This window comes from Chloroflexota bacterium, assembly GCA_016219275.1.
GTDB lineage: Bacteria > Chloroflexota > Anaerolineae > UBA4142 > UBA4142 > JACRBM01.
In genome coordinates, this window is sequence record JACRBM010000056.1 from 114961 (window position 1) to 168851 (window position 53891).

The 53891-nt window shown below is 57.9% G+C and carries 54 protein-coding genes and 1 riboswitch (1 of these 55 running past the window's edge); of the genes, 37 read left to right on the forward strand and 17 right to left on the reverse strand.

Translation table 11 applies throughout. From position 1 onward, the window contains the following. From gyrB to HY868_15260, 3 genes are all read left to right on the forward strand, one after another. Window positions 1-840 carry the 3' end of a DNA topoisomerase (ATP-hydrolyzing) subunit B gene (gene gyrB, locus HY868_15250; GenBank protein MBI5303489.1) on the forward strand. 1101 nt of this gene lie to the left of the window's left edge, so only the last 840 of its 1941 coding nucleotides appear in the window; its start codon lies beyond the left edge, outside the window; the stop codon is at window positions 838-840. Between the two features lie 202 nt (window positions 841-1042). Next, window positions 1043-1381, forward strand: coding sequence for a type II toxin-antitoxin system RelE/ParE family toxin (locus HY868_15255; protein ID MBI5303490.1), 339 nt, complete (start codon window positions 1043-1045; stop codon window positions 1379-1381). Next, window positions 1374-2459, forward strand: coding sequence for a HigA family addiction module antidote protein (locus HY868_15260; protein MBI5303491.1), 1086 nt, complete (start codon window positions 1374-1376; stop codon window positions 2457-2459). Before HY868_15255 ends, HY868_15260 begins: the two co-directional genes overlap by 8 nt. Window positions 2460-2867: 408 nt before the next feature. On the opposite strand, the gene HY868_15265 is transcribed toward HY868_15260, so the two are convergent. From HY868_15265 to HY868_15305, 9 genes are all read right to left on the reverse strand, one after another. Beyond that, window positions 2868-3500, reverse strand: a complete 633-nt coding sequence (locus HY868_15265) for a hypothetical protein (GenBank protein ID MBI5303492.1) — start codon at window positions 3498-3500, stop codon at window positions 2868-2870. Window positions 3501-3646: 146 nt separating this feature from the next. Continuing rightward, window positions 3647-4444, reverse strand: coding sequence for a tryptophan synthase subunit alpha (locus tag HY868_15270; protein MBI5303493.1), 798 nt, complete (start codon window positions 4442-4444; stop codon window positions 3647-3649). Between the two features lie 23 nt (window positions 4445-4467). After that, window positions 4468-5637 (reverse strand): tryptophan synthase subunit beta, encoded by a 1170-nt coding sequence (gene trpB, locus HY868_15275; protein ID MBI5303494.1) that lies wholly within the window; start codon window positions 5635-5637, stop codon window positions 4468-4470. After that, window positions 5637-6287, reverse strand: coding sequence for a phosphoribosylanthranilate isomerase (locus HY868_15280; GenBank protein MBI5303495.1), 651 nt, complete (start codon window positions 6285-6287; stop codon window positions 5637-5639). Before HY868_15280 ends, trpB begins: the two co-directional genes overlap by 1 nt. Window positions 6288-6338: 51 nt before the next feature. Beyond that, on the reverse strand, window positions 6339-7148 hold the full coding sequence (gene trpC, locus HY868_15285; protein MBI5303496.1) for an indole-3-glycerol phosphate synthase TrpC: 810 nt from the start codon (window positions 7146-7148) through the stop codon (window positions 6339-6341). 154 nt (window positions 7149-7302) lie between these two features. Further along, complete coding sequence (gene trpD, locus HY868_15290; GenBank protein MBI5303497.1) at window positions 7303-8325, reverse strand: anthranilate phosphoribosyltransferase; 1023 nt, start codon at window positions 8323-8325, stop codon at window positions 7303-7305. Continuing rightward, entirely contained in the window at window positions 8322-8891 is a 570-nt protein-coding gene (locus HY868_15295; protein ID MBI5303498.1) for an aminodeoxychorismate/anthranilate synthase component II, read from the reverse strand. The genes trpD and HY868_15295 overlap by 4 nt, the downstream gene beginning before the upstream one ends. Window positions 8892-8959: 68 nt before the next feature. Beyond that, entirely contained in the window at window positions 8960-10441 is a 1482-nt protein-coding gene (gene trpE, locus HY868_15300; GenBank protein ID MBI5303499.1) for an anthranilate synthase component I, read from the reverse strand. A 515-nt stretch (window positions 10442-10956) separates the two neighbouring features. After that, window positions 10957-11964 carry a fatty acid desaturase gene (locus tag HY868_15305; protein MBI5303500.1) on the reverse strand — a complete coding sequence of 336 codons (1008 nt, stop codon included), beginning with the start codon at window positions 11962-11964 and terminating at the stop codon, window positions 10957-10959. Window positions 11965-12158: 194 nt separating this feature from the next. On the opposite strand from HY868_15305, the gene HY868_15310 reads away from it, so the two are divergent. The 10 genes from HY868_15310 (at window position 12159) to HY868_15355 (ending at window position 23630) form a co-directional block, all read left to right on the forward strand. Beyond that, complete coding sequence (locus HY868_15310) at window positions 12159-12431, forward strand: hypothetical protein (protein ID MBI5303501.1); 273 nt, start codon at window positions 12159-12161, stop codon at window positions 12429-12431. Window positions 12432-12454: 23 nt separating this feature from the next. Further along, complete coding sequence (locus tag HY868_15315; GenBank protein ID MBI5303502.1) at window positions 12455-13276, forward strand: hypothetical protein; 822 nt, start codon at window positions 12455-12457, stop codon at window positions 13274-13276. A 2-nt stretch (window positions 13277-13278) separates the two neighbouring features. Further along, the gene (locus HY868_15320; protein ID MBI5303503.1) at window positions 13279-13878 is read left to right on the forward strand and encodes a hypothetical protein; all 600 of its coding nucleotides are present in this window, start codon (window positions 13279-13281) and stop codon (window positions 13876-13878) included. Window positions 13879-13884: 6 nt separating this feature from the next. Beyond that, window positions 13885-16158, forward strand: coding sequence for a zinc-ribbon domain-containing protein (locus tag HY868_15325; GenBank protein MBI5303504.1), 2274 nt, complete (start codon window positions 13885-13887; stop codon window positions 16156-16158). Further along, window positions 16155-16799, forward strand: coding sequence for a hypothetical protein (locus tag HY868_15330; protein MBI5303505.1), 645 nt, complete (start codon window positions 16155-16157; stop codon window positions 16797-16799). Before HY868_15325 ends, HY868_15330 begins: the two co-directional genes overlap by 4 nt. A 58-nt stretch (window positions 16800-16857) precedes the next feature. After that, window positions 16858-18666, forward strand: coding sequence for a glutamate mutase L (locus tag HY868_15335; GenBank protein MBI5303506.1), 1809 nt, complete (start codon window positions 16858-16860; stop codon window positions 18664-18666). Next, window positions 18659-19732, forward strand: a complete 1074-nt coding sequence (locus HY868_15340) for a hypothetical protein (protein MBI5303507.1) — start codon at window positions 18659-18661, stop codon at window positions 19730-19732. Before HY868_15335 ends, HY868_15340 begins: the two co-directional genes overlap by 8 nt. Before the next feature lie 38 nt (window positions 19733-19770). Further along, a complete protein-coding gene (locus HY868_15345) occupies window positions 19771-20223 on the forward strand; it encodes a hypothetical protein (GenBank protein MBI5303508.1) in 453 nt (150 codons plus the stop codon). Window positions 20224-20749: 526 nt separating this feature from the next. Further along, window positions 20750-21754 (forward strand): tryptophan--tRNA ligase, encoded by a 1005-nt coding sequence (trpS, locus tag HY868_15350; GenBank protein MBI5303509.1) that lies wholly within the window; start codon window positions 20750-20752, stop codon window positions 21752-21754. Window positions 21755-22015: 261 nt separating this feature from the next. Beyond that, a riboswitch (cyclic di-GMP riboswitch) is annotated at window positions 22016-22102 on the forward strand. Between the two features lie 217 nt (window positions 22103-22319). Further along, window positions 22320-23630 carry a S8 family serine peptidase gene (locus HY868_15355; GenBank protein MBI5303510.1) on the forward strand — a complete coding sequence of 437 codons (1311 nt, stop codon included), beginning with the start codon at window positions 22320-22322 and terminating at the stop codon, window positions 23628-23630. Window positions 23631-23718: 88 nt separating this feature from the next. Here HY868_15355 and clpB read toward each other — a convergent pair whose 3' ends face one another. From clpB to HY868_15385, 6 genes are all read right to left on the reverse strand, one after another. After that, window positions 23719-26328 (reverse strand): ATP-dependent chaperone ClpB, encoded by a 2610-nt coding sequence (clpB, locus tag HY868_15360; protein ID MBI5303511.1) that lies wholly within the window; start codon window positions 26326-26328, stop codon window positions 23719-23721. Window positions 26329-26428: 100 nt separating this feature from the next. Next, window positions 26429-26812 carry a hypothetical protein gene (locus tag HY868_15365; protein ID MBI5303512.1) on the reverse strand — a complete coding sequence of 128 codons (384 nt, stop codon included), beginning with the start codon at window positions 26810-26812 and terminating at the stop codon, window positions 26429-26431. A gap of 2 nt (window positions 26813-26814) precedes the next feature. Beyond that, window positions 26815-27543: a rhomboid family intramembrane serine protease gene (locus HY868_15370; protein MBI5303513.1), complete on the reverse strand. Its 729-nt coding sequence runs from the start codon at window positions 27541-27543 to the stop codon at window positions 26815-26817. Between the two features lie 45 nt (window positions 27544-27588). Continuing rightward, window positions 27589-28017, reverse strand: coding sequence for a BON domain-containing protein (locus HY868_15375; protein ID MBI5303514.1), 429 nt, complete (start codon window positions 28015-28017; stop codon window positions 27589-27591). Between the two features lie 41 nt (window positions 28018-28058). Further along, on the reverse strand, window positions 28059-28403 hold the full coding sequence (locus HY868_15380; protein MBI5303515.1) for a helix-turn-helix transcriptional regulator: 345 nt from the start codon (window positions 28401-28403) through the stop codon (window positions 28059-28061). Next, window positions 28404-29336, reverse strand: a complete 933-nt coding sequence (locus tag HY868_15385; protein MBI5303516.1) for a DnaJ domain-containing protein — start codon at window positions 29334-29336, stop codon at window positions 28404-28406. Between the two features lie 195 nt (window positions 29337-29531). Between HY868_15385 and HY868_15390 the strand changes: the two genes are divergently transcribed. Both HY868_15390 and HY868_15395 read left to right on the forward strand, forming a co-directional pair. Continuing rightward, a complete protein-coding gene (locus HY868_15390; protein MBI5303517.1) occupies window positions 29532-29978 on the forward strand; it encodes an Hsp20/alpha crystallin family protein in 447 nt (148 codons plus the stop codon). 8 nt (window positions 29979-29986) lie between these two features. Then, window positions 29987-30421, forward strand: a complete 435-nt coding sequence (locus tag HY868_15395) for an Hsp20/alpha crystallin family protein (GenBank protein ID MBI5303518.1) — start codon at window positions 29987-29989, stop codon at window positions 30419-30421. A 68-nt stretch (window positions 30422-30489) separates the two neighbouring features. Here HY868_15395 and HY868_15400 read toward each other — a convergent pair whose 3' ends face one another. After that, window positions 30490-30741 (reverse strand): hypothetical protein, encoded by a 252-nt coding sequence (locus tag HY868_15400; protein MBI5303519.1) that lies wholly within the window; start codon window positions 30739-30741, stop codon window positions 30490-30492. A gap of 206 nt (window positions 30742-30947) precedes the next feature. Between HY868_15400 and HY868_15405 the strand changes: the two genes are divergently transcribed. The 22 genes from HY868_15405 (at window position 30948) to HY868_15510 (ending at window position 52351) form a co-directional block, all read left to right on the forward strand. Next, complete coding sequence (locus HY868_15405; protein ID MBI5303520.1) at window positions 30948-31445, forward strand: hypothetical protein; 498 nt, start codon at window positions 30948-30950, stop codon at window positions 31443-31445. 10 nt (window positions 31446-31455) lie between these two features. Beyond that, window positions 31456-32376, forward strand: coding sequence for an LLM class F420-dependent oxidoreductase (locus tag HY868_15410; GenBank protein ID MBI5303521.1), 921 nt, complete (start codon window positions 31456-31458; stop codon window positions 32374-32376). 318 nt (window positions 32377-32694) lie between these two features. Continuing rightward, window positions 32695-32784, forward strand: a complete 90-nt coding sequence (gene kdpF / locus HY868_15415) for a K(+)-transporting ATPase subunit F (protein ID MBI5303522.1) — start codon at window positions 32695-32697, stop codon at window positions 32782-32784. Beyond that, window positions 32784-34547, forward strand: coding sequence for a potassium-transporting ATPase subunit KdpA (gene kdpA, locus HY868_15420; GenBank protein ID MBI5303523.1), 1764 nt, complete (start codon window positions 32784-32786; stop codon window positions 34545-34547). The genes kdpF and kdpA overlap by 1 nt, the downstream gene beginning before the upstream one ends. 63 nt (window positions 34548-34610) lie before the next feature. After that, window positions 34611-36689 carry a potassium-transporting ATPase subunit KdpB gene (kdpB, locus tag HY868_15425; protein MBI5303524.1) on the forward strand — a complete coding sequence of 693 codons (2079 nt, stop codon included), beginning with the start codon at window positions 34611-34613 and terminating at the stop codon, window positions 36687-36689. Window positions 36690-36697: 8 nt separating this feature from the next. Beyond that, a complete protein-coding gene (locus HY868_15430) occupies window positions 36698-37057 on the forward strand; it encodes a hypothetical protein (GenBank protein MBI5303525.1) in 360 nt (119 codons plus the stop codon). Further along, window positions 37051-37623 (forward strand): potassium-transporting ATPase subunit KdpC, encoded by a 573-nt coding sequence (gene kdpC / locus HY868_15435; protein ID MBI5303526.1) that lies wholly within the window; start codon window positions 37051-37053, stop codon window positions 37621-37623. Before HY868_15430 ends, kdpC begins: the two co-directional genes overlap by 7 nt. Window positions 37624-37726: 103 nt before the next feature. Beyond that, window positions 37727-40465: a sensor histidine kinase KdpD gene (locus HY868_15440; GenBank protein MBI5303527.1), complete on the forward strand. Its 2739-nt coding sequence runs from the start codon at window positions 37727-37729 to the stop codon at window positions 40463-40465. Then, a complete protein-coding gene (locus HY868_15445; protein ID MBI5303528.1) occupies window positions 40462-41151 on the forward strand; it encodes a response regulator in 690 nt (229 codons plus the stop codon). The genes HY868_15440 and HY868_15445 overlap by 4 nt, the downstream gene beginning before the upstream one ends. A 14-nt stretch (window positions 41152-41165) precedes the next feature. Further along, window positions 41166-41675: a GNAT family N-acetyltransferase gene (locus HY868_15450; GenBank protein ID MBI5303529.1), complete on the forward strand. Its 510-nt coding sequence runs from the start codon at window positions 41166-41168 to the stop codon at window positions 41673-41675. Window positions 41676-42241: 566 nt separating this feature from the next. After that, a complete protein-coding gene (locus HY868_15455; protein MBI5303530.1) occupies window positions 42242-43108 on the forward strand; it encodes a xanthine dehydrogenase family protein subunit M in 867 nt (288 codons plus the stop codon). A gap of 2 nt (window positions 43109-43110) precedes the next feature. Next, window positions 43111-43695: a (2Fe-2S)-binding protein gene (locus HY868_15460; protein ID MBI5303531.1), complete on the forward strand. Its 585-nt coding sequence runs from the start codon at window positions 43111-43113 to the stop codon at window positions 43693-43695. A gap of 2 nt (window positions 43696-43697) precedes the next feature. Continuing rightward, a complete protein-coding gene (locus HY868_15465) occupies window positions 43698-46049 on the forward strand; it encodes a carbon-monoxide dehydrogenase large subunit (GenBank protein ID MBI5303532.1) in 2352 nt (783 codons plus the stop codon). Window positions 46050-46171: 122 nt separating this feature from the next. Further along, window positions 46172-46615: an ester cyclase gene (locus HY868_15470; GenBank protein MBI5303533.1), complete on the forward strand. Its 444-nt coding sequence runs from the start codon at window positions 46172-46174 to the stop codon at window positions 46613-46615. A gap of 136 nt (window positions 46616-46751) precedes the next feature. Then, window positions 46752-47072: a GYD domain-containing protein gene (locus HY868_15475; GenBank protein ID MBI5303534.1), complete on the forward strand. Its 321-nt coding sequence runs from the start codon at window positions 46752-46754 to the stop codon at window positions 47070-47072. 230 nt (window positions 47073-47302) lie between these two features. Then, window positions 47303-47734, forward strand: a complete 432-nt coding sequence (locus HY868_15480; protein MBI5303535.1) for a nuclear transport factor 2 family protein — start codon at window positions 47303-47305, stop codon at window positions 47732-47734. After that, on the forward strand, window positions 47731-48117 hold the full coding sequence (locus HY868_15485) for a nuclear transport factor 2 family protein (protein MBI5303536.1): 387 nt from the start codon (window positions 47731-47733) through the stop codon (window positions 48115-48117). Before HY868_15480 ends, HY868_15485 begins: the two co-directional genes overlap by 4 nt. A 98-nt stretch (window positions 48118-48215) precedes the next feature. Next, window positions 48216-48479, forward strand: a complete 264-nt coding sequence (locus tag HY868_15490; GenBank protein MBI5303537.1) for a hypothetical protein — start codon at window positions 48216-48218, stop codon at window positions 48477-48479. 21 nt (window positions 48480-48500) lie between these two features. After that, window positions 48501-49502: an XdhC family protein gene (locus HY868_15495; protein MBI5303538.1), complete on the forward strand. Its 1002-nt coding sequence runs from the start codon at window positions 48501-48503 to the stop codon at window positions 49500-49502. Between the two features lie 7 nt (window positions 49503-49509). Further along, on the forward strand, window positions 49510-49986 hold the full coding sequence (locus tag HY868_15500) for a hypothetical protein (GenBank protein ID MBI5303539.1): 477 nt from the start codon (window positions 49510-49512) through the stop codon (window positions 49984-49986). A gap of 95 nt (window positions 49987-50081) precedes the next feature. Then, window positions 50082-50972: a MoxR family ATPase gene (locus HY868_15505; protein MBI5303540.1), complete on the forward strand. Its 891-nt coding sequence runs from the start codon at window positions 50082-50084 to the stop codon at window positions 50970-50972. A 50-nt stretch (window positions 50973-51022) separates the two neighbouring features. Further along, window positions 51023-52351 (forward strand): VWA domain-containing protein, encoded by a 1329-nt coding sequence (locus tag HY868_15510; protein MBI5303541.1) that lies wholly within the window; start codon window positions 51023-51025, stop codon window positions 52349-52351. A 64-nt stretch (window positions 52352-52415) separates the two neighbouring features. Here HY868_15510 and HY868_15515 read toward each other — a convergent pair whose 3' ends face one another. Beyond that, window positions 52416-53444: a zinc-binding dehydrogenase gene (locus HY868_15515; GenBank protein MBI5303542.1), complete on the reverse strand. Its 1029-nt coding sequence runs from the start codon at window positions 53442-53444 to the stop codon at window positions 52416-52418. Window positions 53445-53891: the final 447 nt, after the last annotated feature.

A 53891-nucleotide genomic window follows, 5' to 3' on the forward strand; every position in this document is an offset into this window, starting at 1 on the left:
GAAGCGTTCGGCGCGTTTCTCGAAGAGCACACGCGCGAGGCGAAAGAGATCGTGCAAAAGTGTCTCACGACCGCGCGCGCGCGCGAAGCCGCGCGCCAGGCGCGCGATCTGGTCATTCGCAAGAGCGCGCTCGAATCGCTGTCACTCCCCGGCAAACTCGCGGACTGTTCCGAAAAAGACCCAGAGAAAACCGAGTTGTACCTCGTGGAAGGCGACAGTGCCGGCGGCTCGGCTAAGCAAGGACGCGACCGCAAGTTCCAAGCGATCTTGCCTCTGCGCGGCAAGATTATGAACGTCGAGAAAACGCGGCTCGACAAAATGTTACAGAACGAAGAAATCCGCGCGATGATCACGGCGATTGGCACCGGGGTGGGTAACGGATTCGATCTCAAAAATCTGCGTTACTCGCGCATCATCTTGATGAGCGATGCGGATGTAGACGGTTCGCACATTCGCACGCTGTTACTTACCTTTTTCTTCCGTTACATGGAAGGGTTGGTTTCGCACGGACATCTTTACATCGCGCAGCCGCCGCTCTATCGCGTCAAGGTCGGCAAAGAGGAGCAGTACGTTTTTGACGACAAGGATTTGGACGCGCTCAAGAAAAAGACCAAGAGCGACAAGATGGACATTCAACGCTACAAAGGTCTGGGCGAGATGAATCCCGCGCAGTTGTGGGAAACGACGATGAATCCGGAGAATCGTACGCTGTTGCAGGTGAACGTCGAGGACGCGGCAGAGGCGGATCGCACATTCGATATGCTGATGGGGAGTGAAGTCGCGCCGCGCAAGCGATTCATTCAAACGCACGCGAAGAGTGTAAGAAACTTGGATGTGTAAGCATCCCAGGGACGTTTCCTAAAAACGACGAACTGTTCGGGTGCCAATGTGACCCCGTTCGATTCGAGTAGGTGGTTTGCCTGCTCAGGTCGTACCTGGGCGGGCAATTGTGTTTTGCCTACGCTCTGATTTGACAGACGTTGGTTTGTAGTGTATAAACATATTAACCCCCGCCGTTAATACTTTTTTATAGGGGTTTTTAGTGAAAATCCTCTTTCAAAACGATCGGCTCCGCAAAGAATTCAACAATAGCAGATTGCTGGTCAAACGCTATGGCGCGATCCAAGCCAAACTCATTCAGCGGCGTCTTGCCGAGATACACGCCGCTGATCGCTTGGAGGATTTGCGCTCACTGCCGCAAGCGCGTTATCACCAATTGAGGGAAAATCGCGCTGAACAAATCTCCGCTGACGTAGAGTATCCGTACCGTCTAATTTTTGTCTGCGCGAATGATCCTGTACCACGCAACCCTGATGGCGGGTTGGATTGGACACGTGTCACAGCGATTGTGATTATTGGCGTGGAGAATACGCATGATTAAACAATTACAAAATCAATTCATCCCTGACTATGCCACTCCCCCCGGCGACACGTTGCTCGAAACGATTCAGGCGCTTGGGATGAACCAAGCCGAACTGGCAAAACGCACTGGTCGCCCGCTCAAAACCGTCAACGAAATCATCAAAGGCAAAGTCGCGATTACGCCTGAAACGGCTTTGCAATTGGAGCGCGTGCTGGGTGTGCCTGCCGGCTTTTGGAACAATCTCGAACGCAATTATCGCGAATCTCTCGCGCGCCTTGATGAGCAAGAACGTTTGCAAAAGCAGTTGGCTTGGCTCAAACAGATTCCGGTCAAAGCAATAGCTAAACTCGAATGGTTTGCCGCGTTCGATGATCCCGTTCAGCAATTCCAAGCTGTCTTGCGGTTTTTTGGCGTGGCGTCGCCCGATCAATGGGAAAACCTTTGGGGCAAGCCGGCTGCCGCGTACCGTCAATCCCGCGCGTTTCAGAGTGATCCCGGCGCGGTGGCGGCGTGGCTTCGCAAAGGCGAGCTGGACGCACAACAAATTCCTTGCCAAGCGTATGATGCCGCCAAGTTTCAAGCCGCGCTGAGTCACGCGCGTGCGTTGACGACTGCCGCGCCCGAAGAGTTTTGTCCCGCACTAACGCGGATGTGCGCGAATGCTGGCGTCGCGGTCGTTTTCGTGCCGGAACTCCCCAAAGTGAGAGTGAGCGGCGTCACACGTTGGCTCTCGCCAGACAAGGCGCTCATTCAACTGAGTTTGTTTTACAAACGCGATGACCAACTCTGGTTCACCTTCTTCCACGAAGCGGGACACATCGTCTTGCACGGCAAACGTGACGTGTTTCTTGAAGAGGATACGTTGACCGACGACAAAGAAAACCAGGCGAACGATTTTGCGGCAAATTTATTGATTAGTCCGGCCGACTGGGAACGATTCATCCAAGCCGGTTCGTACCGCACTAAAACCGCCATCCAAGAATTTGCGGATGAAGTTGGAATTGCCCCAGGCATTGTCGTCGGACGGTTGCAACACGATGGACATTTGCCGCACAGTCATTGCAACGATTTGAAACGCCGCTTGGTGTGGATCTGATCAAGACCCGAAGGGTTTTCGCGAAGTGAACCCTTCGGGTCTGTGCGCTACTATGACCCAAAAAACAATATCTGCTTGGCGCACCATCCGCTTTGGCGACGTGATGCGGAATGTCCAAGTTGACGCCGAACCGCAATGAGCGGTTTGGAACAATATGTTGCGGGCGAGTATATGGACACGGATAATTTACGCATTCGTCGATGGGGTAAAATTGGCGACGGTTGTTTTGATCCCGTGGTGCTCCGCAAATTTGTGTAAAGTCACGTGCTATACGGTTCACGACGCACATTGCTCAAGCATCAACTGCACACTGGCCAGGAATTGTTCGGTCGTGCATTTGCGTATGTGAGGAAGTATTATTAAAACTTGGGGCGAAGCATTTGAAAAATGCTTCGCCCTGTTTTTATTTCACGGCAACCACTTGATTTCTATTTCATTCGCTAACACATCATTCGCCTTGAGGACGAGTTCGTCGTTTTGCCGTAGCGCATCCACTTCGTCCGGCGAAATCGGTCTACCCTGGAATTCGCGCGCGCGGTCCGAAACGCTAATCAAACACTTCAGTCGGCAATCGGGGCACGCGTACAGCCACACGTATTCGTTAGCCAATTTACGCCCTTCGACAAAATGGAGCGGACGCGGTCGCGATTTGGGACACTGGGTCGCTGGCGGCGGCGCTTTCGCCAAGATGACATTGCAGATTTGTTTGACCTCGTCTTCACCGGGAAAAATGATGCCAACCGCGCCCAGGTCGCGAAAGCGCGATGCCTTTGGATGCATCGTCGTCACGCCGATAATGCGCGCGTCCGGCTTGTAGGCGCGCAAGAGACCCGCACCTTCGACGCCGCCCATCTTTTTGCCAAAGTTGCTGTAGCAAACGAACACGTCATAGTCCAGCGTCGAGTCCAGCAAATCTTCCATGTACCGGTAGGCGAGCACCTCTACGTTGCGATAGCCGAGGACGCGGAGACGATAACTGACGCCGCGTGCGAGCAACTCGCGCGCGGGCGGATACGTGTTATTGGCAATAGCCACTTTCATGTGCGATCCCCTTCCGTGGTTTCAGTATAACGCATCACGCACACGCGCGTCAATTTTGGCAAGATGAAAAATAGGACGCGGATGAACGCGGATTTTTTTCTTATCCGCGAAAATCCGCGTTCATCCGCGTCCAAATAGTTCTGGTATTATTCGATCTTGTGATTGATCGCTCCACGCAACTCGGCGATGAACTCGCGCGCGGCTTGAATCGCGTTGCCATTGCCAATCTTGTTCACGAGCGCACTGCCCACGATCACCCCGTCCGCGATCTGCGCGACCTGCCGCGCCGATTCCGCATTCGCGATGCCGAATCCCACGCAGACCGGTTTCGAGGTGATCGCGCGCACCCGCGCAACGAAACTCGACAGATCGGCGGCGAGTTGCGCGCGTGCGCCGGTCACGCCAACGACCGACACGAGATACACAAAGCCGCGCGTTGCCGCCGCGATTTTTTGCAAACGTTCCGGTGTGCTCGTCGGCGCGGCGAGAAAAATCAATGCGAGGTCGTGCGCGCGCGTCGCCGCATCGAACGCGCCAGCTTCTTCGGGCGGCAAGTCGGGCACGATGAGTCCATCTACGCCGGCGTTTTGCGCGTCGCGCGCGAATGCAGCGATGCCGTAACGCAGAATCGGATTCGCGTACCCCATCAAGATGAGCGGAATCGTCACGCCTGCATCGCGCGCCGCGCGCGCCATCGCCAAACATTTCGCGAGCGTGACGCCGTTCTTCAGCGCAACCTGGGTCGCGTGTTGAATCACCGGACCATCCGCGAGCGGATCGCTGAATGGTACGCCGAGTTCGATCATGTCCGCACCCGCGTCGGCGATCACGCGAATCAAGTCCTGGGATTCCTCCACCGTCGGATAGCCGAGCGGCAAGTACGGCATCAGCGCGGCGCGCTGCTGTGTTCCTAGTTCGACAAATTTTTCTTCAATCCGATTCATGTCTCAACTCCGATATTCACTGTTCATTGTTCACCGCTCGCCGACATCACCGTTTGCAAATCCTTGTCCCCGCGCCCGGACAAATTTACCAACACGATTTCATCGCGAGGCATTTCGCGCGCGCGCTTGATCGCTTCGGCGACCGCGTGCGCGGATTCGAGCGCGGGCAAGATGCCTTCGAGCCGCGCGAGTTGGTGAAACGCGTTGAGCGCCTCGTCGTCGGTCGCGTACGTGTAGCCGACGCGTTCGGTGTCGAACAGGTGCGCGTGTTCGGGACCGACCGCCGGATAATCCAAACCGGCGGAAACCGAATGCGTCGCGCGCACCTGACCATCGTCGTCTTGCAGAACGTAGGTGTACGTCCCGTGCAAAACGCCCGGGCGCGCCTCGGCGAAACGCGCGGCGTGTTTGCCGGACGCGATGCCGAGTCCGCCGGCTTCGACGCCGATCATCGCGACGTCGTCGTCGCGGAACGCGTGAAAGAGACCGATCGAGTTCGAGCCGCCGCCGACGCACGCGATCAACAAATCGGGTAGACGTTTTTCGGTCGCGAGCATTTGGGCGCGCGCCTCGTGACCGATGACCGCTTGAAACTCGCGCACCATCGTCGGGTACGGATGCGGACCGAGCGCCGAGCCGAGCAAATAGTGCGTCGTCTGCACGTTCGTCACCCAATCGCGAATCGCTTCGTTGATCGCATCCTTTAAGGTGGCGCTGCCCGCGTCCACGCCGCGCACCTCCGCGCCGAGCAACTTCATGCGATACACATTTGGCGCTTGACGGCGCATATCTTCGGTCCCCATGTAAACGATGCACTCCAGACCCAGCATCGCACAGACCGCCGCGCTCGCGACGCCGTGTTGTCCCGCGCCGGTCTCGGCGACGATGCGTGTCTTACCCATTCGCTTGGCGAGCAGACCTTGCCCGAGCGCGTTGTTGATTTTGTGCGCGCCGGTGTGCGCGAGGTCTTCGCGTTTCAAATAAATTTTTGCGCCGCCGCAAAATTCGGTGAGGCGCGACGCAAAATACAATGGCGTCGGTCGTCCGGTAAAATGCGCGGACAAATCCACAAATTGATTTTGAAACGCGTCATCCATGCGCGCGGCGTTGAACGCGTCATCCAATTCTGCCAGCGCCGCCATCAAAGTTTCGGGCACGAACTGCCCGCCGTACTCTCCGAATCGTCCGATCATTAAATTCCTCCGTCAATTTTTGCCGCGCGAATAAACTCGCGCACCTTGGCGTGATCCTTCAGTCCCGGCGCGCGTTCGACGCCCGACGAGACATCCACGCCCCAGGGTCGCACGCGTTGAATCGCGTCCGCGACATTCTCCGCGTTCAATCCGCCGGCGAGCAACAACGGAAACTCGCGCGCGATAATTTCCGCGATCTCCCAGTCCGCGCGCGTGCCCGTTCCGCCGAATTGTCTTGCGTCGAACGCGTCCACGAGCAACGCCGGCGTGTTACCGTTCACCGCCGCGCGATACATTTCGATTTGAGCGCGCGCGTACAAGGCATCGCGCGGGCGCAATGCCTTGTACGCGCGCGGCGACAACGCGCGCACCATCGCGGCGGATTCGTCGCCGTGCAGTTGCGCGAAATCGAGCCGCGCCGTTCCCATCGTCGCGCGAACTTGTTCGAGCGAATCGTTCACGAACACACCGACAAAACGAACGGCAGGTGACGCGTGGCGAACGCGCTGAACAATTTCACGCGCGCGTTCCGGCGCGATATAGCGCGGCGATTTCGCGTAAAAGATAAAGCCGAGCAAATCCGCACCCGCGTCCGCCGCGACGCGCGCATCGTCCAGGTTCGTGATTCCACAGATTTTGATTTGAGCCATAAGCAAAATGTAAACAGGTAAACAAGGAAACAAGGAAACTTGTTTACCTGTTTACTTGTTTCCGCCTTTCCCTATTTCCTTGCTTACCGGCACTTGCGTCAATTCTTTCACCCTTGCCGCGATCTCTCCCGCGCGCACCAACGCCTCGCCGACGAGGACTGCGCGTGCGCCAGCGTGTGCCGCGCGCGAGACATCCTCGCGCGTGAACACGCCGCTCTCCGCGACGACGATTTTATCGGATGCGATTTTCGGCGCGAGTCGTTCGGTTGTCGCGAGGTCAACCGTGAAATCGGCGAGGTTGCGATTGTTGATGCCGATCACACGCGCGTTCGCCGCGACCGCGCGTGCGAGATCGCGTTCGTCGTGAATCTCGACGAGCGTGCCCAGTCCCAGGTCGCGCGCGCACGCGAGGTACTCGCGCAACTGCGTGTCGCCGAGCACGCGAACGATGAGCAGGATCGCGTCCGCGCTCGCGGCGCGCGATTCGAAAATCTGGTACGCGTCCACCGTAAAATCTTTGCGGAGGACAGGCACACTCACTGCCGCGCGCACCGCGCGCAAATCGTCGAGCGAGCCGTGAAAGTACTTTTCGTCCGTGAGCACCGAAATCGCGGACGCGCCATTTTCGGCGTACACGCGCGCGAGCGCGACTGGGTCGGCAATCGCGTTCAACGCGCCGCGCGACGGTGACACGCGTTTGATTTCAGCGATGAGCGCGATGGTGTCGCGTTGCAGTGCGCCCGCGAAATCGCGCGGGGGTGGCGTCGCTTCGGCGCGCGCGCGGATTTCGGAGAGCGGTACGCGTTGCTTTAGCGCGTCCACTTCCTGGCGCTTGTGCGCGATGATGTCGTCAAGAATCATTTTGTTTTTGTCCCATTAACTCACGTTACACGGTTTTGTCATTTCGACGAGCGAAGCCAGGAGAAATCGCGAATCGGAGTGGAGATTTCTCGCTTCGCTCGAAATGACAGTATGAAAAAATCCGCGTTCATCCGCGTTCGTCCGCGTCCTATTTTTACATCGCGAAATCCTGGCTCATTGAAACCAACCCATCGAGTGCGCGTTGCGCCGCGCCGGAATCAATCGCGGTGTTGGCGCGTGCGAGACCATCGCGTAAATCGCGCGCTTTGCCCCCGGCAACGAGCGCGGCGGCGGCGTTGAGCATGACGACATCGCGTTTTGCGCCGCGCTCTTCACCCGCGAGAATCGCCCGCGTGATCTGCGCGTTCTCAGCCGGCGTGCCGCCGCGCAAATCGTCGCGCGTTGCGCGCGGCAGACCCAGGTCGCGCGCGTCCAATTCTTCATTGCGAATCGCGCCGTTGTCGAATCGCGCAACGTGATTCATGCTGGTCGTCGTCAGTTCGTCGAGACCGTCCGCGCTGTGAAACACAAACGCGGCGCGTACGCCGAGCGCGTGCAGAACGCGCGCCATCGTCGTCGTGAGCCGCGCATCGTACACGCCAACAATTTGCGCGGGCGTGCGCGCGGGATTCGTGAGCGGACCTAGGATGTTGAACACGGTGCGAATGCCCAATTCCTTGCGCACGGGCGCGACATTCTTCATCGCGGGATGCAATTTCTGCGCGAACAAAAATCCGATGCCGACGCGATCAATGCACTGCGCGACCTGTTCGGGCGTGAGGTTGAGATTGACGCCGAGTGTTTCGAGCAAATCCGCGCTGCCGCTCTGCCCGGAGACCGCGCGATTGCCATGTTTGGCGACGCCCAACCCCGCGCCGGCGATCACGAACGCGGCGGTCGTCGAAATGTTGAACGTGCCGGCTTTGTCGCCGCCGGTGCCCGCCGTGTCCACCAGGTCGGTGCGTTGCGGTTTGACCGCGATCGCTTTTTCGCGCATCACGCGTGCGCAACCGGTGATTTCGTCCACGGTTTCGCCTTTCGCGCGCAACGCGGTGAGGAATGCCGCCATCTGCGCCTGGGTCGCGGCGCCGTCCATGATTTCGTTCATCACGCTTGCGGACTCGTCGTGCGAGAGATCTTGCCGCTCGATCAGTTTGGCGATAGATTCGCGAATCATTGTGCACCTCGATTCAAAAAGTTTTTCAAAATTTGTTTGCCGTGCTGGGTCAGCACGCTTTCGGGATGGAACTGTACACCTTCGAGCGGAAACTGTTTGTGGCGAATGCCCATCACTTCGCCTTCTTGCGTGTGCGCGGTGACGCACAATTCGTCGGGTAGCGGGTCTTGCACGATGAGCGAGTGATAACGTCCCGCCTCGAAGGGATTGGGAACGCCGGCAAAAATGCCGCGCCCGTCGTGATAAATCGCGGACGTTTTGCCGTGCATCAAGCGCGGCGCGCGCGTGACGTTGCCGCCGAACGTCGCCCCGATGCACTGATGACCCAGGCACACACCCAGGATCGGCACGGTGCGATGGAAATCACGAATTACCGCGTTCGAAATGCCGCCTTCGCTCGGATTGCCGGGACCGGGCGAGATGACGATGTGCGAGGGCGCGCGCCGCGCAATATCGCCGAGAGTCACTTGGTCGTTGCGAAACACTTGCAACTCTGCGCCAAGTTCGCCCAGGTATTGCACGAGGTTGTAGGTGAACGAATCATAGTTATCAATGACGAGAATCATGGGAATGCCTCCTGTGGGACAAGTTTCCAACTTGTCCACCCAATGATAAAGCAAATTGGAAATTTGCTTTACGATTCCGCGATTTCGATGGCACGCGTGAGCGCGCGCGCCTTGTTTTCACATTCGCGATGCTCGCCGAGCGGATCGGAATCCGCGACGATGCCAGCGCCGGCTTGGACGAACGCGTGCTTGCCGCGCTGAACGATGGTGCGAATCGTGATGCAAAAATCCATATTGCTCTTGCCCGCAACCGGAAAACCGAAATAACCAACCGCCCCGGCGTACGGTCCGCGTCGTGTCCCTTCAAGGTCTTCGATGATTTCCATCGCGCGAACCTTGGGCGCGCCCGAAACCGTCCCCGCCGGGAAGGTCGCACGAAGCAGATCGAACGCGCTGAACTCGCGGCGCAACTTGCCGACGACGCGCGAGACGATGTGCATCACGTGCGAGAATCGCTCGACGGTCATGTACTGCGGAACCTGCACCGAGCCGTACTCGCACACGCGACCCAGGTCGTTGCGACCCAGGTCTACCAACATCACGTGCTCGGCGCGTTCCTTGGGATCGTTGCACAACTCAGTTTCGAGCCGCGCGTCCTCGGCTTCGTCCTTGCCGCGGCGACGTGTGCCCGCAATCGGATTCAGTTGCGCGATATCGTCTTCGAGCCGCACGAGCACTTCGGGCGACGACCCGATGAATTGCAGATCGCGGAAATCGAGCAAGAACATGTACGGCGATGGATTCAATCGGCGCAGGGCGCGATAAATCGAAAACGCGTCCGCTTCAGTTTCGCGCGAAAAACGTTGCGACAAGACAACCTGGAAAATATCGCCCGCCGCGATGTGTTCTTGCGCGCGGCGCACCATCGCGGCGAATTGGTCGGGTGTGACGTTCGATTGCAACGCGTGTCCATTGGGCGCGGGCGCAGTATCCGATGTTGGAACCGGGCGATTCAACCGCGCGACGATATTCTCGATACGCGCGACGGCGTCGTCGTACGCGGCGCGCGCGCTCCCGCGCTCCGCGACATGCGCGTTCGCGATGACGAGCGTACGATGCTTGACCTGATCGAACGCGATGAGCGTGTCGGTCAGCAAGAAAATCGCGTCCGGCAGATCGAGTTCATCGCGCGCGGTGCGCGGCAAGCGTTCGATGTAGCGCACGATGTCGTACGACAGGAATCCGACCGCGCCGCCGAAAAAGCGCGGTAGACCTGGGATTGTGACCGCGTGATACGGCGCGAGAAAATCGCGCAACGCGTTCAGCGGGTCGTCGGCATCGAACGTCGTTTCCGCGCGCGTGTGATCGCGCAGCGTGACGCGCCCCTCGCGTACGGTGATGACGCGCGACGGATTGACGCCGATGAACGAATAGCGCGCCAGTTGTTCGCCACCCTCGACCGATTCGAGCAAGAACGAGGCGTACTCATCGCGTAGTTTAAGGTAGACCGACACGGGTGTTTCCATGTCCGCGTTGAGTTCGCGATAAACCGGGATGAGATTGCCCTGGCTGGCGAGCGATTCGAATTCGCTAAAGCTGGGATATGTCATTGCGACCTCCTTTTGAATTTCTGAAAAATAAAAACCTCTCGTCCGTTGCGCGTATAGATACGCAACAAGGGACGAGAGGTTGCTTGGCTCCCGTGGTGCCACCCTGATCGAGACTGGCGAGACATTGAGTTGTATGTCTCGATAAAATAAAACGTGCGTTTCGTGATGAAACGAAACGCACGAGCCAGTCTCACTCTGTGGAAACGCATTTAGAAGTTGGAGGTTAGAAGTTGGAGGTCGGGACTTGGATTCTCGATGTTTCAATCCAATTTCCAAACTCCAACTTCTAATCTCTAATTTCTAAAATCAATTTCCTCTGCCACGATAACGGGGGCGATTTCCGTCCACGCATACTGGGCGTTTGCCGTTCAGCGGGAGACTCATCGGTCCATTCGCCGTTTTCGGAAATATCAATCTCACACCAACTCGATTGACTCTCTGAATTTCGTCTGACGAGTACTCGTCCGAATCATTGTCTTTCAGTGGCAAACATATACCACAAAAAAACGCGGCTGTCAATTCGCGCGCGCGCGATATTGCCGCAACACGTCAAAGCCGACGAGCCGTTGTGCTTGCTCGTCCCACAAATGCAGATGTACGCATTTGAGACTCTCTAGGAAAGTGAGCGGCGGAATTTGAAATGCCGGATTATTCTTGTGACACTTGGGCAAAAGATAATTCGGCACACGCGGGCTAAGGTGGTGGATGTGATGAAAGCCAATGTTTCCGCTGAACCATTGCAGAATCGCGGGGAGTTTGTAGAACGAACTGCCTTGCATTCCCGCGCGCACAAAACTCCACGCGTCCTGACGATCCCAGTAGACGTTCTCGAATTGGTGTTGAACGTAGAACATCCACAACCCAATCGCCGAGGCGACGACCATAATTGGCAGTTGGATAAGCACGTAACGTTCCCAGCCGATCAACATGCTCAACCCCAAAGCAATGGCGAACACCGCAAGGTTGGTATAGAGCACGCTCAGGCGTTCGCGTTTGCCGGAGTTGGGTGTGGCAAAACGATGTAAGACCAGGAACGTAAACGATGCCCCAACCGTGAACAAGAACAGAGGATTACGCATGACCCGGTATCCCACGCGCTTGTACCATGGGGCGGTAAGATACTCGCGCACGGTCATCGTTGGTACATCGCCGGTGCCGCGTTTGTCGAGATTGCCGGCGGTCGCGTGGTGAATCGCGTGGTCGTGTCGCCAACGATAGAACGGCGTGAAGGTGATGAATCCCAGCAGTACGCCGAGTGATTCGTTCGCGCGGTTGGATTTGAAGAACGCTCCGTGACAGCAATCGTGGAAGATGATAAACGCGCGGATGAGCAGACCTGCGGCGGGAATCGCGAGAAGCAGGGTCAGCCAGTACGCGATGTCCACACTCCAGATCATCACTGCCCACAGCGCGAGATACGGCGCGAGCGTGTTGACGATCTGCCAAAGACTGCGACCCAGTTGCGGTTCCGTGTAGGGCGCGATCATTTCTTTCCAATTTAGTTTTTCGAACTCCACTTGCATACTCACTCCTATCGCTTGGCTTGAGAGCAACTCCCAAACCGATGGTTTTTGGTTAACCCGATGCGCCTTCATCATACTCGCGCATTATGCCAAGCGCAAGTGCCCACGCGCGTGCAAGCGTGCTTGACGTATGGCACTACTAGCCTTATAATGTTGACGAAGTTGAGTTTTTTCTCTTGGCGGAATGTTTTAACATGGCTTGGGATGCCGCGCGCCGCGAGCAGGTAGTAGACGACCTAGTAAAACGCATTGGCGAAGCGGACATGGTTGCGCCGGCGCTTTTATTCTTGACGATCCACCAACCATGGGCATTCGTCGGCGCGCAGTTGGTGTGGTTCGCCCAGCCCTTGCTGCGTCTTGGTTTGAACGATGCGGAGGTGCGGCATCTCGCGCAGTTGCTCGAAGATCGCACGGGCGTTCAGATGCTGATAGACCGACTCGAAACGCTATCCTCCACGTCGCGCTGACGCGCGTTCGCGGGAGCGATTGAATGGAAACACTGCTCAGTCTTTTGCAATCCACGATTGGAACAGACCAAGCGCGCCAACTCGTTCTGTTCCTTCTTTTTCTCCCCCTCTTTGCTTTCGCATATTGGGCGGTCAAACGCGGCATGGTCATTTCGCTGCGCGCGATTCCGGGCTATGCCGCGCTCACGCAATTGCTCACTCAGTCTGCCGAGACCGGTCGCCCGGTGCATTTGTCGCTTGGCATCAGCGGCATCGCGGACGCGTTCACCGCGGATACGATGGCGGGCTTGACGACGCTCGAATACGTCGCCGAGCGCGGCGTCATCAGCGAAGCGCCGCCGATTGTCACCGTCGCGAATCCGACCGCGCTCCCCGCGGCGCAGGATGTGTTGCGCCGTACCTATACGCGGCACGGTTACGCCGAAGAGTACGATCCGGCGCGCGCGCGTTTTATCGCGCCGAACGGCGCGCTCAACAGCGCGACGCCCGTCGCGCCCGGCAGTGGTTTTGCCTACGCCGCCGGCGCGATGCAAACGCTCACCCAACACAAGTTGACCGCGAATGTCATGCTCGGACGATTCGGCGACGAGTTTCTTTTGCTCGGCGAAACCGGCGCGCAACGCGGTTTGCCGCAGGTCGGCGGCACGAGTGCAGAGCGCGTGCTGCCGTTCGTGCAATCTACAGTAGATAACCCCTTGCTCGGCGAAGAGATTTACGCCAGCGGCGCGTATCTCCTTAAAAAACCGGCGCACCTCAGCAGTCTGCTCGCGCAAGATATTGCGCGCGGGTTGTTGGTTCTCGGGATCATCGTCGCGGTGCTGATGAAAACGATAGGATTGTTCTAACGATGAAGTGGCTGGCGACCGCATTTGCGATTAGCGTGGGCTTGATCGTTCTGCTCGATTATTTTTTCGACCACCCCTTGTTGAACGGTTTGGGCGAAGTGTTTCGCGAGTGGGCGATTGTGCTTACCGCGTTCGCGTTGTTGCTCGGTCTGTTCAATCTGTTTTTCGTTCACGCGCTTCGCATCGTGCGCCGCAACGAGCCGGGCGTGTTCTACAGCATCGTCGTCGTCGTGACGACGCTCGGCGTGCTTCTGCTTGGTTTGTGGTTTGATATTCCGAGCAATGAGATGAACTGGATTTTCAACAACCTTTATCTCCCACTCCAAAGCGCGTTTTTTGCGTTAACCGCGTTCTTCCTCGCGACCGCCGCGTATCGCGCGTTACGCGCGCGTAATTTCGAAACGACCTTGATGTTGCTCGCCGCGGTCGTCGTGTTTCTTGGTCAATTGCCGTTCCTGACCGTGCTGGAAGATTTCCGCGAATGGGTGTTGCGCGTGCCTAGTCAAGCCGGCGTCCGCGGCATTCTCCTCGGCGTTGCCATTGGCACGATTGCCACCGCGTTGCGTTTACTCGTCGGCATGGATCGCCCGTACAGCGAATAAATTACGATGGTATATTGTTCTCACTGCGGAACTCAAAATCGAGATGGTAGTAAATTCTGCAATCACTGCGGCGCGCGCCTGGTTCCGCAGTCGGGTTTAGTTTGCCCGATGTGCAGTACGCCGAATCCGGTCGAGAACGTATTTTGCTTCAAGTGCAACGCGCGGCTTGTGCCGATGACCGCGCCGCCTCCCGAAGAAAAACCGGCGAGTCCGCCGCCGATCAAAGGTTTATCGCTCCCCGCGAAATTGGAACCAGCGGCGGAAGAACCGGTCACGCCGGAAGAAACCGATGCGTCTGCCGCGATTCCACCCAGCGAACCGGCGCTGGCAAATTCGGATGTGCCGGATTGGTTGGCGCATCCATCCGTGACGCCAGCCCCGACGAACGAAGCGCCCGCGCCGACCAGCGATGAGCCAGATTGGCTCGCGCGTTTGCGCGCCTCTGCGCCGCCGGCGGAAGAAACCACCGATGCCAGTCCGGCTCAGGTTTCCAGTTGGCTTGAATCGGCGGAAGCGCCGCCGGCAGAAACACCCGCGCCGCCCAGCGAATCTGGGTCGAGCGCGTCCGTACCCGCGTGGCTCGACAATTTGCGCGCGGAAGAACCTGCGGCAGCGGAACAACCGAGCGCGTCCACTCCGCCAACCGAAAATGAAGAGCCGAGTTGGATGAGCCAACTGCGCGCCTCGGCGGCGCAAGCACCTGTGCCAAGCGAACCGGACGCGGGCGTACCCGATTGGCTCCAGTCAGCCGGCGCAACGCCCTCCGTGCCCGCTGAAGCGCCCGCGATCCCGTCCGCGTCCATCGAAGAACCGGATTGGCTCAAGCCAATGGCTGGCGAAATTCCGGTGGCACCCTCCGTGGATGAAGACGTGCCGGATTGGTTGCGGTCGGTCGCGCCATCTGCGCCGACTGCGCCACCGCCATCACCGCCGATGCCACCGATGCCACCGATGCCACCGACACCAACCGAACAAGAAGAATTGTCGGACGAAGAATGGTTGCGGCGCATTCAATCCGGTGAAGGAATTCAGATTCCTTTGCCGTCCGGGTTGCCGCGTGCGCCCACACAACCATTCGCCGAAGAAGAAATTCCAGACTGGTTGCGTTTTGCCGCCCCGTCTGCCAAGCCCGAACCGATCTTGGGCGAAACGCCGGCGCGTCCGATTGAGCCAGCCCAGCAAGTGCCCGAGTGGATTGCCGTACTCAAACCGGCGGATGCCGCACCCGGTTTCGACCTGGGCGAAGGCGAGCCAATCGAAACCGTTGGACCGATTGCAGGATTGCGCGGCGTGTTGCCGCTCGCTAACGCGATTGCCGAGCCGCACACGTTGAGCGCCGCGCAGACCGCATCGCCCTTGCCGCGGCGGAGCGGCGCGCACCTCTTCGAATCTATTCTCGCCACACCGGTCGCACCGACCACCGTGCCGGTCGTCAAAAAAGCGCGCGCGTTCTCGGTCTCGCGCTGGTTGGTTTATTTAACCTTGCTCGTCGCGTTGTTCGTGCCGCTCGTCCTGCCGCCGGATTTGTCGAGCGCGACGCTACCGATCACGCGCACGCCCGCGCGTGAATTTTTCGAAACGCTCGACAAACTTGCGACCCCGAACGCGACGGTGGTGCTCGCGTTCGAGTACGAGCCGGGCATGGCGGGCGAAATGGATTTACAGGCGCGCGCGCTCGCGCGTTATCTTGCCGGCAAACGCGTCAAGGTCGCGGCGCTCTCGACGTTCGAGACCGGTCCACAGATCGCACAACGTGTGCTCGATTCTGTCGTGAGCAAGGGTGCGTACGAGTACGGCACGCAGATGGTCAACCTGGGTTATTTCCCTGGCAACGAAGTCGCGCTCGCGAATCTCGCGACGGCGAAATTTTCGGCGGACAACCTGGATTGGCGCGATCGCAAGTCGTTGCGTCCGTTCCTCGAAACATCGCGCATTACGAGTTTGAATGATGTCGCGCTCGTGATCGTGCTTGCCGGCAACGACGACGCGCTCAAGATGTGGATGGAGCAAGTGCAACCCCGCGGCGTCAAAATCGCGGCGGGTGTCAGCGCGGGCGTCGAGCCGCGCGCGCGCGCGTATCGGTCCGCGAATCAAATCGTCGCGATGATGGCGGGGTTGACCGGCGCGGCGCAATTCGAGATTTTGACCGGCAAGCCGGGTGCGGCGGTCGTTAGCGCGGGCGCGCAAAACGCGGCGGTCGTTTTGTTGGTGCTCGTCATCGTCGTCGGGAATATCATGTTTTTGTTCTCACGCGCGCGGACGCGGAGCGAAAAGAAATGAGTGATCCCATCGGCGCGTTGGTCGGCGTAATTCTGACCTTGCTGGTGTTTAGTTATTTGCTGGGCGACACGCCGTTGTTCCGTTTGGCGCAAGCGCTTTTCGTCGGCGTGGCGGCGGGCTATGCCGCGACGGTCGCGATCTATCTTGTGCTGTGGCTCAAGTTGTTCAAGCCGCTCTCCGAAGATCCGAACGGAAAATGGATTTACTTTTTCCCGCTCGCGCTTGGTATTTTACTCTTTGCGAAATTACGCGCGACCTGGGCGCCGATTGGAAATCTGCCGATTGCGTTTCTGTTCGGCGTGGGCGGCGCGCTCGCGATTGGCGGCGCGCTTGGCGGCACGCTCGTCCCGCAACTCAGCGCGACGATTGTTTCGCTTGCGCCTTCGCAAGGTCTCGAGACGCTTGTCAACAACGCGTTCCTCGTGATTGGCACGATAGGCGCGTTCCTCTCGTTCCGTTTCATCGTGCCAGCGAAAACCTCCGGGTTGCGCGCGTTCGATACCGTAGCACGTGGTTGGGGACGCGTCGGACGTTGGTTCATCTTTGTTGCGTTCGGCGCGATTTTCGCCGGGATCGCCGTGTCACGTCTAGCGATTCTGATTGATCGTGTTTCCTTTTTGCTCATGCTCGGCGCGCGCTAATTGAACCGTTTTGCAATCTCAAATCTCAAATCTCAAATCCTAAATCCTAAATTCCAAAATGCCTGACTCGAAACTCGAATCGTTGCTCGTGGCGGATTGTGGCAGTGTCAACACCAAAGTCGGTTTGGTAGACTGGGTGGATGGCATCTACCGCTTTATCGGCGCGGGCACCGCCGCCACCACCAGCGACGACATTACCGTCGGGTTGCGCCGCGCGGTGCAACAGGTCGAAGCGCGCACCGGGCGTCGTTTGTTGACGGACGATGGAAATATCATCGCGCCCGAACGCATCGGCGCGCAAGGTGTGGACGCGGTCGTCGCACTGACGAGCGCGCCGCCGCCGCTGCGCGTCGCAATCGTCGGCTTGAGCCGCGATGTCAGCGTCGCCAGCGCGCTGGACGCGATTCACGGCACGTACGCGACGGTGGTCGCGATCCTCGCGCTCGACGAGACGGGGCGGCGTTGGTTGCCAGTGGATTGGGATCAGGATGTTGTGACGGATCAGACCGGCATTCGCGTCGCGATGGCGCGGCGCAAGAGCGGCGAATCCACACCCGATCCTGCTGTCATCGCGGCAGAGGCGCTCGCGCATTCCAAACCGGATGTGATCGTGCTGGTCGGCGGCGTGGATGGCGGCGCGACGAACAGCTTGTTCGAAATTACCAACTTGATCGCGTCCATTGTCGCTTCGCGCGAGGAGAGCGCGCGTCCGGTGATTATTTTCGCCGGCAATCGCGAGGTGCGTCCGCAGATCGCGCAACGGCTCGGCGATCTCACCGAGCTGCGCGTGGTGGACAATGTGCGTCCGACGATGGAACGCGCCGACCCGGCGGCGCTGCAAGCCGCGCTCGAATCGTTGTACGCCGAACGCAAAGTGGCATACCAGCCGGGTATGGACGTGCTGTTGGGGATGACGCCCATCAACGTCGTTTCCACCGCGCGTGCGTTCGAGAACGTGGTGCGCTTTGTCGCGCGCTTGTTCGATTTGAACGTGCTCGGCGCGGACATCGGTAGCAACACGACGACGCTTGTCGTCGCGCGGCGCGAGGCGTACTCGCGCGTTGTGCGCGCCGACCTGGGTGTGGGACAAAATATCGAGCGCGTGATCGCGGTGGGCGGCGTCGCGGCATTGCTCGATTGGTTGCCAATGGAGTTGACCGAAGACGACGCGTTGACGCGCTGTCTCAACCGCGCGGCGCACCCGCGTTCGATTCCGGTCACGCGCGAAGAAGCGCGCCTTGCTCAAGCCGCGGGACGCGTGGCGCTCATGTCCGCCGCGCGCGCGAGCAATGTGGACGTCAACGATCTCGATTTGATTTTGCTCACCGGCGGTTTGCTGGCAAACAACACGAACCTGGGCGCGATGGCGTTGCTCGCGCTCGACGCGTTGCAACCCAGCGGCGTGTTTACACTCGCGGTGGATACCTTCGGGCTTGCGCCGGCGTTTGGCGCGCTCGCGGCGGTCAACGCCGAAGCCGCCGCGATGGTGCTCGAACGCGATGGCTTTGTGACGCTCGGCACGGTCATCGCGCCGTTGTCGAATCTGCGCGAAGGGCAAGTGGATCTGAACATCAAGATAAAACCGCAAGACGGCGGCGTGATGAATTTGGAAGTGCATCACGGTAGTCTGGAAATCGTGCCGCTGGCGCCGGGACAAAAAGCTCAGCTCGAGGTGCGCCCCGCGGTGGGTGTGAGTCTGGGGCGCGGACGACGCGGCGTGTTGAAAGCCGAAGTGGAAGGTGGCGCGCTCGGATTGATTATTGATGCGCGCGGGCGTCCCATCGCGCTGCCGGAGGATCCGGAAAAGCGGCGCACGAAAATTCAACAGTGGTACTGGGACATTGGCGGCGAGGTGGCGTATGGCTAATCGTCGTCTGCCTCCATTGACACAAACGCGCGTCTTGACGCTCGCAAAAATTCGCCGCGAACGGGTTTTACCGGTGAACGGCGAAGTTCTCGTAACGATGGGCAGTCGCGTTGGGGCGCTCGACGTAGTGGCGCGCGCGGCGTCCGTCGGATTTTTGCGACCGGTCCCGCTCGCGCGGTACATGCACACGACCGAGACGACCTTGCCCAGTTTGATGAAAAAGCAAGTCGGCGACGATATTGTCGCGCGCGATGAAATCGCGTCCAAGCCGGAATTTTTCGGCGCGGCGCGCCGGGTGTATCGCGCGCCGGGGAACGGGCGCATCACCGCATTGCAGGGCTCGTGGCTGACGATGGATTTGATGGACGCGCCGTTTGAATTGCGCGGGCATTATCGCGGGGCGATTGTGAACATTGTGCCGCGGCGCGGCGTGGTGATCGAAGCGAACGGCGCATTGGCGGAAGGTACGTGGGGCACGGGCAGCGAAGCGTATGGCATCCTCCGCAAAGCGGTGGACGCGCCGGGCAGCGTTTTGACCGACGAGCAGATTGACGTTTCCGCGCGCGGCGCGATTCTCCTCGCGGGCGCTGGGATCACCGAGACCGCGTTGCAACGCGCGGCGCAGGAACAAGCGGCGGGCTTGATTATCGGCAGCATCTCGGCTAAAATCAAATCACTGCTCGTGACCTTGTCTCTGCCTGTGATGGTGACTGAAGGGTTCGGCGAGATTCCGATGGCGTTGCCGATTTTCGAAATGCTCGCGCGTCACAGCGGCGAAGAAGCGTTTCTGGATGCCAAGATGCCCAACCCCGAAATTTTCATTCCCGCGTTGTCGGCGGCGGTGTCTGGTGAAACCGCACAGGTGCCTGCCACCCTAAGTTGCGAGATTGGCGCAACCGTTCGGATTACGAGCGGTCCCTTGATCGGGCAGGTCGGCAAAATCGCGGATGCGCCGGCATTGCCCCAGGTTTTGGAGAGTGGTATTTCCGTGTGGGGCGCGGAGGTCGAATTGCTGACCGGCAGTCGCGCGTTTGTGCCGTGGGAAAATCTTGAACTGATTGGTTGAGGACTGGGTCGTAACTCGTCACGAAAGGAGACTGAACGATGTCAGAAATTACCCCAGCGGGCGGCGGTGGTTCGAGTCGCCAAGTGTTCATCATTCTCGCGATTGGTCTGGCGGGTTTGTTGATTTTGGGTTTGATCGGTCTGGGTGGTGTGTTCCTGTTCAATCAGATCGCGCGCCCCGCCGCAACGGCGACGCCGACGCGTGTTACGCCGACGGTCACACGAACCGTGGCAATTGCCGCGATTCCGACCGCGACCGAAGCGGCGACCGCAACCCCGGTTGTTCCTACGGTTGCCGCTCCTGCGACGGTTGCCGAACCGACTGCCGCCGGTAGCGTGACGGCGGCGACTACGACGACACCCGGCACGGGCACACCGGCTGGCTCGTTACCGGAATCCGGCTTGGGGGAAGATTTGTTGCTCCTGGCGGGTGGCGTTGTGTTGGTGCTTGTGATCTTTGCCGCGCGACGCGCGCGGGTGAGCGCGGCGTAAACGCGTTTGACATTTGTGCGCGCGCATGATATAGTCGCGCAACTTATTCAATCGAACAATGTGGATCCGGACGAGTAGCCGTCGTGTTCCGTTCAGCGAGTCGCACAGCGCGTGGTGCAAGTGCGATGCGGCAAGCGGCGGCGAATGGACCGGGGAGTTGCAAGCTGAACCGCGCGTAGGCGCCTAGTAGGTGATGCCGGAGACGCCCCCGTTATCGTGGCGAAGGAAATTGATGTTTGAAGATAGAAATTAGAAATGGGAAGTTGGAGATTGGATGAAACCATTCAGAATCCAATTTCCATCGTCCAATTTCCAACCTCCAATTTTCAAACTGCGTTTCCAGAGTGAGACTGGCATATCCCTATCGTCTGCACGATGGGGATTTTTGCTGGGCTAACCAGGGTGGCACCACGGGCACGCTTTGCGGCTCGTCCCCGATTGCGCGGTACCTTGCGCGGGGCGAGCGTTTTTATTTTCCGCCAATCAAGAATCTGAAATCGGCAATCGAAAATAATTGGGGGTTCCAATGAAAAAACGAATCTTGACGGGCGACCGACCAACCGGTCTGTTGCACCTGGGTCACTATGTCGGCACGTTGGCGAACCGCGTGCGCTTGCAAGACGAGTACGAAGTGTTCTTGATCGTCGCGGATTATCACGCGCTTACGCGGCACACGGAAAAAGACCACGTCATCGCGACGAAACAATTCACGCGCGACCTCGTGCTCGATTATCTTTCGGTCGGGATTGATCCGAACAAGGCGACGATCTACGTCCAGTCCGATGTGCCGAGTGTGTGCGAGCTGCACTTGCTCTTTTCGATGCTGACGACCGTGCCGCGCCTCGAACGCGTGCCGTCGCTCAAAGAAGTGATGGACGCCGAGCACATCGAAAACCCGTCGTATGGCTTGCTCGGTTACCCCGTATTGCAAGCGGCGGATATTTTGCACGTGCGCGCGCATCTCGTACCCGTCGGCAAAGACCAGGAATCGCACATCGAAGTCACGCGCGAGATCGCGCGCCGCTTCAACTTTTTGTACGGCGGCGACGTGTTTCCAGAACCGGACGCGCTGATCGGCGAAGTGCCGACCTTGATGGGCACCGATGGCAAGGGCAAAATGTCCAAGAGCATCGGCAACGCGATTTTTCTCGCGGACGATGCGAAAACCGTGGATCAAAAAGTGCGCGGGATGTACACCGATCCCACGCGCGTGCGCGCAGACATTCCCGGCAATCCCGAAGGCAATCCGGTGTTTCAGTATCACGACGCGTTCAACCCGGACAAATCCGAGGTTGAGGACTTGAAAGAACGGTATCGCCAGGGCAAGGTCGGCGATGTCGAGGTGAAGAAAAAATTAGCGAAAGCGCTCAACGCGTTCCTCGATCCGATCCGGGAACGGCGCGCGTTTTACGCGAACAATCCCAATCAGGTGGACGACATTCTCGCGGCGGGCGTCGCCAAGGTGCGCCCCATTTCGCAAGAGACGGTTGATCTCGCGCGCGAAGCGATGGGGCTGGGTCGCATGATGTAACTCAGGTTAGGTAAACACGTCTGACGTGTCAGTGATTCGCTGAGATAATCAATCGGCAAATAGAGTTCAATGAAATTGCTCGACGATTAATCCATCCGGTGAGGATTCTCCTGATCGTTCTGATCCTCGGGTCTGGCGGCTTGGGTTTCAGCCGCTGGTCAAATCCGGATGAATCTAGGAATCTAGTTTGCCCCTTGACTAGAAGATCGGATTGTTTTATAGTTCAACACAAATTCGCGCGCTGACAACGCGATGGGATTGTTTTTTGACGGGAGCAATGACGCTCAGCTTGTGTTTTTGGACGCCTTGAGCTGAGTCGAGCAAATGGCGTAACCGACCGTGACCACGCATCTAGCGCGGAGCGGTTTTTTTATTTGCGTCCGGCTTGATTTGATCCAAAAGGGTGATACCTATCCTCTGACGACCTTGTCACAAAGGAGGTGATGCCACAACAAAGGAGGTGATGCCACAGCATAGTGAGCAACTAGCGTTTGTGCCCGAGTCTTGGAATGGCTTTGGGTTTGCGTCGTTTGCAAAACACAACACAAGGAGAGGAGTAAGGCACATGAAAAAAAGAATGTTACAGGTTGCATTTCTGACTGCAACTTTGTCCGCGCTGCTTCTCGTCGTACTCGTTCAGTCAGCGTCGGCTGGTACCTCTGCGGTCATTGATGAAGCCACCGCCCGGGCGAACTGTATTGCAGGGTACCCGGGAACGAGTGGGGCAGATCCGCTATCGCCCTGCCAGTGGGATATGAAAGTGATCAACGCTGGAGCCGCTAACGCCAAAGCAACTGGTGTAGGTGTGAAGGTCGGCGTGATTGACGGCGGTGTTGACTTTACCCATCCGGATCTCGCCGGCGGCATTGACGTTGCACGGTCGTGTTCGTTCATTTTTGACTCGACGCCCACAGCGGACCCGGCAGAAATCGCCAACGGGAATTGTTCGAACAAGACTGCTGTACAAGACCTTCAGGGTCATGGCACACATGTCGCCACGACGATCGCCGGTCGAGTCAACGGAATCGGCATCGTGGGCGTGGCGCCGCAAGCTACGATTGTTGGCTTGAAAGCATGCACCATCGCTGGCTTTTGCTTCGCCGACTCGGTAGCGGCGGCGCTCCGCTACGCCGGCGATCAGCGGCTGGATGTGGTGAATCTCAGTTTGTTCGCCGACCCGTACCTGTACTTCTGTGCCAATGAGGCAGGGCAGCGGGCTGTTCTCCAGGATCTCCAAAATGCCGCCCGCTACGCGCAGCAGCGCGGTGTGGTGATTGTCGCCGCCGCTGGCAATGAAGCGCATGATCTCGGTCATCCCACCATTGACGAGATCAGCCCGGACTGGCCGCTGGATTCAGCCATTGTACGTGAGGTGCGGAACAACTGCCGCGTCACACCGGCTGAACTGCCCGGCGTTGTGACCGTGTCGGCTTCCGGTGTCAACACCCTCGCCAGCTACTCGAATGTTGGCTCTCCAGTTGATGTCACTGCTCCGGGTGGCGATGCCGGACAGACCCCGTCCAGCGTATTCGGTCGCGGACGCATCCTGGCTGGCTGGTCGAGCACCGACGCCACCGGTTTATGGGAGGCGCTTGCTGGCGTCAACCGCGCCGTCGTGAGCGGCGGGGGCAGGTATGTATGGATTAGCGGCACTTCGATGGCTTCACCCCACGTCGCCGGTGTCGCGGCACTGATTCGTCAGAGGCACCCGGGCATGCCGCAGGGCGCGGTTGCGGCGTTAATCCGCTCGTCGGCTACGCCGCTCTCCTGCCCAGCGAATTGGCCCGCCACTGACCCACGTCGTTGCACCGGTGGACCTGGTCAAACATCGTTCTTCGGCGCGGGAATGGTTAACGCGTATGCGGCAGTCAAGTAGTCGTTGACGCACTGTCTTGGTGCGTGATTGTTGAATCTGCCGTAACCTGCTGAGAAAATATTGCCCCACTCGTTTCGAGTGGGGCGATTCATTTTGACTTTTTCGTTTGCTGTTCCTCTTTCAAAAACACCAGCGTGCCCTTCTCCAAATCCACGACGACCGTATCCCCTTCCGCGAATTTGCCTTCCAGCACCTGGGTCGCGAGCGGATCAAGAATCGCGCGTTGGATCGTGCGCTTGAGCGGACGCGCGCCGTACGTCGCATCGTATCCTTCGTTCACGAGATAGTCTTTCGCCGCGTCGGTCAGCTCGATTTCGATCTTGCGTTCCGCCATGCGCTTGCTCACGAGTTCCATCTGAATGTCCACGATCTTTTTGAGCTGCGCGCGCGCGAGCGGGTGGAACATCACAATCTCGTCAATGCGATTCAAGAACTCGGGACGAAAGCGGGCGCGTAACGCGGTCAAGACCATTTCGCGCGCGTTCGCGCCGTCGCCATTCATCAGAAACTCGGTGCCGACGTTCGAGGTCATAATGATGACCGCGTTTTTGAAATCTACCGTGCGACCTTGTCCGTCGGTGAGTCGTCCATCGTCGAGAATTTGCAACAATGTGTTGAACACATCGGGATGCGCCTTTTCGATTTCGTCGAACAGCACGACCGCGTACGGACGGCGACGCACCGCTTCGGTGAGTTGCCCGCCTTCGTCGTAGCCGACGTACCCCGGCGGCGCGCCGATCAAACGCGCGACCGTGTGTTTTTCCTGATACTCGCTCATGTCAATGCGAATCATTGCGGCTTCGTCGTCGAAAAGAAATTCCGCGAGCGCGCGCGCGAGTTCGGTCTTGCCGACGCCGGTCGGACCCAGGAAGATGAACGAGCCGATGGGACGTTTCGGGTCTTGCAGTCCGGCGCGCGCGCGGCGCACCGCGTTCGCAACCGCGTGAATCGCATCGTCTTGTCCGACGACGCGCGCGTGCAAGCGGTCTTCCATCCGCAACAATTTTTGCACCTCGCCTTCCATCAAACGCGAAACTGGGATGCCCGTCCATTTCGCGACGACTTGGGCGATGTCTTCCTCGCTCACTTCTTCTTTCAACAACGAGCCGGTCTTTTGGATTTCGGCGAGATGCGATTGCTGCGCCGCGATTTTCTTGTCGAGTTCCGCGAGCGTGCCGTACTTTAATCGCGCCGCTTCTTCGAGTTTCGATTCGCGTTCCGCGTGTTCGAGTTGATGCAGGACGTTCTCGCGTTCCTCTTTCAACGCGCGCGACTGGGTAATCACATCTTTCTCTTGTTTCCATTTCGCGGTGAGTGCGTTCGATTTTTCGCGCAGGTCGGCAAGTTCTTTGTCGAGCCGCGACAATCGTTCCCGTGACGCGGCGTCTTTTTCTTTTTGCAGCGCGACGCGTTCGATTTCGAGTTGCTTGATGCGCCGCGTGATCTCGTCGAGTTCGGCGGGCATCGAATCAATTTCCATTCGCAAGCGCGACGCGGATTCATCCACCAGGTCAATCGCCTTGTCCGGCAAAAACCGATCGGTGATGTAGCGTTTCGACAAGACTGCCGCTGCGACGAGCGCGCTATCGCGAATGCGGACGCCGTGATGCACTTCATACCGTTCTTTCAGTCCGCGCAAAATCGAAATCGTGTCGTCGACGCTTGGCTCACCGACGATGACCGGCTGAAAACGTCGTTCGAGTGCAGCGTCTTTTTCGATGTGCTTGCGATATTCGTCGAGCGTCGTCGCACCGACGGTGTGCAGTTCGCCGCGCGCGAGCATCGGCTTGAGCATGTTGCTCGCGTCCATCGCGCCTTCCGCCGCGCCCGCGCCGACGACGGTGTGAATCTCGTCAATGAACAAAATGATTTGCCCTGCCGCCGTCGTGATTTCTTTCAGCACGGCTTTGAGCCGTTCTTCAAACTCGCCGCGATATTTCGCGCCCGCGACGAGCGCGCCCATATCGAGTTGGACGACGCGTTTATTTTTCAGCGGCTCCGGCACATCGCCGCGCACGATGCGCTGCGCGAGTCCTTCCGCAATCGCGGTCTTGCCGACGCCTGGTTCGCCGATCAACACCGGATTATTTTTCGTGCGCCGCGACAAGATTTGCATCACGCGTCGGATTTCTTCATCGCGCCCGATGACTGGATCGAGTTTGCCTTTGCGCGCGAGATCGGTGAGATCGCGCCCGTACTTTTGCAGTGCCTGGTATGTCGTCTCTGGATTCTGCGACGTGACGCGCTGGTTGCCGCGAATCTGGGTCAACGCCTTGAGCACCGCGTCGCGCGTGATGCCGGCGTTTTGTAGGGGCGTTCGTCCCGACGCCCACCCGCCCGCATCAATCAACGCGAGCAAAAGATGCTCGGTCGAAACGTACTCGTCATGCAAATTGCTCGCTTGCTGAAGCGAGTTGTCGAGCACGCGCGACAATCGTTGCGACGCGCCGATTTGTTGCGTTGCGCCCGACACCTTCGGCAAGCGATTCAGTTCGCCGCCGACTTGTTGCGCGATGCTTTCCGGATTCGCGCCGAGCGCGCTGATGATTTGTGGTACGACGCCATCGCTCTGCGCGAGCAAAGTTGCGAGCAAATGCTCCGGCTCGATTTGACTGTGCTGATTATTCTGCGCGAGTTCTTGCGCGGCAACCACTGCTTCCTGCGCTTTTTCAGTTAATTTGTTCAAGTTGAAAGCCATAGCTCAAAACTCCTGTGATATGGAACTGAGCACCCTGGGGTGCTCAGCAACCTTGCTCGACCTTCATCCGTTTTTCCGTTTATCCGTTCCTCGTCCGTTGCTATCCCCATTCTGCTTCAATCGCCTCGCGAATTTCGGCGAGTGAGAGCGCAGTGAGCCGGCGCATTCGCGTTGTCGGCGTGTGCCCATCGTAATCGAGCGGGGTGGTGGCGTGGCGTTGCACCCACACGCGCGCGATCTTTGCATAACGTCCATCATCTTCTATGGCGGCGACCACGTTCAGATCAAACTGGATCGGTCCCTCGTGCCACTCCAAGGTCCAGCGGATGCTATCGCGTTCGACGGCGGCTTTTGCTAAAAGTGTACCATTGTCCTTGAGGCGGATGTGGTTAACTTCCTGCAACAGTGCCCCAACCGAATCGCCAAATTCGACTTGGATATTTCCGATCAATTGTTTGATCCGCGCTTGTTGGTCGTCTGTCATACTCACCCCCAATTCGCCTCGTCATACGACGAATAATAACGCGGCACGCGCCGGCGTTGCCGCGCCCGTCCCAGGAAAGGCAAAATTAAAACGATGCCGGCGACGAATCCACCGATATGCGCCCAAAATGCAATCCCGCCCATCCCGGCTTCGCCGAGCGAACCGACGCCGTAAAAGAATTGTTGCACGAACCACCACCCAATGACGATCAATGCCGGTAATTGAATCGTCCAGAATAAAATGAACAACGGAATCAAAATCCGAATGCGCGAGAACGGATACATCAACAAATATGCGCCAAGCACGCCGGCAATCGCGCCGCTCGCGCCGATGGACGGAATGTTGCTCGCTCCCGAAACGAACGCTTGTGCGAACGCCGCGGCGACGCCGCTCGCCAGATAAAACGCGAGGTACGTGAAATGACCGAGTGCGTCTTCGATGTTGTCGCCGAACACCCACAGAAACAACATATTCCCGATAATGTGCGCCCAGCCGCCGTGCAAGAACTGGGACGTGAATAACGACAACCACACGTCGAGCGGCGTGTTGAGCGGATGTGCGAACAAATACCACACTTCGTTTGGCATCACGCCCCACGTCGCGAACAAGCGGTCGAGCGCGCGTGGACGTAGCGTTAGTTCGTACAGGAACACGAATATGTTGATCGCGATCAGAGACCAATTCACCACTGGCACACGTCGCGACGGATTGTCGTCACCGACTGGAATCATTCAAATCCTTTGGTAGGAGCGACCACGCGAGTCGCCCCTACGATGTTACGCGACGACGGCGATTTCGTCCGAAACGTGTTGTACGCCCAATACCTTGCCTGCGATTTCTGCCGCCGCGTCTTTCAGCGTCTGGTTGCGCGCCAATCCTTTAAGGTACGCCACGCCGAACACAACGCCAACTTGAATGCCAGGAAAACCGCCTTGGGTGCGCGTATCGTTCGCCAAGGCGCCCGCCAACGCGATTTCGACCGCGTCGTCGGCAACGAGTTGATTCACGACGCGTGTAACGCCGGGGACGCCGCGCGCGAGTTGTTCCGCGATTTGGCTTGTCGCGCGCGTGCGCACGACGCCGGCAAGGGTGACTGTACCGTCGCGTGTTTCCACGGCGATTCGATCAGACCACACGCGGAGCGGCGTGTACGTGTTCAGCATGGCGCGAACCTTGAGCGCCAATCTTTCGTCCTGAGTTGCCATCGAGTGTTCTCCTTGAAAAGTAGGCAAGTTGGAAACTTGCCCTACGATAATGTGCCCAACATCTTTCGCAGACGTTCGATCTCGCCCAACAATTCCTGTTCGCGCGCGTGCATTTGCTTTTCCATCTGCTCGAGTCGCTCGGTTAGTTCGATGATGATTTCGACGCCGGCGAGATTCACACCCAGTTCGTTCGTCAGCCGCTGAATCTTCCGGAGGTGCTCGATCTCGCGGCGCGAGTAGAGCCGAATCTTGCCGGACGACCGCGTCGGCTTGAGCAACCCGGCGCGCTCATAGTACCGCAACGTTTGCGGATGCATCTCGACCAAACGCGCGGCGACGCTAATCACGTAGATCGGTTCATCGTCGTTGTGAAAATCAAAGATCATTTACTTCCTCCGCAATTCCGCCAATTTTTCGAACAAGCCGCGTTCCTTTGCCGACAAATTTTCCGGCAACACGACGCGCACTTTGGCGTACAGATCGCCGAACGCGTTTTCTTGATTCATGCGCGGCATCCCTTGCCCGGCGAGACGAAACGTTTTGCCAGTTTGCGTCTCCGGCGGAATCTTGAGCGCGAGTTTACCCTTGAGCGTCGCCACACTCGCCTCGCCGCCGAGCAGCGCGGTGTACAACTCGACCGGCACTTGGACGTACAGATCATCGCCCTGGCGTTCAAAGAGCGCGTGCGGCGCGATTTGAATTCGCAAGTACAGATCGCCGGCGGGCGCGCCGCTCACGCCGGGCATTCCTTCGCCGCCGAGTCGAATTTTCGATCCCGATTTTACGCCCGCCGGAATTTTTACTTCGAGCCGGCGTCCCTCTTTTTGCAGAACGCGCGTCACGCCGCGATACGCGTCCTCGAGCGGAATCTCAATCGCTTGCTCGATGTCTTGCCCGCGGCGCGGTCGCACGCCCGCGCGCGCGTTGCCAAAGCCGCCGCCAAAAAACGTGCGAAAGAAATCGGATACGCCGCCGGCATCATCGCCGCCGAGTCCGCCGAAAATATTTTCGAAATCGTCCTGCGTCACAGTGCGATACTGACCGCCGCCCCATTGAAACGGACCCTGCCCGCCCGCGCGTTGATATTGTTCGTACTGTTGCCAGTTCGAACCGAGCATGTCGTACTTTTTGCGCTTTTCCGGGTCGGAAAGCACGTCGTTCGCTTCGTTGATTTCCTTGAATTTTTCCTGCGCGGCTTTGTTGCTAGGGTTCACATCCGGGTGATATTTGCGCGCCAATTTGCGGTACGCTTGCTTGATGTCTTTCTCGCTGGCATCCTTGGGCACGCCGAGAATTTGATAATAATCCTTGTAATCCATCACCACTCCCTCGCCCGGTCTTCTGGCGCGATTATACCACCCAACATAATCTATGTCAATGTATTTTACTTTAACTTTATGATAAAAGTTGATAAAATCATTATCAAACCTATTGACAAACAAAAATGATAGTTGTATAATCCAGCCGAAAATGTAATTCGCCGAAAAGCGACCAGATAAAAAAGGGGGAAGACAATGAGCGCGTTAATTCGATGGGAACCGTTTCGACCAGTAACGACTCTGCGCGATGCGATGGATCACTTGTTTGAGGATTCGTTCCTCAACGCGCGTGGTTGGATGGCGCCAACCTTCGCGACCGAGTTCGCGATGGATCTGTACGAAACGAAAGATCACGTCGTGGTCCAAGCGACCTTGCCCGGCGTCAAACCGGATGATGTTGAAATCACGATTGCCGGCAACACGTTGACGATTCGCGGCGAAACGCAGCAAGAGACCGAAATCAAACAAGCCACGTATCACCGGCGCGAACGTCGCGTGGGTTCGTTTACGCGATGCGTGATGCTGCCGGCGGGTCTCGAATCAGCCAAGGCGGAAGCGGAATTTGAGAATGGCGTGTTGACGTTGCGTGTGCCGAAGAGCGAAGAAATCAAACCCAAGACCGTCAAGGTCAAAACCAAGTAGGAGGCAAAATGAGCATCTCGCGTTGGGAACCCTTCAAGGAAATGATGACGTTGCGTCAGGCGATGGATCGTTTGTTTGAAGATTCAGTCGTGCGCCCGGCGCGCTACTGGAGCGAAGCGGGCGCTTACCTGCCGCTGGACGTGTTCACGACCAAGGACGCGATTGTCGTGCGTGCGCTCGTGCCCGGCGTCAAACCGGCAGATGTCGAGATCACGATCGAGGGGAGCACGGTGACTCTGCGCGGCGAGTACAAAGCGCCCCAGGAGGAAGGCACGTACCTGTTGCAGGAGCAACGCTACGGACCGTTCGCGCGTTCGATCGAACTCGCTTTGGCGATTCAAGCGGACAAAGCCGAAGCCGCCTTCGACAACGGCGTGCTGACCTTGACGATTCCGAAAGCCGAAGAGATCAAACCCAAGGTCATCAAAGTCAAAAGCGTCTAAACGCGAATAAAAAAAGCCGAGACATGCTGCTCGGCTTTTTTGATCGGCGCGATTTTTTCAACGACCAATCAGTACGTGTTTGCGTTGACCGGCGCGGGGATCGGTTCGACGAACGCGTACGCCCTGGGTGTGGCTGTTGGTATCGGGGTCGGTCCCGCGGTCGGCGCGACAATCGTCGGCGCTACTGGCGGCGGCTGGGGCGGCGCAAAAATCAGTACTGTACCGATCACCATACTAAGCACGACGGCGCCATTCAAGCCGATGTTCACATACCAGCGCCAATCCCGTTTTTTTTGCTGAGGAGAATATCGTCTAGGCATTACTCATCAACCTCCAAAATTTTGCGGCAGGATTATACCACAATCCCGCGTGACGACAAGTTGGCGAATAGCGAATGGCAAATGGCAAATTCGGAAATCGGTCGCGGACGCGCAACTCATCCGACTTCCAACTTCCGACTTCCAATTTCCAACCGCCAATTTCCAAATTCCAATTTTTAGTGTACAATACCGCGCGAGGTGAAACGATGACGAACATTTTGGATACCGCGCCGATTGGAACGGTGCGGCGCCATCACGGGATCGAGCACGCGACCGTCCACATTCTCACAGCGCACAATCCGGATCTGCGGTTGGTCGGCAAAGCCGACACGACCGGTTTTAATATCTATGGCGAGGTTGCCCGCGATGAATTGATCATCGCCGCGCGCGAAGCGGTGGCGCGCCTACAACGCGGCGAGAGTAAACTCGCGGTGCATCCGCGCTGCGGCACGAATCTGCTCGCCGCCGGTTTGCTCACCGCGCTCGCGGCGATCTTGGCGCTCGGACGCAAGCCGAGCATCAAGAAATTACCGGATGTGATTCTCGCGACGACGTTCGCCGCGTTTGTCGCGCAACCCCTGGGTCTGCAATTGCAAGCGCGCGTGACGACGTCGCCCGATGCGTTGGGCGCGCGGATTACCGGCGTGCGCGAACAATACTGGGGTAATCTCAAGATTCAGCATGTGGATGTCGAGTGGGATTAAGGAGGTGTCCATGCTCGAAATCGCGATCATGGTCGAAGGACAAAATGGACTGAATTGGGAACGTTGGCAACGGATTGCGCTAGCCACGGAAGATTTGGGATTTGTCGGACTGTACCGCTCCGATCATTTTACGAACGCGAATCCGCCGGACAAGGATTCGCTGGAACTCTGGGTCTCGCTCACGTGGCTCGCGACGAACACCACGCGTATCGAATTCGGTCCGCTCGTCACACCGGTCTCGTTTCGCCACCCCACGCTGACCGCGCGCATGGCGCGCGACGTGGACGCGTTGTCCGGCGGACGCTTGACGTTGGGTCTGGGCGCGGGCTGGCAAGCGCGCGAGCACACCAACTATGGATGGGAACTTTTGGAACTCGGGGAGCGTTTCGTGCGCTTTGAGGAAGGGGTCCAAATCGTCAAGCGTTTGCTCGACGACGACCGACCGCTGACATTCCCGGGAAAGTACTTTCGTACCAATGATGCCATGTTGCTACCGCGTCCCGCGCGCCATATCCCCATCCTCATCGGCGGCAATGGCATCAAGCGCACGCTCGCATTTGCCGCGCGATACGCGGACGAGTGGAACGCCACGTTTCAAACGCCCGCGAATTTCGCGCGGCTCAACGCGCGGCTCGACGAAACCCTCACCGCGCACCAGCGCGATCCGCGTACCGTGCGTCGCTCGGTGATGACTGGCTGTGTCTTCGGTCGCGATGACGCGGCAGTCCAGAGCAAGGTCAGCGCGCGCGGGCAAACCGCCGAAAAATTGCGCGAGCGCGGCATTATCGTCGGCGTCGCGAATCAAATCGTCGAGCAGCTCGGTAAACTCGCGCAAGCCGGCGCGCAACGCGTGATGCTGCAGTGGCTCGATCTCGACGACCTGGATGGACTCGAAGCGATGGCAAAGAGCGTCCTGCCGCAGTTCCGCTGAAATCCCGCACCGGTTCAGTTTCGTAGCGGCTTTAACCGCGACCAATCTTGATTTTTTTCGTAACACACGCAAGTTTGACCTAGGTCAGACTTGCGTGTGTTGTTTTGCGCCCTCACCTTATTTCTTTATGCTTTCTTGATACCGCCGGCTATTTTCTTGTCCCTCTCTTGACTTGCATCCTCGTATACTGCCCCGTGGACGAAATTTGACGCGGAGATTTTGACATGCCTGATCTTTTACTGTTTGGGCTTACGATAACTTTTCTCGTAATGACGGTCGGTTTTGTTTCGCTGTGTCAGCGCGTGGAGGACAAGTAACATGAATATTCTGTATCTTGTCGTTGGCATCATCTCGCTCGCATTGCTCGTCTATCTCTTCGCCGCGTTGTTGAAACCGGAGTGGTTCTAATGACGACTCTTGGCGTTCTGCAAATCGTGCTCTACTTTGTCGTATTGATCCTGCTCGTCAAGCCGCTCGGCGTGTTCATGGCGCACGTGTTTCAGGGCGAACGCACTTTTCTCGATCCGCTCTTGCGTCCGGTCGAGCGCGCGATCTATCGCGTGTGCGGGGTTGCGCCCGATATGGAAATGGATTGGAAGACGTACGCGTTCGCGGTGCTCGCGTTCAATTTCCTGGGACTCGTTGTGGTGTACGTGATTCAACGCGCGCAAGGATTTTTGCCGCTCAATCCGGCAGGACTGGGCGCGGTGTCGCCCGACGGCGCGTGGAACACAGCAGTAAGTTTCGCGACGAACACGAACTGGCAAAATTACGGCGGCGAGACGACGTTGAGCTATCTCACGCAGATGATCGCGCTCACTGCCCAGAATTTCGTCTCGGCGGCGACCGGCATGGCGATGCTCGCCGCGATCGTTCGCGGATTCGCGCTGACTCCCTCCCCGGTGAAACGGGGGAGCGACGGGGTGGGGGTTGGCAACTTTTGGGTGGACCTGACGCGCGCGACGTTGTACATCCTGATGCCGTTGTCCATCGTACTTGCGCTCTTGCTCGTTTCGCAAGGCGTCGTGCAAACATTCAGTCCGTACGTCACGGCGAATCTCGTTCAAGCGACCCAGGATGCGAATGGTAATCCGGTGACCCAGCAAATGATCGCGGTTGGTCCCGCCGCGTCGCAAATCGCGATCAAGCAACTCGGCACGAACGGCGGCGGGTTCTTCAACGTGAACTCGGCGCATCCGTTTGAAAATCCGACGCCGCTATCGAATTTCTTCGAGATGCTTTCGATCCTGCTCATCCCGGCGGCGTTGTGTTACACGTTTGGAAAAATGGTTGGCGATACACGCCAGGGTTGGGCAATCCTCACCGCGATGCTGATAATTTTCGTCGCGTTCCTTGCCATCGCGGTGTGGGCGGAATCAAGTCCGCATCCCGCGCTCGCGAAACTTGGCATAGATCAAATCGCGAGTGAAACCCAGGAGGGCGGCAATATGGAAGGCAAAGAAGTCCGCTTTGGCATCGCCAATTCCGCGCTCTGGGCAACCGCGACGACGTCCGCGTCGAATGGCTCGGTCAACTCGATGCACGATTCGTACATGCCGCTCGGTGGCATGGTCGCGCTCATTATGATGCACCTGGGTGAAGTGATCTTTGGCGGCGTCGGCTCGGGTTTGTACGGAATGCTCGCCCTGGTCGTCGTCGCGGTTTTTGTCGCAGGGTTGATGGTCGGGCGCACGCCGGAGTATCTCGGCAAGAAAATCGAAGTGTACGAAATGAAAATGGCATCGCTCGCGATTTTGATCATGCCATTGATGGTGCTTGGTTTTACCGCCATCGCGCTCTCGCTCGACGCGGGTAGAGCGACGATCTTGAACCCAGGAGCACACGGTTTCAGCCAAGTGCTCTACGCGTTCACTTCGATGGGCAACAACAACGGCAGCGCGTTTGCCGGACTTGGCGTGAACACGCCGTTCTACAATATCCTGGGTGGACTCGCGATGCTCATCGCGCGCTACTGGCTCGCGATTCCGATGCTGGCGCTTGCCGGTTCGCTCGCGCGCAAGAAAACAGTTCCGCCCAGCGCCGGCACACTCCCGACGCATACGCCGCTCTTCATCGGCTGGCTCGTCGCGATCGTCATCATCGTCGCTGCGTTGAATTTCATTCCCGCGCTCGCGCTCGGACCGATTGTCGAACAATTGATGCTCGAGTGAAACGTAAAACGGGATGCGTGATACGCGAAGATTACGATTCACGTTTTACGAAAGAGATAAATCATGCCTAGTAAAAAAGCGGACGCGCCCAACACCATTTACCGCCGCGCCGTCGTAGATTCGTTCGTCAAACTCGATCCGCGCGGGATGGTAAAAAATCCGGTCATGTTCATCGTCGAGGTTGGCAGTGCGCTGACGACGATCCTGTGGGCACAAGCTCTGGTCGGGCAAGGCGAAGCGCCGGTAGGTTTCATCGGCGCGATCTCAATCTGGCTTTGGTTCACCGTGCTCTTTGCGAATTTCTCCGAAGCGCTCGCCGAGGGACGCGGCAAGGCGCAAGCCGATGCGCTGCGCCGCGCGCGTCGCGAAACGCAAGCGAAAAAACTGCGCGAGCCGAAACGGAATGCCAAAATCGAAATCGTCGCTTCGACCGCGTTGAAACAACACGATGTCGTTTTCGTCGAACCGGGCGACATCATTCCCGCCGACGGCGAAGTGATCCAGGGCATCGCGTCGGTAGACGAAAGCGCGGTCACTGGCGAAAGCGCGCCGGTCATTCGCGAAGCCGGCGGCGACCGCAGCGCGGTCACCGGCGGCACGCGCGTCTTGTCCGATTGGCTCATCGTGCGCGTCACCGCGAATCCGGGGGAAGGATTCTTGGATCGCATGATCGCGATGGTCGAAGGCGCGAAGCGGCAAAAGACGCCAAACGAAATCGCGCTGAATATTTTGCTCGCGGCATTCACGATTATTTTTCTCGGCGTGTGCATCACGCTGCTGGCGTTCTCGCTCTACAGCGTTCAATCTGCCGGACAAGGCACACCGATCACCATCACGGTGCTCGTCGCGTTGCTCGTATGTTTGATTCCGACGACGATTGGCGGCTTGTTGTCCGCGATTGGTATCGCGGGCATGGATCGTCTCATTCGCCGCAACGTGATCGCGTTGTCGGGACGCGCGGTCGAAGCGGCGGGCGACGTGGACGTGCTTTTGCTCGACAAGACCGGCACGATCACGCTCGGTAATCGGCAAGCGGTGGGATTTATCCCGGTCGCCAAGATAACGGAACACGATCTGGCTGAGGCGGCGCAACTTTCTTCGTTGGCGGACGAGACGCCGGAAGGACGCAGTATCGTCGTCCTGGCGAAAGAAAAATACGGACTGCGCGGGCGCACCGTCGGTGTGAGCGACAAGGCGTACGATGGAATGGAATTCATTCCGTTCACCGCGCAGACGCGGATGAGCGGCGTGAATTTCAATGGGACTGAAATTCGCAAAGGCGCGCCGGATACGATTCTCGCCTACATTCAAAAACACAATTGTCCAGCGCCGCCGGATTTGAAAGGAACGATTGAAGGCATCGCCAAGAATGGTGGGACGCCGCTCGTCGTCGCGCGCAATGGCAACGCGCTCGGCGTGATTCATCTCAAGGACATTGTCAAAGGCGGCATCAAGGAACGCTTCGCGCATCTCCGCAAAATGGGCATCAAGACGGTAATGATCACCGGCGACAATCCGCTCACCGCGACTGCGATCGCGGCGGAAGCCGGCGTTGACGATTTTCTCGCGCAGGCAACGCCGGAAACGAAACTGAAATTGATCCGCGAATATCAGCAAGGCGGTCGTCTGATCGCGATGACCGGCGATGGGACGAACGATGCGCCCGCGCTCGCGCAAGCGGATGTCGCCGTGGCGATGAACACCGGCACGCAACCCGCGCGCGAAGCCGCGAACATGATTGATCTCGACAGCAATCCGACCAAGTTGATTGACATTGTGGAAATCGGAAAACAGTTGTTGATGACGCGCGGCGCGTTGACCACGTTCTCAATTGCCTCCGACGTTGCCAAGTACTTTGCTGTCATTCCAGCTGCCTTTGCAACAACTTACCCAGCTCTAAATGTGCTCAACATACTGCAGCTGACGACGCCGGAGAGCGCGATCATGTCGGCGGTCATCTTCAACGCGCTAATCATCGTCGCGCTGATTCCGCTGGCGTTACGCGGCGTGCCGTATCGTCCAGTCGGCGCGGCGCAACTCTTGCGCGACAATCTGTTGATCTATGGCGTCGGCGGCGTCATTGCACCGTTCATTGGGATCAAAATCATTGATTTGATTTTGGTCGCGCTGCATTTGGTGTAGGAGGATGTATGAAATCGCGTAAACCGGCTTGGTGGCAATTGTATTTGGTGATTCCGGTGGTGATTGGGTTAGGGTTGAGCGAAGAGCTTACGCCTTTGCCCGGCGTCTCACGGGAAATCGTCTTTGCGGCGATTATCGCACTGATGTTTAGCGCGATGTTTGCCTGGGTTCAATTCAACCGTGGTCGCTTGGAGTGGTACGAAATGGAGCGCACCGGAACGGTGGACGATCTGCGGATCACGGTCTTCAATCCCAAGTCTGCCCGCGCGGATCAAAATTCGGGTGAGGTGATTCGGTCTCCAATGCTACGCCCCGTGCTGCGCGTGCCGGCGCGACCGACCCAGGAAACGGATAACGAAAAATGGTAGCGCAATTGAAACCGGCGATTATGCTGCTTGCGCTGATGACGATCATCACTGGTGTGATCTATCCGTTGATCGTGACCGGCATCGCGCAAATTGTTTTCCCAGGTCAAGCGAATGGCAGTTTGATCGTCAAGGATGGACGCGTGGCTGGCTCGTCGCTCGTCGGTCAGTCCTTCGACGATCCAAGATATTTCTGGGGGCGTTTGTCCGCGACATCGCCGTTGCCCTACAACGCGGCGGCATCGTCCGGTTCCAATCTTGGACCGACGAACCCGGCGCTTGTGACGGCGGCGCAAGCGCGCAGGGACGCGTTGCGCGCAGCGGATCCCAATAACACCGCGCCCATCCCGGTGGATTTGGTCACTGCGTCCGGCAGTGGACTCGATCCGCACATCAGTGTCGCCGCCGCGCTGTACCAAGTTTCGCGCGTCGCGCGTGCGCGCGGATTGAGCGAGGCGCAGCCGCGCGCGCTCGTAGTCAAGTTTACCGAGGACCGTCAATTCGGAATCCTGGGTGAGCCGCGCGTGAATGTTCTTCAACTCAATTTGGCGTTGGATGTGGTAAAATAAAGGCAGGAGTCAGAGGGATGAAGGATGAAGAGCACAATTTCCCTCAGTTCCTGTGGTTCCCTTCTTCATCCTTCATTCTTCATCCTTCATCCTTCGATTGAATATGGAAGAACATCCGCGCCCGAATCCCGATGAGTTGCTCGCGCGCGTGCAAGCAGAAGAAAAACAGCAAGCGCGCGGCAAACTCAAAATTTTCCTGGGCTATGCCGCCGGCGTCGGCAAAACATACGCGATGCTCGAAGCCGCACGCGCGCGCCGAGCCGACCACGTTGACGTCGTCATCGGGTACGTCGAAACGCACAAGCGCGCGGAAACCGACGCGCTGGTCGCTGGTCTGGAAATCATCGCGCGCCAGCCCATCGAATATCACGGCGCGCTCCTCGCCGAAATGGATGTGGATGCCGTGCTCGCGCGCAAACCGCAGATCGCGCTCGTGGACGAACTCGCGCACACGAACGCGCCGGGCGCGCGCCACCCCAAGCGGTACCTCGACGTGCTCGAACTTCTCGCCGCCGGGATTGATGTTTACACGACGCTCAACATTCAGCATCTCGAAAGTCTGAACGATGTCGTCGCGCAAATTACCGGCGTCATCGTTCGCGAAACGATCCCCGATAGCGTGCTCGACGAAGCCGACGAAATCGAATTGATTGACCTTTCGCCGGATGAATTGCTTCAGCGATTGAAAGACGGCAAGGTCTATGTGCCGGATCAAGCCGCGCGTGCGATTGAAAAGTTTTTTCGCAAAGGCAACTTGACCGCCTTGCGCGAGATCGCTTTGCGCCGCACCGCGGATCGCGTGGACGACCAAATGCGCGCGTACATGGAAACGCGCGCGATTCCCGGTCCCTGGCCCGCCGCCGAACGCTTGCTCGTGTGCGTCAGCCCGGGCGCGTTGAGCGAGCGATTGATTCGCACCGCGCGCCGGCTCGCCGAAGACCTCCAAGCCGAATGGTTCGCTGTGTACATCGAACCGCCGGAACACGCGCAGATGCCGCCGGCGCAACGCAATCGAATCGTGCAGGCGCTCGACTTGGCGGAAGAGCTGGGTGCGAAAGTGTTGACGGTGACGAGTCCGCTCGTCGCGGAGACGATCATCAATTACGCGCGTTCGCACAACATCACTAAAATCATCGCGGGCAAGCCGGTGCGTTCGCGTTGGATCGAATTGGTGCGCGGCTCGATCGTGGATCAACTCATTCGCCAAAGCGGACGCATTGACGTTTACGTGATCAGCGGCGAAGGGGATGTATCGCCGGTGATCGAAACGGAAGGGTGGCGACCGCATCGCCCGCTGCGCCGGTATGCGCAGAGTCTGGGTCTGGTTGCCATCGGGACCTTGCTCGGCGCGCCGTTGCACGGCAACATCACGCCGACGAATTTGGTCATGGTGTATCTCGCGACGGTGGTCGTCGCCGCGATTTACCTGGGACGCGGACCTTCGATTCTTGCCGCGGTGCTCAGCGTGCTCGCGTTCGATTTTTTCTTCGTGCCGCCCTATCTTACCTTCGTCGTTTATGACGCGCAGTACTTGTTGACCTTCGCCGGCTTGTTGGTGGTCGGTATTGTGATTAGCGCGTTGACGGTACGTGTCCGCGAGCAAGCCCAAGCCGCCCAGCAACGCGAAGCGCAGACGGCGGAACTGTACGGATTCACGCGCGACCTTGCGGCGAGCAATGGTGTGGAAGATATTTTGCGCGCGGCGATTCAGCACATCAGTCAAACCTTCAGCCGTGAGATGGTGATTCTGTTGCCGGAGGGCGAGGCGCTCAAGCCGCGCATGACGACGACTGGTTTTGCAATCAGCGAAGATGAGCTTGCCGTTGCGACCTGGTCGTTTCAACATGGCGAACCCGCCGGACGCGGTACGGATACCTTGCCCGCCGCGACGATTCGGTGCTCGCCGCTCAAAACTTCGCGCGGGGTTGTCGGCGTGCTGGGCGTCAAGCCGCCTAGCGCGGGTCCGCATCTCACGGCGGAACAACGCCACTTGCTCGAATCGTTCGCGAATCAAACCGCGCTCGCGATTGAGCGCGCCCAGCTTCACGAGCAAGCGCGCCAGGCGCACTTGATTCAAGCGACCGAGAAACTTCAAACGGCGCTCCTCGATTCGATCTCGCATGAACTCCGCACGCCGCTCGTTTCGATTACGGGCGCGTTGAGCAGTTTGCAGGAAGAGAATTCACATCTGGATGCCGCCAATCGCCGCAATCTCATCGAGACCGCGCTGGGCGAAGCCGAACGATTGAATCGGCTGGTCGGCAATCTGCTCGACATGACGCGGATCGAAGCCGGCGCGATTCGACTGAAGAAAGAACCGTGTGATGTCCAGGATCTGATCGGCTCGACTTTGGATCGGCTGGGGAATCGCATCGCCGAGCGAAGTGTCAACGTGGATATTCCTCCCGACCTGCCGCTCGTGCCGATGGATTTTGCGCTGATCGTCCAGGTGTTGGTAAACCTGCTCGATAACGCGCTCAAGTACTCGTTCGCTGATACGCCAATCGAAATAGCCGCGCGCGTGCAAGGCGCGGCGTTGCAAATCCAGGTCAAGGATCGCGGGATTGGCATTCCGCGCGAGAACCTCACGCGCGTGTTCGACAAATTCTTTCGCGTCGAACGCGCAGAGAACCCGCGACGACTCGTGCCGATTGCCACGCGCAAGTTCGACAAATCGTTTCGCGTGCATCGTCCCGACAAGGCGGCGGGCACCGGGCTGGGTCTATCCATCTGCAAGGGAATTGTCGAAGCGCACGGCGGCGCGATTCGCGCGGAAAATCGCGATGGCGGCGGGACCATCATTGCGGTGACGTTGCCATTGGCGAAGGAGGCAAGCGCGTGAGCGACTCCAATCCGCGCGTGTTGGTCGTGGATGACGAGTTGTCCATTCGACGATTTTTGCGTACGTCGCTCGCGGCGCACGGCTTTACGGTGTTCGATGTCGCGACGGGGCAAGAAGCGTTGTCCGCAGTGATTACTCATCGTCCCGACCTGGTTATTCTTGACCTGGGTTTGCCGGATATCGAAGGGCTTGAAGTTACCCAGCGGTTGCGCGAGTGGAGTAAGATTCCGATCATCATTCTTTCCGTGCACGAACACGAATCGGACAAGGTCGCCGCGCTGGATGCGGGCGCGGACGATTATCTCACCAAACCATTCGGCATCGGCGAATTGTTGGCGCGCATTCGCGTGGCGATGCGGCATACGCTTCAGCCCGCGACGCAACCGGCGTTCACGGTGGATGCGTTGACGATTGATCTGGAGCGGCGCGTCGTGACGTTGGCAGGACAAGCAGTGACGTTGACGCCGACCGAGTACGACCTGTTACGCGTGTTAGTTTTGAATGCCGGCAAAGTACTCACTCATCATCAACTCTTGCGCCAAGTGTGGGGCGCGGGCTATGAATCCGAGACGCACATGTTGCGCGTGAACATCAGCAACTTGCGCCGCAAAATCGAAGCCGATGTGTCACGCCCGCGCTATATCATCACCGAACCCGGTGTCGGGTATCGTTTGAAAACAGAGTAATCAGTTTTTCTGCGATGGGTACAGTGGAAATAAAAATTCGTACGATCAATCGAAATGAATTACCAGCTCTGTTGGAATTGTACCGGCATTTGCACGCCGTTGACGCGCCATTGCCGAGCGATGACCTGCTTCACCAAGTGTGGAACGACATCGTGAATGATCCCAGGTTGGACTGCCTGGTCGCCGAGTGTGACAGCAAACTGATAGCGTCTTGCACGCTCGCGATCATTCCGAATCTAACCCGCGGCGCGCGTCCGTATGGCTTGATCGAAAATGTCGTGACGCATGCCGAGTACCGGCAAAAGGGCGTCGGTACCGAGTTGCTGCGCCATGCTTTGCAAATCGCGTGGGCGAAGAATTGCTACAAGGTCATGTTGCTCACCAGTTCCAAACGCGAGGAAACGCATCGGTTTTACGAACGAGCGGGTTTTCGCAAAGGCGTCAAGACCGGTTTTGTCGCGACCCAGGAAAATCAAACGGCGTTTGACTCGCGAACGCCGCGCGGCGATGTGAACCTAGGTTGATGTACGTGATAAGGTGGGGACGGTAATAGAAGAAATTGGGAGCGTGATGGTTTCGGCGAGGAAGGTCTCGCGCAGAGCCGGTGCTCTCTATAGACGTTAAGAAAATGATTTGGAATTTCGGATTTTGTAGAGACGTTCGCGAAGCGTGTCACGTCTCTACAAAATCCGATTCTAAAAGTAATCCTTAACCTCTCTAGCATCGTCTGCCTTCTGCAAGCCGCGTTAACCGGACACGTGTCTCCCGTCAGATCGTCCATGGTGTACGTAATTTGGCGGTTGGACGCGGCGCGAAATCTTTTATCAGACTTTAACGCATTTCACAAGTAGACCGATTGACCGGAGTTTTGTCTAGACGTATAATGGTGTTACTTTTCTGCGGTACTTGTAAACTCTTTATAGTCCTCTGTTCTAATCTCCCTCACATCCTCCGGGGACGCGGGCAATCTTCTTTCCTTCGACTCAAGTGAAATAGCGCGCCGATGGTCGCGCTTTCGATCACGCTTTGCCGATGTTGGCAGAGCGATTTGGAACAGGGATGTTCCTGCCACTGAAGGAGGTGGTTGAGTATGATTCCCGCAGAGTTTCAGTACATTTCCCCGAAGAGTGTCCCCGAAGCGATTGCGCTCTTGCAATCGAACCAGGACGCCAAAATCCTCTCCGGCGGGCAAAGTCTTATTCCCCTGATGCGATTCCGGCTCGCGACGCCGCCGCTTCTCGTGGACATCAACAACATCGTCGGGCTGGGTTACATTCGTGAAGCAAGCGGTTGGCTTCACATCGGCGCTACGGTGCGCGAGGACGACCTCGACAACGCGCCGATCATCCGCGAAAAATATCCTCTCTTGCGCGAGACCGCGCGCGCGATTGCCGATCCCCTCGTGCGTAATCGCGCCACCGTGTGCGGCAACCTCGCCCACGCCGATCCCGCGAACGATCACCCAGCGACCATGCTCGCATATCGCGCGGAGGTCGTGGCGACCGGCGTAAAAGGCGAGCGCGTCATTCCGATTGACCAATTCTTCATCGGCTTGTTTACTACCACACTCACTTCCGACGAAATTCTCACCGAGGTGCGTCTCCCCGTGCCGCCCGCGCGCAACGGCGGCGCGTACGTGAAAATGGAACGCAAGGTCGGCGATTTCGCGACCGCCGGCGTTGCCGTGCAATTGAATTTGGATACCGCCGGCAAGATTCAGCAGGTCGGCATCGGTTTGACGAATGTCGGACCGACGGCGATCCGCGCAGCGCGCTCGGAAGATGTGTTGCGCGGCAAAATGCCGGACGATACATTGATCGCGCAGTCGGCGCAGTTCGCGCAAGCGGATTGCGCGCCCTCGGCGGATTTGCGCGGATCGGAAGAATACAAACGCAATCTCGTGCGCGTGCTCACGCTGCGCGCGATCAACAAGGCGTTGGAGAGAGCGAGAGGTTAACGATGGGTGAAAAAATCCATTTGGTCGTCAATGGCGCCGAGGTGGACACCGAGGTCGAGCCGCGTTTGTTGCTCGCGCATTTTCTGCGCGATGTCTGCAATCTCACCGGCACGCACGTTGGTTGCGACACCACCTCCTGCGGCGCATGTACCGTCGTCATGAATGGTAAAGCGGTCAAGTCGTGTACGTTGTTCACCGTGCAAGCCAACGACGCGCGCATCCTGACCGTCGAAGGATTGGCGAACCTGGGCGACGGCAAACTGCATCCGTTGCAAGAGGGCTTTCACATGGAGCACGGTTTGCAGTGTGGGTTCTGCACGCCGGGCATGGAGATGACCGCGTACGCCTTTTTGACCAAGACCCAGGATCCCAATCCCACGGAAGAAGAAATTCGCTGGGCGATCTCCGGCAATCTGTGTCGTTGCACCGGGTACATGAATATCGTCAAAGCGATTCGCTACGCGGCGCAAAAAATGTACGCGGCACAACCCGCGCCGGTCGAACGACCGACCGCGGTTGCGCCAGTCACTGCCCCGCAACAAGAACCCGAGCGCGTTCCCGTGCGCGTCCAGGGCGGAGGTGAATGAAGATGGCTGCCATTGCGCATGGAATGGGCGCCGATGTGAAACGCAAAGAGGACGCGCGTTTCATTCGCGGCAAGGGTAATTACATTGACGATATCAAACTGCCCGGCATGTTGTGGCTCGATATCGTGCGTAGTCCGCTCGCGCACGCGCGCATCAATAGCATCAACACGGATGCCGCCACAAAAATTCCGGGCGTTCTGTCCGTCATCACCAGCAAGGACTTGGAGAAATACAATCTGCATTGGATGCCGACGTTGATGAGCGACAAGCAGATGGTCTTGCCGGTGGATACGGTGATGTACTATGGGCAAGAAGTCGCCGCGGTCGTAGCGACCTCGCGCTATGCGGCGGCGGATGGCGTCGCCGCGCTCGACGTGGATTACGATCCGTTGACGCCGGTCGTGGATCCGTTCTTCGCGCTCCAACCGAACGCGCCGGTGATTCGTTTCGACCGCGCGGAAAAGACGAATCGCATCTGGCATTGGCAAGTCGGTGATCTGGCGGCGACGGACGCGGAAATGAACAAGGCGGATGTCGTCGTCAAGCAAGATATGTACATCCCGCGCATCCACGTCGCCTCGATTGAAACGTGCGGCTGCGTCGCATCCTGGGACGCGACCGAAGGCAAACTCACGATGTACATGACGACGCAAGCGCCGCACGCGATTCGGACGGTCATCGCGCTCGTCGCGGGACACCTGGGTTTGCAGGAAAACAAAATCCGCGTGATCTCGCCGGACATTGGCGGCGGATTCGGCGGCAAGGTGCCGGTCTATCCTGGGTATGTCATCGCGATTGCCGCGTCCGTCCTGACCGGTCGCTCGGTCAAATGGATCGAAGACCGCACGGAGAATCTGATTGCCGATTCGTTCGCGCGCGACTATCACGTGCACGCCGAACTCGGCGCGCGCAAAGACGGCAAGATCACCGCGTTGAAAATCAACACCATCGCCGATCACGGCGCGTTCGATTCGGCGGCGAATCCCAGCAAATTCCCGGCGGGATTGTTCTCGATCTGCACCGGCTCGTACGATTTCCAAAAGGCGTTCGCTGAAGTGGACGGCGTGTACACCAACAAACCGCCGGGAGGCATCGCGTATCGCTGTTCGTTCCGCGTGACCGAAGCGGTGCACACCATCGAACGCATGGTGGACATTCTCGCGCATCAACTCAACATGGACCCGGCGGATGTGCGAATGCGGAATTTCATTCCGCCGGAAAAATTTCCGTACAAGTCCGCGCTCGGCTGGGAGTACGATAGCGGCAACTATGCAGGCGCGCTGGAAAAAGCCAAGCAAATCATCGGCTATGATTTGTTGCGCGTCGAGCAAGCCGAGAAACGCAAGCGCGGCGAGTTGATGGGCATCGGCATTTCGACGTTCACGGAAATTGTCGGCGCGGGTCCATCGCACACGTTCGACATCCTGGGCATCAAGATGTTCGACTCGGCGGAAATTCGCATTCACCCGACCGGCAAAGTGATCGCGCGCTTCGGCACGAAATCGCAAGGGCAAGGACACGAGACGACGTACGCGCAAATCATCGCGCATGAACTGGGAATTCCGGAAGACGACATCTCGGTCGAAGAAGGCGATACCGACACAGCGCCGTACGGACTGGGCACGTACGCCTCGCGTTCGACGCCGACGGCGGGCGCGGCGGCGGCGATGGCGTGTCGCAAGATTCGGGAGAAATCGAAAAAGATCGCGGCGCATCTGCTTGAAGCGCGCGAGGACGACCTGGTTTGGGAGCGCGGCAAGTTTTTCGTGAAAGGTTCGCCCGACCGCGCCAAAACGATTCAGGAAATCGCGTTCGCCGCGTACACGAATCATCCGCTCGGGATGGAAGCCGGGTTGGAAGCAGTGGATTACTATGATCCGCCGAATCTCACATTCCCGTTCGGCGCGTACATCTGCGTTGTGGATCTTGATCGCGGCACGGGGCAGGTCAAGATTCGCCGTTTCGTCGCGGTGGACGATTGCGGCAACATCATCAACCCGATGATCGTGGATGGACAGATTCACGGCGGCTTGACGATGGGCATGGCGCCGGCGTTGATGGAGGAAATCGTCTACGACGAAAACGGGGTGAATCTTACCGGTTCATTCTCGGATTATCTTTTGCCAACCGCGATGGAGACGCCGCATTGGGAACTCGACAAGACGGTGACGCCTTCGCCGCATCATCCGCTCGGCGCGAAAGGCGTCGGCGAATCGGCGACGGTGGGCGCGCCGCCCGCGATTGCGAATGCAGTCGTGGACGCGCTTGCGCACCTGGGTGTCACAAACATTGACATTCCGATCACGCCACCCAAGGTGTGGCAGATTCTGAAAGAGAAGGGAGTCGCGTTATAAGGACATGTGCAGCGGAGTATCTCCGCGCTTACTCAACATTTGATTAACCCATGTGCGTGTGGCTCGAACAGACTCGGCAACGGTTTGTTCGACCATACCCAGATCAAGATAAGGAGACGACCGTGTCTATCCAAGATAATATCAAGTTGGACGATGAGTTTATTGCATCGTGGAACAACCATGACGCAGACCGTTCTCTGGCAGTCTTGTCCGACGATGTGGTGTGGAATGATGTCAGTACTCCGAACGCCATGCGCGGCAAAGCCGCGGTGCGTGAGTACATCAAGAACTGGTTCACCCCATTTCCGGATATGACGGTGGTGGTAAAGAATCGCGTCGCCACGGAGGATCAGATTGCCGCCGAGTTGGAGTTCACCGGCACTAACACGGGTCCGTTGCAGATGGCGCCGGGCGCGCCGACGCTGCCCGCCACCGGCAAAACGATCCATGGCAAAGGAACCTACTTTGTGCGATTCCGCAGTGGCAAAGCAGTGGAGATTCACACTTATCCCGACATGGCTGGGATGATGATGCAGTTGGGATTAGCGCCGATGCCAGGTAAGTAACGGCAAGTCGCGCAGCATTGAGGGCGTTCAGACTTACGAAGTTTTTGGAAACTTCGTAAGTCTGAATAACGCGGTGTGTTGAACCTGGGGTAGTCGAATAATCGGGCTACGGCAGAATCTTGAAAGGGGAAAGCAAATGCCGAAATATCTATTTCAAGGCTCCTACACGGAGCAGGGTCTGAAGGGTCTGCTGAAAGATGGCGGGTTGAAACGCCGGGAAGCCGTCGAGCAATTAGCCAAGGGGATGGGTGGGCGACTGGAGGGATTTTACTTTGCTTTTGGCAGCGACGACTTTTTCGTCATCGTAGATTTGCCAAACAACGTGAACGCGTCTGCCGTGGCGCTGGCGGTCAACGCGAGCGGAGCCGTGAAGGCGCGAACGACGGTCCTCATTTCACCGGAAGAGGTTGACCAAGCGACGAAGCAGACCGTCAACTACCGCCCGCCTGGACAATAGAGCTGCACGGTCAAGGTCAAGTAGTGAGAAGATGGTCTGAGCAGGATGTTATCAGGTTGGAGGGAATTAGCGTCCTGCTCACTGTTAATGGTGTAATGCACTGGGCGGCGTAGCTGTGCGTGTAGCCGCCCTGCGTTCCGCATCGCTCCACGCGCGCGGCTGAACCGGAGCGTTGGGCGACGCCACTTGGGTCGCATTTCATTTGCACTGCCAACCCACGGGAGGAAGAAATGAACGACATAGAAGCGCAGGTTATTCAAGCCGAGAACGACCTCTTGGGTTCTCTCAGAACCGGCGATTTAGCCAGGGGTGTGGGGATGCATTTGAACTCGCCAGAGTATCGAAACATTTGGAACGGCGAGATGAAAACATACAGCGAATTGAGCGCGCGCATTGCCGCCGCCATGGGCAAGGGTCTTGCATCCATTGATTACCAGGTCGCCAGTAGAGAAATGTTCATTCTCGATGAATCCAATGTTATGGCGACCCTGGTCGCGACCGAAACAACCCATATGAATACCGGCGAATCGAAGACTTCAGGCAAGACGATCATTTCCATCCTTTGGCGTAAGATAGATGACAAGTGGCGGTTAGGGTACTTGCATGCGTCCGAGGAACCGCAGGACACGGCGAACCCGGTCTGGAAGGAGACCAGCCAATGACCGAACAGGACAAACGAAATCTTGAAGCCGTGCGCCGCATGTATCGCGGTGACGCCGAAGAAAACGCCACGATCTCACGCGAGATTGTCTGGCACGTTCCCGGGCACAATCCTGTCTCCGGCGATTATCGCGGCTATGACGAATACACCCAGGTCATGCCGTCGCGTATGGCGCCGCTGACGCGCTGGGATTTCGAACTCGAGGATGTGATGGTCAACGGCAATTATGTTGTGGCGACTTTTAATTTGAAAGGTACGCGCAAGGGGCATCACGTTGATCTGCGCGGCGCGCACATCATGCGTCTCAACGATCAAGGTCAGGTTGGCGAGGGTTGGGGATTTACGGACGATCAAGATGCGTTGGATAAATTCTTCTTGGCTTGAACACGACACTAGTTGCCAAGTTGCCAATTGCTTTTTACAAAGCGGGAGCAAGTCCGGTCGGGTTTTCCAAACCCGACCGGTCTCTGAAAAGGAGAACGATGCGAACAGGATTGACGATTGCGCTTTTGTGCTTCATCTTCGCGGTGGGCATCACACCCAGCGTGTCTGCCGATGGCGATCCCATCGGTCGCTGTCCGGATGGTTTTCAACTGCATCTTGCCATGCACCACGACGATCACCACGAACACCATCACATTGGAACCGCGACCGATCAAAATGGCGATGGTTGGATTTGCTTCAAGCACGTTGGCGCGGCGGATAATAATCACGTGCACACGGATAATCACGCCGCGTTGAGATAACCGCTGAAAGGTCGTTACGCGATGGCAGACGTTCTCCTTGACCAGATTTATCAACTCAATCGTGCGGGCGAGTCGTTCGCAGTGGCGACGGTGGTGCGCGCCGAGAAACCGATCTCGGCAAAGCCGGGCGACAAGGCGCTCATCACAAGCGACGGCGCGCTCCAGGGTTGGATCGGCGGCGGCTGCGCGCAGGACACCGTGATTCGCGAAGCGAAGAAAGCGATTCACGAAGGACAGCCGCGTTTTTTGCGGCTCATTGGCAAAGGCGCGTCCATGACCGAAAAAACAGAAGGCATCCTCGAATTTCCGATCACGTGTCACAGCGGCGGTACGCTCGATATTTACATCGAGCCAGTTTTGCCGCGCCCGCAGTTGATTCTGTTCGGGAATTCGCCGGTCGCGCTCACGCTGGCGAAACTCGCGCGTATCTTGAATTTTGAAATTGATGTGTTCGATCCGCTCGCAACGCGCGACGAATTTCCGGATGCCGATGCGGTCGCGTCCGTTTTTGATCGCGCTGCGTGCGTCGTGCGCCCGTTATCCTTCGTCGTCGTGGCGACGCAGGGACACGACGACGAATTCGCGCTCGAAACGGCGGCGCGGAGCGGCGCGCCGTACATCGCGTTCGTCGCGAGCAAAAAGAAATTCGCGAGCCGCGTGGATTACTTGCGCGAACGCGGCGTGAGCGACGAGGATATCGCGCGCATACAAGCGCCGGCCGGATTGGATCTCGGCGCGGCGACGCCGGATGAAATCGCGGTGAGTATTCTCGCGGAGATCATTCAGGTGCATCGCCAGCATCTTGCGCCGCAAAAAGTACACGCCGGGCAAGTGGTTGCGGCGGTCGAAGAGATGGTCGTGGCAGAAGCCCAGGACCCGGTTTGCGGGATGATGGTCGAGCTCGCCGGGGCGCGCTATATTTCTGAGCAAGCCGGTACGCGGTACTATTTTTGCGCCGCCAGTTGCAAGAGCGCGTTCGACCGCGCGCCGGAAAAATTCCTTACGCAGAACGTGGGAGGATAACATGGGGATGAATCTCAAGGGGAACCTGGTCGTGGACGCGGCGCGCGAGCAAGTATGGCAACTCTTGTTTGATGTCGAGGTGCTTACGTTGATCTTGAACAAAATCCCAGGAATCAAGGTCGAGCGATTGGTTCAGGTTGTCCAAGACAAGTATGAAGCGACGGCGACCATTGGCGTGGCGATGGTCAAGGGGAAATACGACGGAACTATATCGGTGATTGAAAAACGCGCGCCAGAATTCGTCAAGTTCCGGGGCGAGGGCAAGGGCGGCGGCAATTGGACGAGCGGCGATATGTCGGTCATGCTCACGGCGCAAGATGGCAAAACGCTGATGGTCTACGATGGGACCGGCAATGTGAGCGGACCATTGGCAAGTCTGGGACAACGATTGATGGATACGGTCGGCAAGCAGTTCGTTCAACACGGTACCAAAGCGTTAGCAGAAGAATTGACGGCGCGTACCAGGACGAAGCCGATGATGTGAAACACAAACAAGGGAACGGAGGGAAATAAGGGAAATAAAGGCAAGAATGGAACGTTCCCTCATTTCCTTCATTTCCCTTATTTCCTTCGATTAACATGTTCAACACGATTGACGAAATCCAGCAGCGACTAACTGAAAATGGGTACATCGTGGATCGCGGTCTCGCCACCGCGATTTTTATCGCGCTGACTTTGCCCAAGCCGCTGTTTCTCGAAGGCGAAGCCGGCGTCGGCAAGACCGAGGTCGCCAAGGTGCTCGCGCGCATCCTTGCTACGCGCTTGATACGATTGCAGTGCTACGAGGGATTGGACGTTAACACGGCGGTGTACGAATGGAATTACCAGCGGCAGATTCTCGAAATTCGTTTGCTCGAAGCGGAAGGCGTCGCGCGCGACGCCGCGCGCAAAAATATCTTCTCCGAAGAATTTCTCCTCAAGCGCCCGCTGTTGCAAGCCATCGAGAATCATTCCGACCGCGCGCCGGTGTTGCTAATTGACGAACTCGATCGCGCGGACGAAGAGTTTGAAAGTTTTCTCTTGGAACTCTTGTCCGATTGGCAAATCACGATTCCAGAGTTGGGCACGTTGCGCGCGCAACAACCCCCGATTGTCGTCATCACGTCGAACCGCACGCGCGAGATTCACGACGCGCTCAAACGCCGATGTATTTATCACTGGATTGATCTGCCGGCGTTTGAAAAAGAATTGCAGATCGTCCGCGCCAAGGTTCCTGGTATCTCCGAAGCGCTGGCGCAACAGATTGTCACGTTCGTTCAGGAACTGCGCCGGCAGGATTTGTACAAACTTCCTGGCATCGCCGAGACACTCGATTGGGCGCAAACGTTGCTCGCGCTCAAAGCGAACGCGCTGGATGAAACGACGATCAAGAATACGCTGGGGGTGCTGTTGAAATACCAGGATGACGTTCAGAAAATCAGTGATCAGTATTCGCGCGAAGCGTCCAGTGTTCAGTCCTCTGAACATTGAACATTGAACACTGAACACTGGAAACTGAACACTGAATACTGGACACTCGAATGTCTGATTACTTCCTCTCCAACCTCCTCATCTTTGCGCGCGTCCTGCGCGACGCCGGTGTGGATGTGGCGATGGAGCAAGTGAGCGACCTGGCGCGCATCCTGCGTGTGATCGGCGTCGCGTCGCGGGAGGATGTGCGCCACGCCGCGCGCGCGTTGTTCGTGCGACGCTATGCCGACCGCGCCATTTTTGATCGCGCGTTCGAGCTGTTCTTCCGCATCCAGGGTTTCCCGACACAAGCGGTGATTGATCCGACCCAGGAACCCGTGCGCCGGGTTGATCGTCCCAAGACGATTCAACACTGGGCAGAGCGCGAAACTCGCCGCGCGGAAAACGCGTCGTCCGCTCAAACGCCGACCGATATTGCCACCATCAAAATTTCTAGTCCAAGCGAAACGCTGCGACAAAAACATTTCGATCAGTTCACCGAAGATGAGATTCGCGCGACGCGACAATTGATCGCGGCGATGGACTGGCGCATCGGTGAACGCCAAACACGGCGTAGAAAGAATTCGCCGCGCAGAGGACAAGTGGATTTTACTCGCTTGATGCGTCAAAACCTCAAGTTCGGCGCGGAGATATTTCAGTTGCCCAAGCGTCAGCCGAAATTCAAACCACGTTCGCTCATCGTGCTGGCGGACGTGAGCGGTTCGATGGAACGCTACACGCGGATGATACTGCACTTGCTCCACGCCTTGAGTCACGCCGAGTTTGCAACGAACGTCGAGGCGTTCCTGTTTGGCACGCGCCTCACGCGCATCACGCCGGATTTGCGTCGGCGGAACGTGGACAACGCGCTCGCGCGCGTGGCGCAACGCGTCCCCGATTGGTCGAGCGGTACGCGTATTGGCGACGCGCTCAAGCGATTCAACTTTGCGTGGGCGCGCCGCGTTCTACGCGCCGGCGCGGTCGTTCTCATTCTTAGCGACGGTTGGGATTGCGGCAAGCTCGAATTACTGCGCGATGAAATGGCGCGCTTGCAACGGAGTTGTTTCCGCTTGATGTGGCTCAGTCCGTTAGTCGCCGCAGACGGCGCGCGCGATGCGACCCAGGGATTGCAGGTCGCGCTGCCCTTCGTGGATGATTTCTTGTCGGTGTACAACTTGGCGAGTTTGGAAATGCTCGTCGCCAAACTGGAAACGCTGACCGAGGTTCGCGCCCTGCGGCGTCAACACCCGCGCGCGCGCATTCCCGCGCGTGAGGAGATCACCCTGCCCAGGTTTATGGACGTGCCGCAAATGGGAACCAGCAATTATGTGCGTCGGACGATGACGCTTCAAAACGTTGACGGAACACCGCGTTTTCGATACGAGGATAATTCGGAATAGTGGAAAAAACCAGGTTTCTCGAAGAAACCTGGTTTTTAGGTCAGTTAACCTTGCGAAGGTTCTTCTAGACCTGCAAGACGATCTTGCCAAATTGTTGTCCCGACGCCAGAAGTTCGTACGCCGCGCGTCCTTCCGCCAGCGGCATCACGCGATCAATCACCGGTTTGAGTTTCCCCGACCAGACGAGTTCCATCACGTCAATAAAATCTTGATGACTGCCCATCGTACTGCCGATCAAACTGATCTGTTTGCCGAATATGAAACGCACGTCAATTTGAGTTTGCGCTCCGCTCGTGTTGCCGACGATTGCAATGCGTCCGCCGCGCGCGACTGCGCGCATACTCGAATTCAGCGTCGCTTGCCCGATATTGTCCACGACGACATCTACGCCGCGTTTGCCGGTCATGGTGTACAACGCGCGCGACCAGTCTTCATCGCGATAATTGATGACCTGGTCCGCGCCCAGTTCTTGCGCCCGCCGCATTTTTTCCGGCGTGCTCGTGATCGCGTACACGGTTGCGCCCAGATACTTGGCAAGTTGAATCGAAATGCTATTGACGCCGCCGCCCGCGCCGATAATCGCGATGCTTTCGCCGGCTTGCAATTTCGCGCGATGGATGAGCATGCGCCACGCGGTCAACCCAACCAGGATCGGCGCGGCGGCGGATGCGAAATCAAAACCAACCGGCATTGGCAGCAGGTTGCGCGCGGGGATCGTCAGATATTCGGCGCATCCGCCGCGCACGGTTTCGCCCAGGATGTGATAATGCGGACTGACCGATTCTTCGCCGCGCCGCGTCCAATCATCTTCACCCAACACAACGCCGGGGTCAACGACGACCGGCGTACCGATGGCAGGTCCACGCGCGTCCTTGCCGTACCCCGCGACGATCCCTGCCACATCCGCGCCGCTATAATGCGGCATCGTCAACTTGAGTCCAGCCCAACCCTGGCACACCCACAGGTCGAGGCGATTCAACGCAACCGCGTGCACCCGCACGAGCGCTTCGCCGGGTCCGGGCTCGGGGTCTGCGACATCGCCATATTGCAAAGCCGGGATGCCGCCGTGTTCGTTAAAGAACAATGCTTTCATTCTGCCTCCTGCCAAAGCAAAGTAGGATCGTCATCCAGTATAGCCATGTCTCGCTTGAACCGCAAGACGGATGGTTGAGTGGTTGTATCTACCCAGCCCATCCTTGCGAAGGTTTGAAAGCGCGATCTCTCGGTAAAATGGTTTGTAACCTTCGCGTAACTACTCAGCCACCCCACATTTACGCCGATGAAAAAACAAATTTATCCGCGAATAACGCGAATTGCGCGAATAAGAAGAAAAAATTAGCGAAGATTCGCGTAATTCGCGGATAAAGGAACGATGGCTGAGTAGTTTGACAATGTCAGATGTAACTGCTCAGGCGGTTGATGCAGGTTGCGTAGCCAAGATGGGCGGCACATAGGGTGTTCCTTGCAACGCCGACTTGAGTGCATCCAAGACCCGCTGTCCGTTTTTCTGCGCGGTGGAAATGTAACTGCGAACTTGGCA

Excerpts from the sequence above, each read along its gene's own strand:
- HY868_15260 (MBI5303491.1), top strand. The coding sequence starts at position 1,374 with ATGATTAAACAATTACAAAATCAATTCATCCCTGACTATGCCACTCCC.
- HY868_15265 (MBI5303492.1), bottom strand. The coding sequence starts at position 3,500 with ATGAAAGTGGCTATTGCCAATAACACGTATCCGCCCGCGCGCGAGTTG.
- HY868_15270 (MBI5303493.1), bottom strand. The coding sequence starts at position 4,444 with ATGAATCGGATTGAAGAAAAATTTGTCGAACTAGGAACACAGCAGCGC.
- trpB (MBI5303494.1), bottom strand. The coding sequence starts at position 5,637 with ATGATCGGACGATTCGGAGAGTACGGCGGGCAGTTCGTGCCCGAAACT.
- HY868_15280 (MBI5303495.1), bottom strand. The coding sequence starts at position 6,287 with ATGGCTCAAATCAAAATCTGTGGAATCACGAACCTGGACGATGCGCGC.
- trpC (MBI5303496.1), bottom strand. The coding sequence starts at position 7,148 with ATGATTCTTGACGACATCATCGCGCACAAGCGCCAGGAAGTGGACGCG.
- trpD (MBI5303497.1), bottom strand. The coding sequence starts at position 8,325 with ATGATTCGCGAATCTATCGCCAAACTGATCGAGCGGCAAGATCTCTCG.
- HY868_15295 (MBI5303498.1), bottom strand. The coding sequence starts at position 8,891 with ATGATTCTCGTCATTGATAACTATGATTCGTTCACCTACAACCTCGTG.
- trpE (MBI5303499.1), bottom strand. The coding sequence starts at position 10,441 with ATGACATATCCCAGCTTTAGCGAATTCGAATCGCTCGCCAGCCAGGGC.
- HY868_15305 (MBI5303500.1), bottom strand. The coding sequence starts at position 11,964 with ATGCAAGTGGAGTTCGAAAAACTAAATTGGAAAGAAATGATCGCGCCC.
- HY868_15310 (MBI5303501.1), top strand. The coding sequence starts at position 12,159 with ATGGCTTGGGATGCCGCGCGCCGCGAGCAGGTAGTAGACGACCTAGTA.
- HY868_15315 (MBI5303502.1), top strand. The coding sequence starts at position 12,455 with ATGGAAACACTGCTCAGTCTTTTGCAATCCACGATTGGAACAGACCAA.
- HY868_15320 (MBI5303503.1), top strand. The coding sequence starts at position 13,279 with ATGAAGTGGCTGGCGACCGCATTTGCGATTAGCGTGGGCTTGATCGTT.
- HY868_15325 (MBI5303504.1), top strand. The coding sequence starts at position 13,885 with ATGGTATATTGTTCTCACTGCGGAACTCAAAATCGAGATGGTAGTAAA.
- HY868_15330 (MBI5303505.1), top strand. The coding sequence starts at position 16,155 with ATGAGTGATCCCATCGGCGCGTTGGTCGGCGTAATTCTGACCTTGCTG.
- HY868_15335 (MBI5303506.1), top strand. The coding sequence starts at position 16,858 with ATGCCTGACTCGAAACTCGAATCGTTGCTCGTGGCGGATTGTGGCAGT.
- HY868_15340 (MBI5303507.1), top strand. The coding sequence starts at position 18,659 with ATGGCTAATCGTCGTCTGCCTCCATTGACACAAACGCGCGTCTTGACG.
- HY868_15345 (MBI5303508.1), top strand. The coding sequence starts at position 19,771 with ATGTCAGAAATTACCCCAGCGGGCGGCGGTGGTTCGAGTCGCCAAGTG.
- trpS (MBI5303509.1), top strand. The coding sequence starts at position 20,750 with ATGAAAAAACGAATCTTGACGGGCGACCGACCAACCGGTCTGTTGCAC.
- HY868_15355 (MBI5303510.1), top strand. The coding sequence starts at position 22,320 with ATGAAAAAAAGAATGTTACAGGTTGCATTTCTGACTGCAACTTTGTCC.
- clpB (MBI5303511.1), bottom strand. The coding sequence starts at position 26,328 with ATGGCTTTCAACTTGAACAAATTAACTGAAAAAGCGCAGGAAGCAGTG.
- HY868_15365 (MBI5303512.1), bottom strand. The coding sequence starts at position 26,812 with ATGACAGACGACCAACAAGCGCGGATCAAACAATTGATCGGAAATATC.
- HY868_15370 (MBI5303513.1), bottom strand. The coding sequence starts at position 27,543 with ATGATTCCAGTCGGTGACGACAATCCGTCGCGACGTGTGCCAGTGGTG.
- HY868_15375 (MBI5303514.1), bottom strand. The coding sequence starts at position 28,017 with ATGGCAACTCAGGACGAAAGATTGGCGCTCAAGGTTCGCGCCATGCTG.
- HY868_15380 (MBI5303515.1), bottom strand. The coding sequence starts at position 28,403 with ATGATCTTTGATTTTCACAACGACGATGAACCGATCTACGTGATTAGC.
- HY868_15385 (MBI5303516.1), bottom strand. The coding sequence starts at position 29,336 with ATGGATTACAAGGATTATTATCAAATTCTCGGCGTGCCCAAGGATGCC.
- HY868_15390 (MBI5303517.1), top strand. The coding sequence starts at position 29,532 with ATGAGCGCGTTAATTCGATGGGAACCGTTTCGACCAGTAACGACTCTG.
- HY868_15395 (MBI5303518.1), top strand. The coding sequence starts at position 29,987 with ATGAGCATCTCGCGTTGGGAACCCTTCAAGGAAATGATGACGTTGCGT.
- HY868_15400 (MBI5303519.1), bottom strand. The coding sequence starts at position 30,741 with ATGCCTAGACGATATTCTCCTCAGCAAAAAAAACGGGATTGGCGCTGG.
- HY868_15405 (MBI5303520.1), top strand. The coding sequence starts at position 30,948 with ATGACGAACATTTTGGATACCGCGCCGATTGGAACGGTGCGGCGCCAT.
- HY868_15410 (MBI5303521.1), top strand. The coding sequence starts at position 31,456 with ATGCTCGAAATCGCGATCATGGTCGAAGGACAAAATGGACTGAATTGG.
- kdpF (MBI5303522.1), top strand. The coding sequence starts at position 32,695 with ATGAATATTCTGTATCTTGTCGTTGGCATCATCTCGCTCGCATTGCTC.
- kdpA (MBI5303523.1), top strand. The coding sequence starts at position 32,784 with ATGACGACTCTTGGCGTTCTGCAAATCGTGCTCTACTTTGTCGTATTG.
- kdpB (MBI5303524.1), top strand. The coding sequence starts at position 34,611 with ATGCCTAGTAAAAAAGCGGACGCGCCCAACACCATTTACCGCCGCGCC.
- HY868_15430 (MBI5303525.1), top strand. The coding sequence starts at position 36,698 with ATGAAATCGCGTAAACCGGCTTGGTGGCAATTGTATTTGGTGATTCCG.
- kdpC (MBI5303526.1), top strand. The coding sequence starts at position 37,051 with ATGGTAGCGCAATTGAAACCGGCGATTATGCTGCTTGCGCTGATGACG.
- HY868_15440 (MBI5303527.1), top strand. The coding sequence starts at position 37,727 with ATGGAAGAACATCCGCGCCCGAATCCCGATGAGTTGCTCGCGCGCGTG.
- HY868_15450 (MBI5303529.1), top strand. The coding sequence starts at position 41,166 with ATGGGTACAGTGGAAATAAAAATTCGTACGATCAATCGAAATGAATTA.
- HY868_15455 (MBI5303530.1), top strand. The coding sequence starts at position 42,242 with ATGATTCCCGCAGAGTTTCAGTACATTTCCCCGAAGAGTGTCCCCGAA.
- HY868_15460 (MBI5303531.1), top strand. The coding sequence starts at position 43,111 with ATGGGTGAAAAAATCCATTTGGTCGTCAATGGCGCCGAGGTGGACACC.
- HY868_15465 (MBI5303532.1), top strand. The coding sequence starts at position 43,698 with ATGGCTGCCATTGCGCATGGAATGGGCGCCGATGTGAAACGCAAAGAG.
- HY868_15475 (MBI5303534.1), top strand. The coding sequence starts at position 46,752 with ATGCCGAAATATCTATTTCAAGGCTCCTACACGGAGCAGGGTCTGAAG.
- HY868_15480 (MBI5303535.1), top strand. The coding sequence starts at position 47,303 with ATGAACGACATAGAAGCGCAGGTTATTCAAGCCGAGAACGACCTCTTG.
- HY868_15485 (MBI5303536.1), top strand. The coding sequence starts at position 47,731 with ATGACCGAACAGGACAAACGAAATCTTGAAGCCGTGCGCCGCATGTAT.
- HY868_15490 (MBI5303537.1), top strand. The coding sequence starts at position 48,216 with ATGCGAACAGGATTGACGATTGCGCTTTTGTGCTTCATCTTCGCGGTG.
- HY868_15495 (MBI5303538.1), top strand. The coding sequence starts at position 48,501 with ATGGCAGACGTTCTCCTTGACCAGATTTATCAACTCAATCGTGCGGGC.
- HY868_15500 (MBI5303539.1), top strand. The coding sequence starts at position 49,510 with ATGAATCTCAAGGGGAACCTGGTCGTGGACGCGGCGCGCGAGCAAGTA.
- HY868_15505 (MBI5303540.1), top strand. The coding sequence starts at position 50,082 with ATGTTCAACACGATTGACGAAATCCAGCAGCGACTAACTGAAAATGGG.
- HY868_15510 (MBI5303541.1), top strand. The coding sequence starts at position 51,023 with ATGTCTGATTACTTCCTCTCCAACCTCCTCATCTTTGCGCGCGTCCTG.
- HY868_15515 (MBI5303542.1), bottom strand. The coding sequence starts at position 53,444 with ATGAAAGCATTGTTCTTTAACGAACACGGCGGCATCCCGGCTTTGCAA.